56 protein-coding genes and 3 pseudogenes (2 of these 59 running past the window's edge) are annotated in these 55507 nt (G+C 62.6%); 29 read left to right on the top strand and 30 right to left on the bottom strand.

What is annotated here, in order from left to right; all coding sequences use genetic code 11:
• From K6I40_RS21640 to ahaH, 9 genes are all read right to left on the bottom strand, one after another.
• Positions 1-131, bottom strand: the start of a protein-coding gene (locus tag K6I40_RS21640; RefSeq protein WP_222916463.1) for a long-chain-fatty-acid--CoA ligase. It extends 1483 nt beyond the left edge of the window; 131 of the gene's 1614 nt are visible here — the first part of the coding sequence; it begins with the start codon at positions 129-131; its stop codon lies beyond the left edge, outside the window.
• 546 nt (positions 132-677) lie between these two features.
• Positions 678-2087: an ATP synthase subunit B gene (locus K6I40_RS21635; protein WP_222916460.1), complete on the bottom strand. Its 1410-nt coding sequence runs from the start codon at positions 2085-2087 to the stop codon at positions 678-680.
• A 2-nt stretch (positions 2088-2089) separates the two neighbouring features.
• A complete protein-coding gene (locus K6I40_RS21630; RefSeq protein WP_222916457.1) occupies positions 2090-3853 on the bottom strand; it encodes an ATP synthase subunit A in 1764 nt (587 codons plus the stop codon).
• A gap of 3 nt (positions 3854-3856) precedes the next feature.
• The gene (locus K6I40_RS21625) at positions 3857-4189 is read right to left on the bottom strand and encodes a V-type ATP synthase subunit F (protein WP_222916455.1); all 333 of its coding nucleotides are present in this window, start codon (positions 4187-4189) and stop codon (positions 3857-3859) included.
• On the bottom strand, positions 4186-5238 hold the full coding sequence (locus K6I40_RS21620) for a V-type ATP synthase subunit C (RefSeq protein ID WP_222916452.1): 1053 nt from the start codon (positions 5236-5238) through the stop codon (positions 4186-4188). The genes K6I40_RS21625 and K6I40_RS21620 overlap by 4 nt, the downstream gene beginning before the upstream one ends.
• A 118-nt stretch (positions 5239-5356) precedes the next feature.
• Positions 5357-5938: a V-type ATP synthase subunit E gene (locus K6I40_RS21615; RefSeq protein WP_222916444.1), complete on the bottom strand. Its 582-nt coding sequence runs from the start codon at positions 5936-5938 to the stop codon at positions 5357-5359.
• 20 nt (positions 5939-5958) lie between these two features.
• Positions 5959-6219, bottom strand: coding sequence for a hypothetical protein (locus K6I40_RS21610; RefSeq protein WP_006180305.1), 261 nt, complete (start codon positions 6217-6219; stop codon positions 5959-5961).
• Positions 6220-6230: 11 nt separating this feature from the next.
• Positions 6231-8468 (bottom strand): V-type ATP synthase subunit I, encoded by a 2238-nt coding sequence (locus K6I40_RS21605; RefSeq protein ID WP_255681824.1) that lies wholly within the window; start codon positions 8466-8468, stop codon positions 6231-6233.
• A complete protein-coding gene (gene ahaH, locus K6I40_RS21600; protein ID WP_222916440.1) occupies positions 8455-8787 on the bottom strand; it encodes an ATP synthase archaeal subunit H in 333 nt (110 codons plus the stop codon). Before ahaH ends, K6I40_RS21605 begins: the two co-directional genes overlap by 14 nt.
• A gap of 156 nt (positions 8788-8943) precedes the next feature.
• Between ahaH and K6I40_RS21595 the strand changes: the two genes are divergently transcribed.
• Positions 8944-9567, top strand: coding sequence for a methyltransferase domain-containing protein (locus K6I40_RS21595; RefSeq protein ID WP_222916438.1), 624 nt, complete (start codon positions 8944-8946; stop codon positions 9565-9567).
• A gap of 20 nt (positions 9568-9587) precedes the next feature.
• Here the strand turns inward: K6I40_RS21595 and K6I40_RS21590 are convergent, their stop codons facing one another.
• Together K6I40_RS21590 and K6I40_RS21585 are read right to left on the bottom strand one after the other, a co-directional pair.
• Positions 9588-10097, bottom strand: coding sequence for a type IV pilin (locus K6I40_RS21590; protein WP_222916436.1), 510 nt, complete (start codon positions 10095-10097; stop codon positions 9588-9590).
• A 112-nt stretch (positions 10098-10209) separates the two neighbouring features.
• Entirely contained in the window at positions 10210-11463 is a 1254-nt protein-coding gene (locus K6I40_RS21585; protein ID WP_222916434.1) for a hypothetical protein, read from the bottom strand.
• Between the two features lie 169 nt (positions 11464-11632).
• On the opposite strand from K6I40_RS21585, the gene K6I40_RS21580 reads away from it, so the two are divergent.
• Positions 11633-12940 (top strand): hypothetical protein, encoded by a 1308-nt coding sequence (locus tag K6I40_RS21580; protein ID WP_222916432.1) that lies wholly within the window; start codon positions 11633-11635, stop codon positions 12938-12940.
• A gap of 33 nt (positions 12941-12973) precedes the next feature.
• Here the strand turns inward: K6I40_RS21580 and K6I40_RS21575 are convergent.
• Positions 12974-13761 (bottom strand): annotated as a pseudogene (locus K6I40_RS21575) (hypothetical protein).
• 430 nt (positions 13762-14191) lie between these two features.
• The gene (locus K6I40_RS21570) at positions 14192-15187 is read right to left on the bottom strand and encodes a radical SAM protein (RefSeq protein ID WP_222916430.1); all 996 of its coding nucleotides are present in this window, start codon (positions 15185-15187) and stop codon (positions 14192-14194) included.
• A 126-nt stretch (positions 15188-15313) separates the two neighbouring features.
• On the opposite strand from K6I40_RS21570, the gene K6I40_RS21565 reads away from it, so the two are divergent.
• Together K6I40_RS21565 and K6I40_RS21560 are read left to right on the top strand one after the other, a co-directional pair.
• Positions 15314-17359, top strand: coding sequence for a PAS domain S-box protein (locus K6I40_RS21565; RefSeq protein WP_222916428.1), 2046 nt, complete (start codon positions 15314-15316; stop codon positions 17357-17359).
• Positions 17360-17439: 80 nt separating this feature from the next.
• Positions 17440-18555 carry a DUF373 family protein gene (locus tag K6I40_RS21560; RefSeq protein WP_222916426.1) on the top strand — a complete coding sequence of 372 codons (1116 nt, stop codon included), beginning with the start codon at positions 17440-17442 and terminating at the stop codon, positions 18553-18555.
• A gap of 200 nt (positions 18556-18755) precedes the next feature.
• Here the strand turns inward: K6I40_RS21560 and K6I40_RS21555 are convergent, their stop codons facing one another.
• The 4 genes and pseudogenes from K6I40_RS21555 to K6I40_RS21540 all read right to left on the bottom strand — a co-directional run bounded on the left by K6I40_RS21555 (position 18756) and on the right by K6I40_RS21540 (position 23125).
• Positions 18756-19598 (bottom strand): polyprenyl synthetase family protein, encoded by an 843-nt coding sequence (locus tag K6I40_RS21555; RefSeq protein WP_222916424.1) that lies wholly within the window; start codon positions 19596-19598, stop codon positions 18756-18758.
• 57 nt (positions 19599-19655) lie between these two features.
• Positions 19656-21188, bottom strand: a pseudogene (locus K6I40_RS21550) (methyl-accepting chemotaxis protein); the annotation flags it as partial.
• Positions 21189-21383: 195 nt separating this feature from the next.
• Positions 21384-22337 carry an electron transfer flavoprotein subunit alpha/FixB family protein gene (locus tag K6I40_RS21545; protein WP_222916421.1) on the bottom strand — a complete coding sequence of 318 codons (954 nt, stop codon included), beginning with the start codon at positions 22335-22337 and terminating at the stop codon, positions 21384-21386.
• Positions 22334-23125, bottom strand: a complete 792-nt coding sequence (locus K6I40_RS21540) for an electron transfer flavoprotein subunit beta/FixA family protein (protein WP_222916418.1) — start codon at positions 23123-23125, stop codon at positions 22334-22336. Before K6I40_RS21540 ends, K6I40_RS21545 begins: the two co-directional genes overlap by 4 nt.
• Before the next feature lie 203 nt (positions 23126-23328).
• Here K6I40_RS21540 and K6I40_RS21535 point away from each other — a divergent pair, with 203 nt between their 5' ends.
• From K6I40_RS21535 to K6I40_RS21520, 4 genes and pseudogenes are all read left to right on the top strand, one after another.
• The gene (locus K6I40_RS21535) at positions 23329-23814 is read left to right on the top strand and encodes a TRAM domain-containing protein (protein ID WP_222916416.1); all 486 of its coding nucleotides are present in this window, start codon (positions 23329-23331) and stop codon (positions 23812-23814) included.
• Between the two features lie 247 nt (positions 23815-24061).
• Positions 24062-25054: an MBL fold metallo-hydrolase gene (locus tag K6I40_RS21530; RefSeq protein ID WP_222916413.1), complete on the top strand. Its 993-nt coding sequence runs from the start codon at positions 24062-24064 to the stop codon at positions 25052-25054.
• Between the two features lie 158 nt (positions 25055-25212).
• Positions 25213-25565 (top strand): annotated as a pseudogene (locus K6I40_RS21525) (hypothetical protein).
• A gap of 267 nt (positions 25566-25832) precedes the next feature.
• Positions 25833-26291: a Tfx family DNA-binding protein gene (locus K6I40_RS21520; protein WP_222916412.1), complete on the top strand. Its 459-nt coding sequence runs from the start codon at positions 25833-25835 to the stop codon at positions 26289-26291.
• A gap of 29 nt (positions 26292-26320) precedes the next feature.
• On the opposite strand, the gene sugE is transcribed toward K6I40_RS21520, so the two are convergent.
• Entirely contained in the window at positions 26321-26644 is a 324-nt protein-coding gene (sugE, locus tag K6I40_RS21515; RefSeq protein WP_222916411.1) for a quaternary ammonium compound efflux SMR transporter SugE, read from the bottom strand.
• A 117-nt stretch (positions 26645-26761) separates the two neighbouring features.
• Here sugE and K6I40_RS21510 point away from each other — a divergent pair, with 117 nt between their 5' ends.
• From K6I40_RS21510 to K6I40_RS21500, 3 genes are all read left to right on the top strand, one after another.
• Positions 26762-27547: an SDR family oxidoreductase gene (locus tag K6I40_RS21510; protein ID WP_222916408.1), complete on the top strand. Its 786-nt coding sequence runs from the start codon at positions 26762-26764 to the stop codon at positions 27545-27547.
• A 165-nt stretch (positions 27548-27712) separates the two neighbouring features.
• Positions 27713-28705, top strand: coding sequence for a hypothetical protein (locus K6I40_RS21505; RefSeq protein ID WP_222916404.1), 993 nt, complete (start codon positions 27713-27715; stop codon positions 28703-28705).
• A 177-nt stretch (positions 28706-28882) separates the two neighbouring features.
• Positions 28883-29782, top strand: coding sequence for a DUF5518 domain-containing protein (locus K6I40_RS21500; protein WP_222916402.1), 900 nt, complete (start codon positions 28883-28885; stop codon positions 29780-29782).
• Positions 29783-29819: 37 nt separating this feature from the next.
• Here the strand turns inward: K6I40_RS21500 and moeB are convergent, their stop codons facing one another.
• Positions 29820-30656, bottom strand: a complete 837-nt coding sequence (moeB, locus tag K6I40_RS21495; RefSeq protein WP_222916399.1) for a molybdopterin-synthase adenylyltransferase MoeB — start codon at positions 30654-30656, stop codon at positions 29820-29822.
• A gap of 178 nt (positions 30657-30834) precedes the next feature.
• Here moeB and K6I40_RS21490 point away from each other — a divergent pair, with 178 nt between their 5' ends.
• The 4 genes from K6I40_RS21490 to K6I40_RS21475 all read left to right on the top strand — a co-directional run bounded on the left by K6I40_RS21490 (position 30835) and on the right by K6I40_RS21475 (position 34444).
• Complete coding sequence (locus tag K6I40_RS21490; protein ID WP_222916397.1) at positions 30835-31020, top strand: HVO_0416 family zinc finger protein; 186 nt, start codon at positions 30835-30837, stop codon at positions 31018-31020.
• 158 nt (positions 31021-31178) lie between these two features.
• Positions 31179-31337 carry a hypothetical protein gene (locus K6I40_RS21485; RefSeq protein ID WP_222916395.1) on the top strand — a complete coding sequence of 53 codons (159 nt, stop codon included), beginning with the start codon at positions 31179-31181 and terminating at the stop codon, positions 31335-31337.
• 63 nt (positions 31338-31400) lie between these two features.
• A complete protein-coding gene (locus tag K6I40_RS21480; protein ID WP_222916393.1) occupies positions 31401-33278 on the top strand; it encodes an ATP-dependent helicase in 1878 nt (625 codons plus the stop codon).
• The gene (locus K6I40_RS21475; protein ID WP_222916385.1) at positions 33275-34444 is read left to right on the top strand and encodes a M24 family metallopeptidase; all 1170 of its coding nucleotides are present in this window, start codon (positions 33275-33277) and stop codon (positions 34442-34444) included. Before K6I40_RS21480 ends, K6I40_RS21475 begins: the two co-directional genes overlap by 4 nt.
• Positions 34445-34701: 257 nt before the next feature.
• On the opposite strand, the gene K6I40_RS21470 is transcribed toward K6I40_RS21475, so the two are convergent.
• Both K6I40_RS21470 and K6I40_RS21465 read right to left on the bottom strand, forming a co-directional pair.
• Positions 34702-34887 carry a hypothetical protein gene (locus tag K6I40_RS21470; protein ID WP_222916383.1) on the bottom strand — a complete coding sequence of 62 codons (186 nt, stop codon included), beginning with the start codon at positions 34885-34887 and terminating at the stop codon, positions 34702-34704.
• Positions 34888-34999: 112 nt separating this feature from the next.
• Entirely contained in the window at positions 35000-35251 is a 252-nt protein-coding gene (locus K6I40_RS21465; RefSeq protein WP_222916381.1) for a hypothetical protein, read from the bottom strand.
• A gap of 123 nt (positions 35252-35374) precedes the next feature.
• Between K6I40_RS21465 and K6I40_RS21460 the strand changes: the two genes are divergently transcribed.
• Together K6I40_RS21460 and K6I40_RS21455 are read left to right on the top strand one after the other, a co-directional pair.
• The gene (locus tag K6I40_RS21460; RefSeq protein WP_222916379.1) at positions 35375-36031 is read left to right on the top strand and encodes a riboflavin synthase; all 657 of its coding nucleotides are present in this window, start codon (positions 35375-35377) and stop codon (positions 36029-36031) included.
• Positions 36032-36091: 60 nt separating this feature from the next.
• Positions 36092-37024, top strand: a complete 933-nt coding sequence (locus K6I40_RS21455) for an NAD(P)-dependent oxidoreductase (RefSeq protein WP_222916377.1) — start codon at positions 36092-36094, stop codon at positions 37022-37024.
• A 43-nt stretch (positions 37025-37067) separates the two neighbouring features.
• Here K6I40_RS21455 and K6I40_RS21450 read toward each other — a convergent pair whose 3' ends face one another.
• The gene (locus K6I40_RS21450; RefSeq protein ID WP_222916375.1) at positions 37068-38090 is read right to left on the bottom strand and encodes a PrsW family glutamic-type intramembrane protease; all 1023 of its coding nucleotides are present in this window, start codon (positions 38088-38090) and stop codon (positions 37068-37070) included.
• Positions 38091-38262: 172 nt separating this feature from the next.
• Between K6I40_RS21450 and K6I40_RS21445 the strand changes: the two genes are divergently transcribed.
• From K6I40_RS21445 to K6I40_RS21435, 3 genes are all read left to right on the top strand, one after another.
• Positions 38263-39072: a formate/nitrite transporter family protein gene (locus tag K6I40_RS21445; protein WP_222916373.1), complete on the top strand. Its 810-nt coding sequence runs from the start codon at positions 38263-38265 to the stop codon at positions 39070-39072.
• A 517-nt stretch (positions 39073-39589) separates the two neighbouring features.
• Positions 39590-39967, top strand: coding sequence for a hypothetical protein (locus tag K6I40_RS21440; protein ID WP_222916371.1), 378 nt, complete (start codon positions 39590-39592; stop codon positions 39965-39967).
• A gap of 85 nt (positions 39968-40052) precedes the next feature.
• On the top strand, positions 40053-41492 hold the full coding sequence (locus tag K6I40_RS21435; protein ID WP_222916368.1) for a DUF402 domain-containing protein: 1440 nt from the start codon (positions 40053-40055) through the stop codon (positions 41490-41492).
• A gap of 241 nt (positions 41493-41733) precedes the next feature.
• Here K6I40_RS21435 and K6I40_RS21430 read toward each other — a convergent pair whose 3' ends face one another.
• Complete coding sequence (locus K6I40_RS21430) at positions 41734-41991, bottom strand: hypothetical protein (protein WP_222920426.1); 258 nt, start codon at positions 41989-41991, stop codon at positions 41734-41736.
• A gap of 125 nt (positions 41992-42116) precedes the next feature.
• Between K6I40_RS21430 and K6I40_RS21425 the strand changes: the two genes are divergently transcribed.
• Positions 42117-42836 carry a pirin family protein gene (locus K6I40_RS21425; protein WP_222916366.1) on the top strand — a complete coding sequence of 240 codons (720 nt, stop codon included), beginning with the start codon at positions 42117-42119 and terminating at the stop codon, positions 42834-42836.
• Positions 42837-42917: 81 nt separating this feature from the next.
• Here K6I40_RS21425 and K6I40_RS21420 read toward each other — a convergent pair whose 3' ends face one another.
• The gene (locus K6I40_RS21420; protein ID WP_222916364.1) at positions 42918-43382 is read right to left on the bottom strand and encodes an NUDIX domain-containing protein; all 465 of its coding nucleotides are present in this window, start codon (positions 43380-43382) and stop codon (positions 42918-42920) included.
• Positions 43383-43488: 106 nt separating this feature from the next.
• Positions 43489-44478, bottom strand: coding sequence for a bile acid:sodium symporter family protein (locus tag K6I40_RS21415; protein ID WP_222916362.1), 990 nt, complete (start codon positions 44476-44478; stop codon positions 43489-43491).
• Positions 44479-45056: 578 nt separating this feature from the next.
• Here K6I40_RS21415 and K6I40_RS21410 point away from each other — a divergent pair.
• Positions 45057-45830, top strand: a complete 774-nt coding sequence (locus K6I40_RS21410) for an NAD(P)H-binding protein (protein ID WP_222916360.1) — start codon at positions 45057-45059, stop codon at positions 45828-45830.
• Between the two features lie 25 nt (positions 45831-45855).
• Here K6I40_RS21410 and K6I40_RS21405 read toward each other — a convergent pair whose 3' ends face one another.
• Positions 45856-46290, bottom strand: a complete 435-nt coding sequence (locus K6I40_RS21405; RefSeq protein WP_222916358.1) for a hypothetical protein — start codon at positions 46288-46290, stop codon at positions 45856-45858.
• A gap of 105 nt (positions 46291-46395) precedes the next feature.
• Between K6I40_RS21405 and K6I40_RS21400 the strand changes: the two genes are divergently transcribed.
• From K6I40_RS21400 to K6I40_RS21390, 3 genes are all read left to right on the top strand, one after another.
• Entirely contained in the window at positions 46396-46740 is a 345-nt protein-coding gene (locus tag K6I40_RS21400; RefSeq protein ID WP_222916356.1) for a winged helix-turn-helix domain-containing protein, read from the top strand.
• 1 nt (position 46741) lies between these two features.
• The gene (locus K6I40_RS21395; RefSeq protein ID WP_222916354.1) at positions 46742-47062 is read left to right on the top strand and encodes a hypothetical protein; all 321 of its coding nucleotides are present in this window, start codon (positions 46742-46744) and stop codon (positions 47060-47062) included.
• 104 nt (positions 47063-47166) lie between these two features.
• The gene (locus K6I40_RS21390; protein WP_222916352.1) at positions 47167-47436 is read left to right on the top strand and encodes a hypothetical protein; all 270 of its coding nucleotides are present in this window, start codon (positions 47167-47169) and stop codon (positions 47434-47436) included.
• A 37-nt stretch (positions 47437-47473) separates the two neighbouring features.
• On the opposite strand, the gene K6I40_RS21385 is transcribed toward K6I40_RS21390, so the two are convergent.
• Positions 47474-48580 carry an aldo/keto reductase gene (locus tag K6I40_RS21385; protein ID WP_222916350.1) on the bottom strand — a complete coding sequence of 369 codons (1107 nt, stop codon included), beginning with the start codon at positions 48578-48580 and terminating at the stop codon, positions 47474-47476.
• Positions 48581-48704: 124 nt separating this feature from the next.
• Between K6I40_RS21385 and K6I40_RS21380 the strand changes: the two genes are divergently transcribed.
• From K6I40_RS21380 to K6I40_RS21370, 3 genes are all read left to right on the top strand, one after another.
• Positions 48705-48920 (top strand): hypothetical protein, encoded by a 216-nt coding sequence (locus tag K6I40_RS21380; RefSeq protein ID WP_222916348.1) that lies wholly within the window; start codon positions 48705-48707, stop codon positions 48918-48920.
• An 85-nt stretch (positions 48921-49005) separates the two neighbouring features.
• Positions 49006-49836, top strand: a complete 831-nt coding sequence (locus K6I40_RS21375) for an IS5 family transposase (protein WP_222912741.1) — start codon at positions 49006-49008, stop codon at positions 49834-49836.
• A gap of 167 nt (positions 49837-50003) precedes the next feature.
• On the top strand, positions 50004-50891 hold the full coding sequence (locus K6I40_RS21370; protein ID WP_222916346.1) for an acyltransferase: 888 nt from the start codon (positions 50004-50006) through the stop codon (positions 50889-50891).
• 402 nt (positions 50892-51293) lie between these two features.
• On the opposite strand, the gene K6I40_RS21365 is transcribed toward K6I40_RS21370, so the two are convergent.
• The 3 genes from K6I40_RS21365 to K6I40_RS21355 all read right to left on the bottom strand — a co-directional run bounded on the left by K6I40_RS21365 (position 51294) and on the right by K6I40_RS21355 (position 54451).
• Positions 51294-52931, bottom strand: coding sequence for a preprotein translocase subunit SecD (locus tag K6I40_RS21365; RefSeq protein ID WP_222916344.1), 1638 nt, complete (start codon positions 52929-52931; stop codon positions 51294-51296).
• Positions 52928-53800 carry a protein translocase subunit SecF gene (gene secF, locus K6I40_RS21360; RefSeq protein ID WP_222916342.1) on the bottom strand — a complete coding sequence of 291 codons (873 nt, stop codon included), beginning with the start codon at positions 53798-53800 and terminating at the stop codon, positions 52928-52930. Before secF ends, K6I40_RS21365 begins: the two co-directional genes overlap by 4 nt.
• 177 nt (positions 53801-53977) lie before the next feature.
• Positions 53978-54451 carry a DUF5812 family protein gene (locus tag K6I40_RS21355; RefSeq protein WP_222916340.1) on the bottom strand — a complete coding sequence of 158 codons (474 nt, stop codon included), beginning with the start codon at positions 54449-54451 and terminating at the stop codon, positions 53978-53980.
• 694 nt (positions 54452-55145) lie between these two features.
• Here K6I40_RS21355 and K6I40_RS21350 point away from each other — a divergent pair.
• A protein-coding gene (locus K6I40_RS21350) for a glucose-6-phosphate isomerase (protein ID WP_222916338.1) crosses the window boundary here: on the top strand, positions 55146-55507 show its 5' end (the start). The gene runs 934 nt beyond the window's last position; the window shows 362 of its 1296 coding nt (coding positions 1-362); it begins with the start codon at positions 55146-55148; its stop codon lies beyond the right edge, outside the window.

Genomic DNA, 55507 nt, shown 5'->3' with positions numbered 1-55507 from the left:
AAGCGATCGGCGCGCTCGCCGAGTTCGTCGTACGTGAACCGTTCCCCCGTGGTGGCGACCACCGCCTCGTCGTCACCGTAATGCCGTCGTGCCCGGTCTACAAACTCCGGAACGAGCAGTGGTTTGTGCATACATACCAGGATTCATTGGCGGAGCATACGGTTGTTTCGATTTGTTGCATTTACTGATAGTTCCTCGAGTTGTACCCCTTTACTCCATGGCCAGCTAAGCTGTTCACCATCGCCGACCGATAACAACCACAATAAGCACGAGGACGACTCCGGCGAGACCGTATACGAACGATGAGAAATAGCTGTCTGTTAGCCAGACCATCACTCCTGACACACCACCGATACCCAGTATATTTAGAACGGTTATAATACGCTCATCTGTGTGGGTTTCAATATATGATGATAAAATAAATCGTATATATGCAACATGAGTCCACAGAGAACACCGATACAAAGAGCGGCTGCTGGGTCAGAATTACTAATAGATGGTGTATTTCTTACATATTTGTTTTCGTCTTTGGACAGTATTAAATTCAATAACTATTAAATATTTATAACTCATTTACTCGTTCACTGTTCCGAGTTGGCTGGCGCTCGAGGTGTCGACGAGTCAGAAGAGACCACCTGAACGAACAGCAAAAACTGAATGTGGGCGATCCGCGACGGTCAGTCGGCCTGTACGGCTTCGGCCGTTTCGTCTTCGTGGTAGTGCTCTTCGATGAGCTCCTCGTCGATACGGTTGAGCTCCGTCTTCGGCAGATCCGAGAGCAGTTCCCAGCCGAGATCAAGCGTGTCGTCGATCGAACGGTTGGTGTCGTACCCCTGCTGGACGAACTCTTCCTCGAAACGGTCTGCGAAGTCGAGGAACTTGTTGTCCCGCTCGGAGAGCGCTTCGCGACCGACGATGTTCACGAGGTCGCGCAGGTCTTCACCCTCCGCGTACGCGGCGTACATCTGGTCGGAGACGTCGCCGTGATCTTCGCGGGTCAGGCCCTCGCCGATCCCGTCGTCCATCAGCCGCGACAGGCTGGGCAGGACGTTGACCGGCGGCTCGATCCCCTGACTGTTGAGGTCCCGATCCATCATGATCTGACCCTCGGTAATGTACCCGGTCAGGTCCGGAATCGGGTGCGTCTCGTCGTCGCCGGGCATCGTGAGGATCGGAATCTGTGTGACCGATCCTTCCTTGCCCTCGATTCGACCCGCACGCTCGTAGAGCTGTGCCAGGTCAGTGTACATGTATCCGGGATACCCACGGCGACCCGGGACCTCCTCACGTGCGGCACCGATCTCGCGCAGTGCCTCACAGTAGTTGGTCATGTCCGTCAGGATGACCAGCACGTGGTAATCCTTCTCGAAGGCCAGGTACTCGGCCGTGGTCAGCGCGAGTCGCGGCGTGACCTGCCGCTCGACTGCGGGGTCGTCCGCGAGGTTCATGAAGACGACCGAGCGCTCGAGCGCGCCGGTGCGCTCGAAGTCGTCCATGAACTCGTTGGCCTCCTCGGCGGTGATCCCCATTGCGCCGAAGATGACGGCGAACTCGGATCCATCGCCCTCTTCGTCTTCCTCCGGCACCGTCGCTTGACGGGCGATCTGCAGTGCGAGTTCGTTGTGGGGCAGCCCCGAGCCAGAGAAGATCGGCAGCTTCTGGCCTCGGACCAGCGTGTTCATGCCGTCGATGGCAGAGACGCCGGTCTGGATGAACTCCTCGGGGTACTCCCGGGAGTAGGGGTTGATCGCTTTCCCGACGATGTCTTGCCGTTCGTCGGGGACGATTTCCGGGCCACCGTCAATCGGGTTCCCGGAGCCGTCGAGCACCCGCCCGAGCAGATCCTCGGTGACGGGCATCTTCATCGTCTCGCCCAGGAAGCGAACGGAGGCGTTGCGGTCGATTCCGCCCGTCCCTTCGAACACCTGGATCGAGACGATCCCTTCGCTCGATTCCAGCACCTGGCCGCGCAGCGTTCGCCCGTCCTCAGTCTCGATCTCGACGATCTCGTCGTAGCCGACCGGTTCGTCGACCTCGGCGAACACCAGCGGACCGCTGATTTCCGTGATAGTCTGGTACTCTTTCATTGTTAGTACAGTGCGCGCAGTTGGTCTGCGAGGTCGCTCTCAATCCCGTCGATGAACTCCTCCCACTCCTCGGCCGTACCCATCCGGTTGAGCTGCGGCGCAGCGTCGACGTCCGTGATCTCCTCGATGGGAACGCCGGCTTCCAGCGCCTCGAAGGCCTCATCGTTGAACGTCTTGATCGCACCGAGCATTCGGTAGGTCTTCTCGGGTTCGCAGTATGTGTCGACGTCGTGGAGCGCGTTCTGCTGGAGCCAGGCCTCACGGATGTAACGTGCGACTTCCATCGTGAGCTGCTGGTCCTCCGGCAGTGCATCCTTCCCGACAAGCTGAACGATCTCCTGCAGTTCGTCCTCCTCATCGAGTACGTCCACCGCCCACTGGCGGGTGTCCGCCCAGTCGCCGGCGACGTTGCTCTCCCACCACGGGTCGAGCTGGTCCTTGTACAGCGAGTACGACTCGTTCCAGTTGATCGAGGGGAAGTGCCGACGCTCCGCGAGGTCGGCGTCCAGTGCCCAGAACGTCTTGACGATACGCAGCGTGTTCTGAGTGACCGGCTCGGAGAAGTCGCCGCCCGGCGGCGAGACCGCCCCGACGACAGAAATCGATCCTTCGCCGCCGTTCATCAGCTGGAACTTGCCGGCGCGCTCGTAGAACTCCGAGAGCGCAGCCGCCAGATACGCGGGGTAACCCTCTTCGCCGGGCATCTCCTCGAGTCGGCTCGAAATCTCCCGCATGGCCTCTGCCCACCGCGAGGTGGAGTCGGCCATCAGTGCGACGTCGTAGCCCATGTCGCGGTAGTACTCTGCGATCGTGATTCCCGTATAGATACAGGATTCACGCGCCGCGACAGGCATGTTCGACGTGTTGGCGATGAGGCAGGTCCGGGCCATCAGCGGATTCCCGGTCTGTGGGTCCGGCAGTTCCGGGAAGTCCTCGATGACCTCGGTCATCTCATTGCCACGCTCACCACAGCCGATGTAGACGACGATGTCCGCGTCGGACCACTTGGCGAGTTGCTGCTGGGTGACGGTCTTCCCGGAACCGAAGGGGCCCGGAATCGCCGCCGTCCCACCTTTTGCGAGCGGGAACAGCCCGTCCTGGACGCGCTGTCCCGTCACGAGGGGCTCGGTCGGCGTCTCCTTGTCACCGGCGGGCCGGGCTTCGCGGACCGGCCACTCCTGGTGCATCTGGATCTCTTCGCCGTTGTCGAGTTCGACGACGGTCTCCTCGACCGTGAACTCGCCGTCCCCGACGGTGGTGACTTCGCCGCCCTCGTAGTCCGGCGGCACCATGACCTTGTGGTCGATGGTGACGGTCTCCTCGACGATCCCGACGATGTCGCCGGGTTCGACGGTATCGCCCGTTTCGACCTCTGGGGAGAACTCCCACTTCTTCTCGAGGTCGATCCCGGGGGCGTCGACCCCGCGGTCGAGGAACGCGGTCCCCATCTTGTCCTCGAGGACGTCGAGGGGACGCTGGACGCCGTCATAGATGGAGTCCATCATGCCCGGCCCGAGGTCGACGCTCAGGGGCTCGCCCGTGTTCTGGACGGGTTCGCCCGGGCCGACGCCGGAGGTTTCCTCGTAGACCTGAATCGTGGTCAGGTTCCCTTCGATCTCGATGACCTCGCCCATTAGTCCTTCGTCGCCGACGTAGACGACGTCGTTCATTCGGGCGTCGAGGTCCGTGGCGGTCACGACGGGACCACTCACGCTTTCGATTATACCGTCTTCGTCGACGGATTCGATGTCTTCTGCCTGGCTCATAGTTTAGCTGTCTTCGTCCTCGTCCATCAGGTCGATACCGATCGCGCGTTTGATCTGGTCGCGCAGCCCGCCGCCACCGGTTCCGCTCCCGATCGTGACGACGACCGGCTCGACGCTCGTTTCGACCTCCTGGCGAACCGATCGCGACAGGTACTCGAGATCCTCGTCGTGCATGACGACGATCCCGACGCCCTCATCCTCGAGGGCCGCCGTCGCCGCGTCGTCCAGCCGCTCGTCTTTCTCGTCGTCCGGGACGTTCTCGAACCGACGGACGCCCGCGAGGCGGAAGCCGGTCGTAAACTCCGGACTGCCGACGACTGCGATTTCCTGGCTCATAGGATCACCAGCTCCTCTTCGATCTCGTTTTCGTCGAGTCCGACCTCGCGACCTCGCGCGATGGCGCGGATGTTCTCGACCTCGCGTTCCTTCGCGAGGATGTACGACAACACGGCCGAGACCGAGGCCGGGTAGATGCTCGAGAGCGTGTCCGCGTACTCGAGCAACGCAGCATCTAGTGCGTGCTCGAACTGGATAAGGCTGTCAGCATCGCGCAGCCGTCCCAGTGCACTCGAGAGTCGGTCGCCGTACCGCCTGCTATCGGCGATGTGATCGACGAGTGCGTCGTAGTCACCGACCAGTCGGTTGAGGTCCGACTCGTCGAACAGGACGCCGCCGTCGATGTAGTAGGTCGCGGGATCGAGGTCGGCACCGCTGCGTGCGAGTCGCAGTGCGTTCCGGGCGTTCCGGAAGTCGATCTCGGCCTCGAGGAACTCGACGTACTTCGCTTCCGGTCCCTCCTGCGGTCGGCCGAGGTCCGCGAGTAGGTTCTCGTAGAACTCTCGGTCGAGCGCGTTTTCGAGGGAAACGAGCGCACCGCTCTCCTCGAACTCCTCGTAGGCGACCGTCAGCGGCTCGTAGTAGCTCGTGCCGTACAGCACTTCGATTGCGTCCTCGATCTCGTCGGCCTCGAGCAGCCGGTCAATCGTCCGGTCGTCGAGTTCGCCGGCTCGGATGAGGTCAGTCTGGATGTCCTCGGGGTCGGTATCGGTGTAGATCCCGCGGATGATCGTCTTCAGGTTCCAGACATCGAACTTCCGCAGGTAGCGGGCGATCAGGTCGTAGAGCCGTCCCTTCGACCAGTCTAACAGATCGTCGAAGTGCTTCGCGAGGTTGCGGTTCAGCGCGTACTCGATCAAGTCGACGCCAGAGAACCGTGTTCCGAGCTCGTTGATCTCGCGTTCGTACTCCGTCTCTTCCATAAACCGCGCGATCTCGCTCGGCCCCATCCGGATCAGCTTGCGGTAGTCTTCGTCCGAGAACAGCGAAGCTCGGCGCGACCGAACGCGAGCGTTCACGTATTCCGGATTCGAGGCACCTGCGCTCACGCGAACCACCCCGCGTGGTGAGCCGAGCCCTGCGAGGCGATCCTCGTCGGACTCGTCCGACGTCGGTGAGTGTTTGCAGGGAGTAGCTCACGAGCCATGCAAGTGGGAACGACCGTGCTCATTGCTCGAAGAGTCGGTTGCTGATCTCCTGAAGGTTGTCTTCCCATACGTCCTCGAGCACCGAGTCGAACGTGTTATTGACCCGGACACGGGACTGCTCGCTCTCGACGACGACGCCGCCGAGACAGTCGAACTTGCCCGCGTACTCGTAGCCGTCGTAGTCGTCGAGGATCGACTCGAGCAGCTCCTGATCGTCGTCCCGACCGTAGATGGAGACATCGTCGTCCTCGTCGAACTCCTCGCTCGCCGCCTCAAGCAGGGTACGAGTGAGTTCCTCGCGGGTGTCACCCTCGAGGGATGCGAGTCCGTCCTCGACTGCCTCGCGGACCTCTCCGAGCACGTCACGACGGGCCTCCAATCGCTGCTGTTTCGCCTCCAGCTTCGCACTGGAGAGGCGCTGTTCGCGAAGCTGGTCGATCTCGCGCTCGACCTCGGCCTCCGCGTCGGCGAGGATCTCCTCGGCGTCGGCCTCCGCTGCCGATTCGATCTCCTCGGCGCGCGTCTCGCCCTCAGAGCGGATGTCCTCCGCACGCGCGTGGGCTTCTTCTCGAATGTCTTCTACGACTGTGTCCAAACTCATTGGTGAGAGAAGGGGTGTGGTTATCCGACGATGAAGACGACGACCAGCGCCAGGATCACGAGCGTCTCCGGAAGGACGGTCATGATCAGCCCTGGGACGAACATGTCGTCGTCCTCGGCGATTGCGCCGACGGCTGCTGCGCCGATACCACGTTCGGCGTATCCCGCTGCGAGCGCGGCGAGACCGACGGCGATTGCCGCGGCACCGGCGTCGTTGAGCGTGGGCGCTGCTTCGACTGCTGCGTCTCCGTTCTGAAGTGCGACGTCTGCGAGTTCAATCATTGTATTAGTTGTTAGTCCTCAGTGTGGTTTCGATCGGTTCCGAACGGTTCGTAGTTCTCCCCACCGCCTTCATAAAACTTGTTAAAGAATTCGACGTACTCGAGGCGCACAGCCTGTAAGCCGGCGCTTGTCACGCCAAGAACTAGCACGACAATGTGCCCGAGTACGAGAATCACAAGTCCGCCGATCAGGGCCGCGGTCCCCGAATGCATGAGGCCGCCGAAGATAACTTCGGCCCCCTCACCGTAGTGCTCGGCGACGTAGCTCGGCTCGTGATTTCGAAGGAAGTGGAACGCGCCGTCAGGATCCTCGTACCCGCCGAAGAACAGCAGGTTGACCACGAACGCCATGCCGGCCTTCGCGAGCAACACTGCGCCCATCCGGGTGTACGAGAAGACGTTGACGACGACGTCGAGCGATTCGACGAGTTCGACGGGGTCGCTGATTCCAAGCATGACGAGCCCGATCAGGAAGACCAGTAGCGGGGCCGTCAGCAGGAAATCAATCCCCGGAATCGTGACGAGTCCCCACTCCGGGAACCCGGTGAAGCCGATTGGGAACGGCCCGTCGCTGGCGAACGTGTCGAACAGGAAGCCTGGCTTCGAGCCCTTCACATGCTCCGAGAAGATCCAGATCCAGATCCCGTTGATCATCAGGATCCACGAGCCGCTGTGGAAGAGGGCGTCTTTGACCCCGTGGCTGAGGTTCTCGTAGAAGTCCAGGATGTATCCAATGTTGAGGTGGACGATCCCGGCCAGCACGCTGACGACCATCCAGCCCAGGGCGAAGTCGGCTGCTGCCGGCTCGAGCCCCTTGTTGAGCGGCAGTAACTCGACGTGCAGCAGGTCGTGCCAGAGCACTTCTCCGAGCACGTGCAGGCCGAATATCTCGCCGTAGATGGCCCCGAACAGGATCGTGAACAGCCCCGCCCAGATGGCGACGCCGCCGAGACTGGTGATTCCCTTGCTGTCGAACCGCGTTGCCATGTAGGCCCCGATGGCCACGTACATGATCCCGTAGCCGACGTCACCGATCATGAATCCGAAGAACACCGGGAACGTCAGGAACAGGAAGATCGTCGGGTCCAGCTCGCTGTACTTCGGTCGGTTGACCGCCTGCACCAGCAGCTCGAACGGCTTGGCGACAGACGGGTTGTTCTGGACCACTGGCGGCTCGTCGCCCATCGTCACGGTCGAACCGCCGTCCGTGACTGCCTTCTGTTGTTGCTCGTCCGCATCGGCAGCGCCGTCGTCTTCCTCGTCGGCTCCGGCTGGCGTTCCCTTCTGGACCTCTTCCGTATGGGAGTGTGCGCCGTGCCGGTCGTAGTCCGCTCGCTCGAGTTCTTCGACCTCGACACTGTCGCCGACGGCGTCGTTCAGCGTGGCGACGAGCCGGTCGTACTCGTCGGTCGGGATCCAGCCTTCCGCGACGAAGGCGTGTTCCGTCGTCGCGAACTGCAGCGGCGCTTCCGCCTGCTGGACTTCAATCGTTAGCTCTTCTTCGACTCGCAGGAGGAAACTCGCTTCCTCCCGTTTGATCTCCTCGAGTTCCGTGTCAATCTCGTCGAGCTGGGACTCGAGTTTCTGTTTCCGGTTCTCGAGATCGGAAACGTACTCCTCGGGACTCTGCTCGGTGTCAGGAACCTCGTAGCGGGTGAACTCGACGCTGACCAGCGCGTCGTCGATCGGCGCCTCGTCGGCGTCCTCGGTGGGCGCGGCCACGATGGCCACAACGTCGCCGCCGGTGAACGTCTCGAACGCCCGAATGTCATCGGACGCGGCGACGGCCGCCTCGACTTCGTCGAGGGGACCCTCACCGACGAGGACGTCGACCGTCTCGTACCCTGACAGCAGGTCGAGGTCGATACCGAGCGCCGCGAACGGAGCGACGCGGTCGATCTTTTCGTTGATCTCCCGCAGTTCGTTGTTGACCTCACTGCGCCGGTCGTCGAGTTCGTTAACCCGCGTTCGGGTCTCCTCGAGTCGCGCTTCCCAGTCGTCCTCGAGCCGCCCCGGATCGGCCTCGTCGGCCGACAGATCCAGGGTGCTCTCGAGGGCGCGGACGGTAACCAGCTTCTCGGAGGCTTGATCGGCACCCTCCATGGGGTTGCCGTTGTCGAACCCCTCCCAGGAGCCGTCGTAGTCCGAGAGATGCACCAGACTCAGCTTGTGAACCGTCTCGATGACCGTGGGCATGACGCCCCGCGAACCGGTCACCGAGACCTTGCTCATTCGTTCAGGTCTGAGCATGGACGTCCTCCTGGAACAGTTCGACGACGTGGTCGGTCACGTCGTCGACCCGTTTCCGGGCGCGCTCGGCGAGTTCCTCACGCTCCTGTTCGCCTTCTTCGAGGACCTGCTCGCATTCCGCATCGATCTCCTCGCGAGCTTCCTCCAGGCGACGCTCTCTGAGCTCCTGCGCCTCCTGTTCCGCTTCCGTGCGAATCTCCTCGGCACGTTCCCGGGCCTCGGCTATTCGCTCGTCGCGGTCGTTTTCTGCCAATGCGACGATCTCGTCGGCCTCCTCTTCCGCCGACTTAATTCGTTCGAGAACCTCTGGCCTCGGCATACTCTAAGCAATCGGACGTTTGCCAGAGCGCGTATATGGTAGTTGCGAAAGTGGCTCAGCACGAACCGGTTCCAAACGGCCGATAATAATTTCTTACTCCCTCGACAAGGACCCGGAACAGTAGACATATGCCGGTCGGACCGAAACTCGTCACTAATGGGACTTCTCGAGAACAAGGCCCGCGCTCGACTGTTCTACAAGTACCTCTCGCGGGTCTACGACCAGGTGAACCCCTTTATCTGGACTGAGGACATGCGCACCGAGGCCCTCTCCCTGCTCGACATCGAGGACGATATGACGGTCCTCGATGTCGGCTGTGGGACCGGCTTCGCGACCGAGGGACTGCTCGAGCACGTCGATGAGGTGTACGCCTTCGATCAGAGCGAACACCAACTCGAACAGGCCTACGAGAAGTTCGGAAAACGGGCACCACCGGTCCACTTCCACCGCGGCGACGCCGAACGGCTCCCGTTCGCGACGGACACGTTCGACGTCGTCTGGTCGTCGGGCTCGATTGAGTACTGGCCCAATCCAATCCTCGCGCTCCGGGAGTTCCGGCGCGTCCTCAAACCCGGCGGGCAGGTACTCGTTGTCGGCCCGAACTATCCCGACAACGTCGTCAGTCAGCTGCTGGCCAACTCCATCATGCTCTTTTACGACGAGTACGAGGCCGATAAGATGTTCAAAACCGCCGGCTTCGAAGACGTCAAACACGCGTTTATGGGTCCGTCCTACGACCCCGAGGTCGCCATCACGACAATCGGGCGCGCGCCTGAATAATCCGGTCGGGACCCGCCGTCTCACGTCGCCGTCGTCTCGAGTTCTGCGATCCGTTTCCCGTCGACGACGAGGGTTGCGGTGACAGAGTCGTCGGCCCCGAGCGTCGGTGTATTGGTGTCGGCGATCGAAACACCGGCCCGTTCTCCCGCCGTCCAGTCCGAATCAGCTCTCGAGTTGAAAGGACCGTCCGGCGCACCATCGAACCCGCTCGCGCCGACGAACGGAACCGGGGGTTGTGCACTCAGATCCCGCCCGTTTACCGCGATCGTCACCGATAATGACTCGACGTCGATGCTCTCACCGGCGACGTGTTCGATCTCAACCGTCGATCGATCGCCGTCAGCCGAGAGCTCGAAGGTCGCGGTCGGCCCTGACGACTCGAGCGACCACGCGCCGATACCGACGGCAACGACGGCCCCGAGCGCGACAGTAAGCGCTAGCAACAGAACGATACCGACGATCGGGCTGACGGCGCGTCCATCTCTCGATACTGCTGTCTGCGTGCCGCGACGGTCCCCCGTTCCGTTCACGGCCCGCTTTGGGCGCTCTCTCCCGTAAAAATCTCAGGTCGCGATCGACGAATATTCACCGGCCGGTTCTGCGTGCCTGTCAGTCCGCCCGTCCATCAGTGGTATCCCGCGGTCAGGTATCCGTAATCGTCGCGTTGACATCTCCGGACGCCGTTTCCGCTGTGATACTCACTCCGCCAAACGGCTGAGCGATCCAGCGAGATCCGTCTTCACCGGTCTCGCCGACCTCAACGCCGTCGACCATAATAGTCGTCTGGACGGGATCGCCAGTCTCCAAGTCGGTCACCGTCACGTTCATCGGGCCGTTTGCAGCCGTCTCAGTGGTCGTCATTTTGAGTCCATCGCTGATCCAGGTTTCGCTTTCGCCGGTGGGAAGCGACGAGACGGATAACTCCTGGATCTCGCGGTAGACATCGCCCGTTCTGCTGTCGAAGTAGAACTCGAGGCGACCGTGGTCGTGTCCCATTTCGGCCCAGTAATAGTTGTCATCGAAACTGTTGTCCTGAAATGACGGTCCGGATTCGCTTGCCCACGGATAGAGATTCGCGATATGATAGTATGCTTCGCTTCCTTCGAACCGGTCCGATGCCGTTTCGTTGCGGTTATCGAATCGGCTCGTTTCGACGACGTACTGACTGCCATCCATCATTGAGACGCTGTAGCCAGTCTGTGAAGTCGAGACGACAATATTGTGATAGACGTTACCCGTCGGTCGTTCGGACAGCCGGCTGAGGGTCGCTCGGAGCGGCGTCTGGTGGGCGGCGAGCGTCTTTTGGTCGGCACGTGGCTGGCTATTTTGGTCGGCATGTGTCTGGCTGCCCGACAGTGAATATCTCGGAACCTGATCTGCCCGGTTCTCCAGTTCCTCGAGGTCTTCGGACAGCATCTCCGCCTCGTTGTGATTTCGTAGCAGTATCTGGAGGAGATCCATCGACGATCGTTCGCCGATTGCGTGCGCTCTCGTGGCATTTCGTTCGCGTTGCTCGAGTTCGGTTATCCGTTGTGTAAGCCGCTCATAGGCCGCTTGGAGCATTGCTTCTCGTTCCGCGTCCGTTGCATCGTCGAACTCGCTGTCGACAATTGTATACTGGTCGTGATCGACTCGGAGCTGGTCATCCGCGCTCGTAAGCGCCATTCCCAGATCCGGTCCGTACTCGATGTACTCGCTTCTGACTTCGCCGCTGAGCTGGAGCCTGTTGGTCGTGTTATTGATTGACGTTGGCGTCGTTTGGGAGGGAAGCTCTTGCAGGCGAATCGTCTCGGCACCGCTGTTACTCTCGCCCGTTGGCCCTGCCGCGATAACAGTTATCGCAGGCAAGGAAAGGACGAGAAGCAACGCGAGAAGGACGGGGGTCGCGTTGTTCATCGACACACCGTATGGGCTCTTGATACAAAAACAGGTCGTCTCCTAATGAACAAATAAGTACCGCTTTTAACGAACCATTCACGGCCCAGTAAACCTTTTACGACCGCTAGTAACATTTTATTTTCCGATGGAAAGTGTTTTTCCCCCGGGAAACCACCCGTTGGTACGCATGCGGATGTCCACTGCCGCTACTCTCGCCCTCACGGTCCTCCTCGCAACAACCACGCTGGGGGCAGTGGCCGCTACTCCGTCGGCACAATCCCCGACGACGGTCGAGCGGTCCCCGCCAGCGCCCTCGCCTTCCACCGCAGTACTCGAGCCGTCGCAAGCCGTCTCGTCCGCGGCCACTCCGCCGCCGCCCGAGCAACCCGCCACCAAGCAGGTCATTAGAATTCGAATCACCGAAACCGGGGATGCGGAATGGACGATCGAGAGTCGATTTCGTGTGACGAACGAGACGGAAGTCGAAACGTTCAACGAGTACGCCGAAGCGGTCGTTTCGGAGCAGCGAGACGACACCCCGTACGGTCCTCAGTTGTTCCCACGGTACGCAGGTCTCGTGGCAGAGTCGACTGGCCGCGAGATGTCTGTTGAGAACGAAGGGTGGGGCGAGTACCGAATCGAGGACCGTGAAAGCGGAGCGGACCAGACGTCTGACAGAGAGACAGATCGGATCGGCATCATTTCGTACACGTTTACGTGGACGAACTTCGCCACCGTTGACGGTGATCAGATTCACGTCGGCGATTCATTTCAGACCGATGACTGGGAACTGTTCCCGGCGTTGAGTTCCGGTCAGCGCCTCGTCATCGAACCACCGCCGAACTACGGCTTCGTTGATGCTCCGACGGGGACGGACAACGGTGCGCTCGTCTGGGATGGCCCCCACGAATTCAGTGAGAACGGACTCCAGATCACGATTCTCAAGGGTGCCGGTGGGAATTCACCGCTCTTTGCTGGAGAGGGGTGGCTGATCGCTGCCATTCTCGGTCTCGTGATCATCGTCGGTGGCGCTGCGTATCTGCTCACGCGACGTGATTTCGACGTCCCGGTCTCGTCCAACCGACTTTCGTCGCTCGAGATCGCCGCGATACTCGATCGCAATGGGGACGACGATGACGACCGCGAGACCGTCACGACCGGCAGAGACAGAGGTTCCGAAGCAGTCACCTCCACGCCGGTCGATTCGGCCGCCGACGGCGATTCCAGGGCAGGGACCCGCCTCGAGTTCGATGAGCTGGTCGAAGATGAGATTGACCCCGAACTGTTGAGCGACGAGGAGCGCGTCCTCCGCCTGCTCGAGCAAAACGGCGGCCGGATGAAGCAGGCGTCCATCGTTTCGGAGACCGGCTGGTCGAACGCAAAGGTGTCGCAGTTGCTCTCGAAAATGGACGACGATAACGAAATCGAGAAGCTCCGGATCGGCCGGGAGAACCTCATCACGCTACCTGGTGTCGATCCGACCGAGACTAACTGAGCGTCTCGAATCGCTGTGTTGTCGGTTGAAAGCTCAGTTCTCGCTCGTCTCCGAATCGTTAGAATCGGCGTCGTCAACAGCCGAGTCGTCAGAATTGCCATCGTCAGCAGCCGAGTTGTCGGTCTCCGTCTCCGGATTGTACTCGACGGTCTTGCCCACGGAGTCGTAGATGTCGTCCCAGTCCTTGTCCTCATCCATCAGGAAGACCTCGACGGTCAGCGGACCGGCCCCGAACTCTTCGATTCCATCAGGGCGGACATCGATATGGTACGTGCCGTTTTCTTCCATTCGGACTTCTCCCGTGCGCTCGATCAGCTTCTGTTTGTCTTCGTTGATCTTGACGAAGAAGTACGGCTCACCGATGACGTCACCGTGTTCCGGTGGATCAACGTTTTCCATACTCGTGTTGGCGACGACCTCGAGGTTGAAGTTCGAGTATCCCTCGCCGCTCTCTGCGGGCTCTCTGTCGACGAACTCGACGGATTCGATCCGATCTTCGCGCTTGTCTTCCAGCCCCCATCATCTTTCCGGTTCGGTTCCTCCGGTGGAGTCCACTCCGCGTTCGCGGTGTCGTCTCCGTCGTCAGTGTTCGCACCTCCATCGTCAGTGTTCGCATCGTCCTCGGTTCCGTTCGAGCCGGCGGCGTCATCGGGATCGGTTTTCCCATTGTCGGATTCGTTCGCTCCCGTTTCGTTCTCATTCAGCGACTCTGTATCACCTTCGCTCGACGGTTCATCCGCTTGTGATCCCCCGAGGGCGCTACACCCGGAGAGCGCCACAAGCAGTGCGACCGCGACGACAGCGATAGTTCGGAATTGCATCGTACCCCGTGGTACCGGGACGGTTGGTATTATTACAACCCCGATAAGCGGTAGCGGCCCGTTCGACGGCAGACGGAACAGAAGGGGTTCGTAACGGCCGTTTTCGTGCATTGCACGCTGTGGGACCATCCTTAGACTGTGCAAAACAATGTGTGCCAGTTCACTTGTGACCGTTTTCGGCGAAAAATACCGACGGGGTGGAGCGCTTCTGTGCCCTCGCTTCCGAGCCACGCGATTCACGTGACTCGTTCGTACCCTCTCGCGCGGCACGCCGCGTGAACGGTCCGCGGGACCGAAGGTCCCACGCTACTCATTCTCCTCCAAAAATCTCCCCTGCGAGAGCTTCTCTCTTGTCTCGCCGGTCCTTCGCTCGGTATACTCGCGAAGACATCAAAAAGATCCGCTCACTCACTTCGTCCGCTCGCGGTGCTTACGCCAACGGCGTCCGCTCGACGACCTGCCCGTCGTAGGTCGGATACTGCTCGACGATTTCGCCCTCTTTGAGGTCGCCGTCCTCGATCATCTCCTCTAAGAGCCACCAGGCAACCTCGACGTGGTCAGTTTTGACGGTGTAGAATTCCTCGGGGACACCGAGGGCTTCGAACTCCTCAGGGTTGGCGCGGGTCTTGCCGTAGACGAGCGTGCCGTCGTCGGTGACATCGTCGAACTCGCGGCGGATGTTTCGCGCCATGCGTTTGAGACGGCGGCGGTGCTGGGCCGCGTCCTTGAACACGGAGGTACAGAAGTAGACCTTCTCGTGGTCGCCCATCACGTCGAGGATCTCCTCGCGGGAGCCGTCGACGGCGCTCATGTGGTCCTCTTTGAGTTCGTACCCCTGTTCTTGCATCCGGCGGTAGTTGCCGTCGCTCATCTCGAACTCGTTGACGTTACAGAACTCGGCGGCTCCCTCGTCGATCAGCTCGAGGAACTCTTCTTCGGCGCGGATACCAGGTATTTCGAAGGCGGGCGTCAGTCCCTCTTCGCGGGCGATATAGAGGATTTCCTCCCACTCGGTACCGTGGAGGTCACCCCATTGTTCGTAGGGTGGGTGGAAGCGAATCTCATCGAGGCCGGCCTCCGAGAGGCGGCGCATGTTCTCGCGGCCGCCGGTGATGCCGGTATAGAGGTGTGTGTGGTGATCCTCGCCGAACTCGTCTTTGAGTAACTCGAGGTAGTGACAGGTCCGGTCGAGGGCCTCCTGGGGTTCGCCGCCGGTAATCGATGTGCCCAGTGCGTCCATTCGGTGGGCCTCGGTGAGCACGTCCTCGTCGCTCTCGACGAGTCGTTCGTTGGCGTAGACGTCAGTGACGTTCTTGCGGTTCTCGCCGAGCGGGCAGTAAAAGCAGTCGCGCTGGTCGCAGTAGCCGTAGACGAACAGCACCATCTTGCCACCTTTCGCGCACTGCTCACAGCCCTTCGAGATCATTCGAGGGAACATACCCACCCGAGACTCAAAAGCAGTGCGAAACTGATCGGGGACGTGTGTCGATAGCTGTCGGTCGAGACTCACCCACATACTATTATACTGTGGAGTCTGAACATGGCGTATCTGATGTCTTCGGGGATTCACGTCCTCTGTGTCGACGATGACTCCCAACTCCTCGAGTTGACGGCCACCGTTCTCGAACGGTACAACGACAATATCGTCGTGACGACCGCGGGAAGCGGCCGCGACGGGCTGGCGATGTTCGACGGAGAGAGTGATGTCGATACCGATACCGAACCTGACCACGGTATCGACTGTGTCGTCAGCGACTACGACATGCCCGATATGGACGGCCTCGAGTTGTTCGCGGCAGTGCGGGAACGCGATTCGGCGGTTCCGTTTATTCTCTTTACCGGAAAGGGGTCCGAAGAGATCGCGGGCGAGGCGATTTCGGCCGGCGTTACGGACTACCTCCAGAAGGGATCCGGAACCGACCAGTACACCGTGCTGGCGAATCGAATCGAAAACGCCGTCGAGAAACACCGCGCCGACCGCGCCCGCCGGGAGAGCGAACGCGAACTCGAGCGGTACCGGGCCCTCGTCGAGACGGTCACCGATCCGATGTGCGTCCTCGATGACGAAGGGCGTTGTACCATCGCTAACGAAGCGTTTTGTGACCTTCTCGATACCGACCGTGATCGCGTCGTGGGCGAACACATCACGGAATTCATCAGCAGGGAGTCGTTCGAACGCGGCGTTGAGACGGTTCGCGGGCTGTATACGGGTGACCGCGAGTCGGGATACTTCGAATGTACCGTCGAGACCGATACCGGTGAGGAACGAATCTACGAGGCCAACGTGGCTGCCCTCACTGACGAGACCGGTGCATTTGCCGGCTCGACTGCGGTCATCCGTGATAGTACGTCGAGAACGCGACGGAAACACGAACTCACCCAATACGAGCGGATCATCGAACTTGCGCCGACTGCGCTCTTCGTGCTCGATGCAGACGGGACGATCACCTGGTGTAACGACGTGTTCGTCGACGCATTCGCGGAAGACAAGGCACAACTTATCGGGACGGCGTTTTCGGAACTCGTCGAGCGTGGATACTACGACGAACAGATGACGACCACGTACGCCAATGAGGTCCGCGAGCTGCTCTCCTCGACGGTCGACCGCGAACAGGCGAAGTATCAGGTTCAGTTTCACGCAGCGGACGGCGAGGAGCGAATCCACGACGTCCATACCAGACTCCTCCCACTCGAGGACGGGGCGTTTACGGGGACCATACACGCGACCCGCGATATCACCCGCCGGTGTCAGTACCGGCGCGAACTCGAACGCCAGAACGAGCGGTTAGAGGAATTCGCCAGCCTCGTGAGCCACGACCTGCGAAACCCGCTGAACGTCGGGCAAGGTCATCTCGACTCGCTCGACGAGCAATACGACAGCCAGCACGTCGACGAGCTACAGTGGTCGCTGTCACGGATGGCAGAACTCGTCGATGGGCTCCTCCAGTTGGCCCGCCAGGGGAAGTCGATCGGGGAGCAGGCGCGGTTCCCACTCGAGAACGCCGCAGAGAGGGCGTGGTCAACGGTCGACACCGGTCAGGCCCGCCTCGAGATCAACACCGACATCGAGATCTACGGTGACGAAGGTCGTGTCCGAGAACTACTCGAGAACCTGTTCCGAAACGCCGTGGAGCACGGCTCCACGAGCCCTCGATCGGATACTCACGAGGACGCCGTGGAGCACGGCTCCACGAGCCCTAACTCGCAGACTCAGCGGGAGACGGTCGAACAGAGTACCAACAGGGATGAACACGACGGGACCGATCCCCTAGTCGTCACCGTCGGTTCGCTCGAGGGAGGTCGTCAAGCGGCGGGAACAGATGCGAGTTCGAACGGGTTCTACGTCGAGGACACAGGCCGTGGGCTGTCAGCCGATCGCGACTCGTTGTTCGAGTTCGGATACACGACCGAGACGGACGGAACTGGATTCGGGCTGGCGATCGTCGAGGAGATCGTGACGGCCCACGGCTGGTCGATTTCGGCTCGAAACGGCTCGGCCGGTGGTGCCCGGTTCGAGATTTCCGATATCAGAACGACGGACGCCGACATCGAGGCCGGACCCGACGAATCCGATCTCGAGACGAACGGGCCCGGCTGAATCCATCGCGACCGCGCTCGCGCCACTATCGATTTCGTCGTCCAGAAGAGAGAAATACCGCGGCGTACAACCACGACGCGATGCTGTTGGTCCTCTGTGTCGATCTCGACGACGATCTCGGCCGCAAGACCGGCTTTTCGACGCCGGTCATCGGTCGCGACCCCGTCGAGGAGGCGGCCGTCGCCCTCGCGACGGCCGACCCGGAGGACTCGGACGTCAACGTCATCTTTCAGGGGTTGCACGTCTACGACGACCTCACGGAGCGCGACGAAAGCGTCGAGGTTGCCGTCGTCACCGGCAACGACCAGGGCGACGTCAGCGCCAACCGTGAAGTCGGCGACGAGGTCGACACCGTCCTCGCCAGTCTCTCGACCGCAGAAGACGTTACCGCCCTCGTCGTCACAGACGGCGCACAGGACGAATCCGTCATCCCGATCATCCGCTCGCGCGTCCCCATCGACGGTGTCCGGCGGGTCGTCGTCCGACAGGCACAGAATCTCGAGTCGATGTACTACACGATCAAGCAGGTGTTAGACGACCCCGAAACGCGCGGGACGGTGCTCATTCCGCTCGGTATCCTCCTGTTGATCTACCCGCTCGCACTGGTCGGCTCCGTACTGGAAATGCCCGGTTTCGTGCTGGGGACGACGTCGGCGCTGCTTGGCTTCTATCTCATCTCGCGGGGCCTGGGCCTCGGCGACCGGCTGGATGCGGCCGTCGAACGCGCCCGCCACTCGCTGTACGCCGGCCGAACGACGCTGCTGGCGTACGTCGTCGCCGCGGCACTGTTCGTCCTCGGCGGCGTCAGCGGAATGGAGACCCTCGAGTCAGTGCGTGCATCGACCGCCGGCACGCTCGAAGCGCCCGTTATGCTCGCGGCACTGGTCAACGGGGCAATCCTCTGGTTCGCGGCCGCGGGACTGACAACCAGTCTGGGACAGATCACTGACGAGTACATCGCCGGCTCGCTCGAGTGGCGCTATCTGAATGCGCCCTTCTACGTGCTCTCGATCGCGGTCGTTCTCCACGCAGTAAGCGCGTTCTTCCTCGAGGAAGTCGGGATCACGTATCTCGCGGCGGCGCTGACGGCGGGGACACTGCTCGGGATCTCGAGCACGCTCACCTTCGCCGTCGCGGAGTCACGGTTCTCGGACGCGGATCGGGATGAGGGACGGCGCGGGGCCGAACGGGTCTGATCGGCCACTCGGTTCGCGAGCGGTCGACCCGCTTTTCGGCGCTTTCGGGGCCAGTCACTCGCTCGAGTCCGAACTCGCTCTCGAGGACGATCGATCCCGCCGCCGGCCGATCGGCAGCGGCAAAATCACGCCGGCGATTTCGGCCGATCGTGTACTCGCGGCACTCTCTAAGTCGAAGACAGTAGCCATCGGTTCGCTGGCTATTGTTCTCGCTCGACGACGAATTCGGCGAGATCGAGGAGATACTGCCGCGCCTCGGGATCGGCGACCTCGACCCGATCTAAGGCGTCGATTGCCCGGTCGGCTTCCCGCCGGGCGTGGGTGTTTGCCTCGTCGGGCGTGAGATCGGTCACCTGAACGACCGACGGGCGCTCTAAGGCGGCGTCGTGGCCGGTCGGTTTGCCGAGTTCCTCGGGATCGGCGATGGCGTCTAACACGTCGTCCCTGATTTGGAAGGCGACACCGACCCGTTCGGCGTACTCGCCGAGTGCCTCGACGGTAACGGGATCGGAGTCAGCGGCGATCGCTCCGAGTTCGGCCGCAGCTCGGAACAGTGCACCCGTCTTGCGACGCGCCAGCGTCATATACTCCTCTTCGTTTGCGGGCTCGGCCGACAGCTCGGTCGCCTCGCCGATGCCGAGTTCGACCATCGCCTCGGCGACGACGCGCGTGGCGTCCGGATTCGCCGAAAAGAGCGCGAACGCCTCGCCCAACAGCCCGTCGCTGGTAATGATCGCCGGGCCGTGGCCGAACTCAGCCCAGGCGCTGGTCGTCCCGCGTCGCAGCTCCGAGCGATCAATGATGTCGTCGACGACGAGCGAGGCACTGTGGACGAGTTCGATACCGACGCCGAACTCGACCGCGTCCTCGGCCCGTCCGCCGACCGTCTCACAGGCAAGTAGCGTCACCATCGGTCGGACGCGCTTCCCGCCCGAGAGCGCGACATGGCGAACTTCCTCGCTGAGCGTCTCGGGTTCGACACCCTCGACTACCTCGATAAGACGCTCCTCGATCAGCGCCCGTCGGCGCTCCAGCAGTTCCATCACCCGCGCTTAGAACGGCGGTAAAAAGTACGTGACGGTTCGAAAGTCGCGTTTACCTTACTCGTCCCCGGACTGGGTGAACATGAACTCGTCTTCCGACGATCCGTCACCGTCTGTTTCGTCCGCGTTCGACTCCGAGCCGGATACCGTGTCGTCCGTCTCGCCTTCTTCGGCATCGCTTCCGTCTCCCACGCCAGTCACGTCCCTCGCGACTTCTGGCGGTGACCCGTCGTCCAATTTCGGTCCATCTGTAGTCTCGGCCCCTGTGTCGGATCTCCCATCACGGTGCTCGATTGCGTCGTCGCCGTCGATGTCCGTCTCTTCGAACTCGAAGGTCGTGTCGTGGTCGGATTCGTACTCATCGACGGTTACGTCCTCCACTTGCTCGGTTTCGAAGTGATCGAGCGTTTCGCTCAGGTGTGCCGCTTGGTCGGCAAGCGAACTTGCGCTTTCCGACACCTCGGAGAGGGCGGAAGTCTGTTCTTCCGCAGCCACCGCGACGCGCTGGGATTCGGCCGCGGTCGATTCGGAGATGGTCGTTGCCGACGAGACCATGGCGACGACCTCTTGGGTCGAGGCCGCCTGTTCCTCGGTCGCCGCGGAAATCTCTTGGACGCCGTCGTTGGTCCGGTCGGCGTAGTGAGCAATTTCGTCGAGCGCTTCTGCGGCGTTTTCCACGGAGCCGACGTGTTCCGAGATCCGATCCGCAGTCCGCTGGACTTCGGTCGCCGTCGAACTCGTCTGTTCGTCGATCCGCTCCAACCGCTGTTCGATGTCCTCGGCGGTCGATTTCGTGTCTGCGGCCAGCTCTTTGACCTGTGTCGCGACGGCACCGAACCCGGTGCCATCCTCGCCGCTGCCGCCCCGTGCGGCCTCGATGTTCGCGTTCAGGGCAAGCATGTTCGTCTCACGGGCGACGTCAGAGATGAACTCGACCAACTCGTCGACCTGTGCCATCTCCTCCTCGAGGTCCTGAATTGCGTCGACGGCCTCGGTCGACTCCGATTCGATCTCGTGCATTCCGTCGATTGCCTCCTGAGCCGCTTTGCGACCGAGTCGCCCCGTTTCGGCCGTCTGTTCGGCGAGGTCCGCGACGTTGTTCGAGGAGGCCGCGATCTCCTCTGTCGTCGTCGAGAGGCCACCCATCTCCTGATTGACCGACTGCAGGTTCTGATTCTGACGATCCGCACCGTCGGAGATCGACTGAATCGACTCTGAAACCTGCTGTGATACCGAGCGGACCTCCTCGGAACTGGCAGTCACCTGTTCGCTAGCCGCTGCGACCTCGCTGGCGAAGGCCTTGACGTCGGCGGTCGTCTCCTCGAGTTCCTCGACCATCTCGTTGAACGCGAACGCGATGTCGGTCATCGCCTCGCTCTCGCTTTCGGAGTCGAGCCGCTGAGTCAGATCACCATCGGCACACTCGTCCATCACACTGCTGAACTCCGCGGCCTTCGTCTCGAGGTGGCGGTTCATCGACTCGGTCTCGGCGCGGGCCGCTTCGGCCTCCTCGCGTGCAACCTCGGCGGCCTCGATCTGGTTTCGCAACGAGTTGCCCATGCTGTCGAAGCCGTCGTACAGCCGGCCGAGTGTCTCAGCCGCTGATGGCCACTGCTCGAGCGGTACTGACGAGAGTCGTCACCGTGCTCGAGCACTGTCGATGATCGGTGGCTGTCACCGACTGCTGTAGTGGTTTGTCCGCGGAAGCCGTGGCGTCCGCTGGCCATCTCCCAGGTTCGAAAAGAGGGGACCAGTCGTCCTCGGATGGAAGAACCGTCCGACCGATTATTCGAACTCGTCGATGAGTTCCGGCACGACGTCGAAGAGGTCGTCGACGATCGCGTAGTCGGCAATGTCCATGATCGGCGCGTTGGGGTCCGTGTTGATCGCAATGATCGTATCGGAGCCTTTCATCCCAGCGACGTGCTGTACCGCGCCGGAGATACCGATGGCGATGTAGACATCGGGGGTGACGACCTTCCCGGACTGGCCGACCTGTCGGTTCTTGGGCAGCCAGCCGTTGTCGACGATCGGGCGCGAGGACGACAGCGTCGCGCCCAGCGCGTCGGCAAGGTCGCGGATCAGGTCGAGGTTCTCCTCTTCCTCGATGCCGCGGCCGATCGAGACGAGGAGTTCGGCCTCGCTGATGTCGACGTCGCCGCCGCCGACTTCCTCGAATCCGTTGACGGTCGAGCCGATCGCGTCCTCGTCGATGTCCGCGTCGAAGGCCTCGATCGTGGCGTCGCCGGTACCTTCCGCAGCCGGCCACTCGGCACCGCGGATCGTGATGACCGCGTCGCCGGTGAGTTCATTCGTCGTCTCGACCTTGCCACCGTACATCTCGCGGGTCGCGACAAGCGTCTCGCCGTCGTTGTCGAGATCGATCGTGTCGGTGACGACCGGCAGGTCGAGCCGGTCGGCGATTGCAGGCGCGTAATCGAGTCCGTTGACGCTGTTGGGCGTCAGGACGTATTGGGGGGCGAGTTCGTCGTAGAGCTGCGTGATCGCCTGCGTGTAGACATCGTGGTTGAACTCCTCACCGTGGTCGACGGTGTGGATAGCGTCGACGCCCTCGCGGTTGCACTTCTCGGCGAAGTCGTCGACGGTGCCGCTGATGACTGTGAGGTGGAGGTCGCCGCCAGTTTCGTCGGCGAGTTGGCGGCCGGCCGTGATGAGCTCGTAGCTGACGTCGCGCAGTTCGCCGCGGCGGTGGTCTGCGACTGCGAGGACATCCGTCATTGTGCCACCCCCTTGTCGCGGAGCAGTTCACCGAGCTCCGAGGCGGTCTCGTCGGCGCTTCCCTCCCAGACGGTCGCGTCGCTCTCGCTTTCGGGCTCGTACATGTCCGTCAGCTCGAGTTCGGTTTCGATGGTGCTCTCGTCGACGCTGATGTCGGCCAGGTCCTTTACGTCGAGTTCCTTGCGCTGGGCCTGTCGGATGCCACGGAGGCTGGCGTAGCGCGGCTCGTTGATACCCGTCTGGATCGTCAGGACGGCCGGGAGCTCGACGTCAGTCAGCTCCTCGACGCCGCCCTCGAGTTCGCGTCGCACGGAGGCGATTTCGTCGTCGAGATCGTGCTCGAGGTGGTTGACGACGGCTCCCCACTGGAAGCCGAGGTTCTCGGCAACCGAGACGCCAGTCGCAGCGAAGCTGTCGTCGCCGGCCTGCACGCCCGAGAGCACGAGGTCGGGGTCTTCCGCCTCGATAACGGCGCTGAGGATCTCCGTCTTGGCGTTGACGTCGAGCAGGTCGACGTCCTCTAAGGCGTCGTCCCAGACGCGGACGGCACGGTCAGCACCCTTTGCGAGGGCCTGTCGGATGGTCTGTTCGCACTCTTCCGGACCAATGGTGACCGTCACGACTTCGTCGGCGATGCCGTCTTCCTGGAGCTGAACGGCCTCTTCGATCGCGTAATCGTCCCACTCGTTGAGGTCGGCACCGAGGTACTGGGCCGCGATTTCGGTTCCCTCGATTTCGAACTCGTCTTCGACGGTCGCCACCTCTTTGACCGTAACGAGAATTTTCATCATTTATCACTGCTACGTCCATACCGTAAACCTTTTCGAAACCGCCAGTCGTACGGAAGCCGTTCAGTTACCATGTTTTACAGATTCTGTCGGTGCCGTTATGGTTGCTGTCCACTCTCTCGCCGTTCGCTACCAGCGTTTTGTTCCGCGGCCCCGGTCCCCAAGACGGAAACGGTTTAACGCCACCACTGGTAGTGGCGATCATGGCAGACTGTCCACTCGCCGACGACTGCCCGGAATTCTCCGAACGGATTTCGGGAATGGGATGTCAACACTACGGTGACCGGGGTGGCAAGGAGTGGTGCAACCACTACGGCCAGCCGATCGAGGATCTCAAGACACAGCCGGTCAAGTCTGGCGAGGAAGTCGTCATCGACGTCGTCGACATGCACGAAAGCGGTGCCGGCGTCGGCCGAACCGAAGACGGGTTCATCGTGATGGTCGACGGCGTCCTGCCGGAAGCCCGTGCGCGAGTCGAGATCACGCGGGTTCACAGCAATCATGCACGCGCCGAGGAACTCGAGCTCCTGCCGATGGACCCCGACAGTGAGGACGTGGACGTGGACGGAGACGAGGCGGTCGACACGGATGTAGACGGGGATGTCGCAGCCGAAGACGAAACGGACGATGGCGATGACAGCCCCGACCGCGAGCGACTCGGCAGCCGCGATAACTTCTGGGGCTCGTAACGCGCCCTCGAGTGGACAGAGCAGGCGGAGCGTTTGCAGTCGGTTTCTACTGATTTCGATCCGGTACCAGCACCCGTTCCCGTGGTGGCGTCGTCCGTGATGGTCGGACGAGTTCGGGCCAATCGGGTCGTTCTCTGACTAGGACGTTTTCCAGGAAGGGCCAGTGACCATGCGGTAATGTCCCCTTCTCGCTTTGTGATGTGCCGCTTCACACAACGTTTTCTCGGCTCCCGTGAGATGTGGGTGCATGGAACGCATTTCGCTCTCGAACTCGGCGTTCGAAGGTGACAACAACGCCTACCTCTTTGCCGACGGCTCGGAGACGGTCCTGATCGATACCGGCGACTGGATGGCGACGACTCGCGAGCAACTCGAGGCGGCCCTGTCCGAGCGCGGGCTCGAATTCGCCGATATCGACCGAGTCTTTCTGACGCACTGGCACCACGATCACTGCGGGCTGGCTGGCGAGATTCAGGCCGAGAGCGGTGCCGCGGTGTACGTCCACGCCGACGACGCGGCGCTCGTCGAGGGCGACGAGGAGGCCTGGGACGCGATGTACGACCGTCAGAAGCAGTACTTCGCGGAGTGGGGGATGCCCGACGACCAGCAAGCAGTCCTGCTCGAGCGCATGAATCATGGCGAGACGTCGGTCGAGACGCCGACCGTAACGCCGTTCGCGGACGGTGACACCTTCTCGTTCGACGATACCGAACTCGAGGTTGTTCACACGTCCGGGCACGCCGCCGGCCTCAGCATGTTCGAGGCAGACCTCGACAGTGGTCGAGAGGTCTTCTCCGGTGACGCATTGTTGCCCGTCTACACGCCCAACGTCGGCGGTGCTGACGTCCGCGTTGAGCGCCCGCTCGCAAAGTACCTCCGCGCGCTCCAGGGGATCGTCGACGCCGATTACGCTCGGGCGTGGCCGGGGCATCGCGAGCCGATCGACAACCCCGCTGACCGCGCCCATCATATCATCGATCACCACGAGGAACGCTCTTGGCGAGTCCTCGACGCGCTGGACCGGCTCGGTCCCTGTGACACGTGGACCGTCAGCGCCGACCTGTTCGGCGACCTCGACGGGATCCACATCCTTCACGGCCCCGGCGAGTCCTACGCGCACCTAGAACACCTCGAGCGAGCGGGGACCGTCGTCCGCGAGGGCACCAAGTATCGACTTGCCGACGGCGTTTCGGATGCACTAGCCGCGACCGCCGGGGAGCGCTGGACCCTCGAGTACTGAGCCGCGACGCGTCGGTCCGTCGTAGCCGGCCGCTCCGGTCCGCTCCGGTCCGCTCCGGTCGTTCCGGTCCGCTCGAACTTGGCCGCGGCTCGGCCACTGCCGCGAGTCGATCTAATACCGAGAAGTATTTACTCATTCCTGAGTTAGAAATGAGTATGATGTGGCAAGACCTAATATTCCTCGCCGGAAGCGTCCTCTCGATCGTGTTCCTCGCGCCGACGGTCCGCGACGCGACGGCGAACATCCCCTCGGCTCGAGCGTCCCGTCGATGACGATCGGCGCGGTCTATGCGGCCACGTACGCGACGATGGGAATGCGATTCTCGGCGTTCGGCTCGCTCGGCGTCGCGACGATGTGGTCGCTGATCGTTTCCTACCGCTCGCCCGGCCCCCACGACGGCCCCGCGAACGTCGTTCACTTCGTCCGCTCGCTGGTCCGACAGGCACGACAGACCGTGACCGGGACGCCGACCGACGATGAGTACGTCGCGCCCAGCCAATCGGCAGACTGAAACTGACTCGAGCAGTCGAGCGCTCGATACCATCATTCTCTCGGTCCCTCTCCGTTCCATAGCCGATTGTTTTCGTACAGCCAGCCGTCTGGTTCCGACGCTCGCCACGGGTGGCGTCTCCGGGCTCGCAGCCGCTGGTTCCGTGATCGATCACCGGTATCGAAGGCGGAGACTGGGAGTGCCGAGACCGTGGAAGCTTTGATCCCGCCACAAGCTAGTTCTTAGCATGTATACGCGAGCCTGCGGATTCGGGGGAGGCGAGTCGCCGTGATCGACGACGTCGAAGAACTCCTCGAGGATATCGGGTTCGATCCGGAGACGAGCGTGTTGACCTACCGGCAGGCACAGGTGCTCTCCCTGCGCGAGCGCGGCATTTCCCAGGCTGACATCGCCGAAGCGCTCGGCACCTCGCGGGCGAACGTCTCTTCAATCGAGTCCAGCGCTCGCGAGAACGTCTCGAAGGCCCGCGAAACGGTTGCGTTCGCGGAGGCGCTTCGCGCGCCAGTCCGGGTTCGCGTGCCGTCCGGAACCGATCTTTACGACGTCCCGCAACTGGTCTACGACGCCTGTGACGAGGCCGGCGTCAAGGTCGACCACACCGCACCAGATCTGATGAAGGTCGTCAGCGATGCTGCGGGACCGGCGGTCACCGGCCGGCAGGTATCGACGCCGCTGATCGTCGGCGTGACGTCGGAGGGCATGGTTCGGGTTCGACATCAAGACTGACGGTGCACACGGCGGGACGAGCGATGTCGTCAGTGACCGCCTGAGACGAGATTGAGGCCGACGATTCCGACGACGATGAGTGACAGAAACGCGAGCCGAGCGAGGGTCGCGGGTTCGTCGAGCAGGACGATCCCAAGCGTCGCCGTTCCGACCGCGCCGATCCCGGTCCAGACTGCATATGCGGTTCCGATAGGGAGGTCCCGGACTGCCCGTGCGAGAAGGACCATGCTCAGAAGGAGCGCGACGGCCGTTCCGACCGTCGGTACCGGTTTCGAGAGTCCCTCCGAGTAGTGTAACCCGATTGCCCACGCGATTTCGAACAGTCCGGCGACGAACAGGAGCGGCCAGGACATCGTGTCTCTCCGTCCGGTCTCGCCCGTCTATAGTACAGCGATATTCGATCGGTGGTCCGGGTGTAATCGCTCTCCGATTCCCCGAGTGATTTGTAGCCCGCCGCCGTCGCTCCGGGTATGGACTTCGAACTCGACGGCAACAGCGCACTGGTGACCGCCTCTTCGAGCGGCCTCGGCTTCGCGAGTGCACAGGCACTCGCCGAGGAGGGTGCAAACGTCGCGATCTGTGGGCGCGACGCGGAGCGACTCGAGGACGCACGTCAGGACCTCGAGGAGACGGCGACGGGCGACGTGATCGCCGTCCAGACGGATCTCACGGATCCTGACGACGTCTCGCATCTCGTGAGCGAGACAGTCGACGCCTTCGGGGGGATCGATCACCTCGTTACCTCCTCGGGCGGCCCGCCGAGTACCACCTTCCTCGAGACCGACGAACAGGCCTGGTACCAGGCCTACGACCTGCTGGTGATGAGCGTTGTCTGGACAATCGAGGAAACCTACGACCACCTCCTCGAGTCCGACCACGGGACGATTACCTGCATCACCTCTCGCACCGTCCAGGAGGTCGCGGACGGCTTGCTGCTCTCGAACTCGGTACGTCGGAGCGTGATCGGCCTCGTCAAAACGGTCTCCCGCGAGTTCGCGCCGGAGATCCGGGCCAACGCGGTCCTCCCGGGGACGATCGAGACGCCCCGAATCGAGGAACTCATCGAGGCCGGCGTCGAGCGCGGGACGTACGACGACTACGAGGCGGGGCTGACGGCGATGGCGGACGACATTCCGATGGACCGCATCGGCGAGCCCCGAGAGCTCGGGGACGTCGTCGCCTTCCTCTCGAGTCCGCACGCGAGTTTCGTCAACGGAGCCGAGATTCCGATCGACGGCGGGCTGTTACGGAGCTGAGACGACCGCATCGGTGGCCGTGTCGGGGCCCGTCGCGACCGCAATCATCACGGCCGCAACCGCTGTCTCATTCGCTACCGGAGCTGCTGTCACTGCCGCGACCTGACAGCCTGCTCTCGATTTTCGAACCGAAATCCTCTCGGTTTCCCTCGGAAGAGTGGGGATGTGTACGGTCCGGTTCAGCTGGCAGGGTACCTCGCGTTGCTGGTGACGCCAGCCATGTTGCTTTTCGGTGCTGTTCGCGCACCGACAGCCCTTCCGACCGGGATACTGAGCATCCAGTTCGGGGTCGTTCTCGCGGGGACCGTCGTCGCCGCGACGGAGCGCCGGCGTCTCTGGGAGTTCGATGCGGTCGGCTGGGAGTTCGATGCGACGGGATTCAATCGCATGGACGCCGTCGACGTGCTCGCAGTCGCGGCTGCTGCGGTCGGTACGTACTGGCTGAGCGTTTCGGTCGGCCTCGGTCCGGTTCTGGCCTCCGCGGTCGTCGGGCTGGTCGTCGGTCTCGCGCTTCGGCGAGTCGACGGCGCGGCCTACTGCGGTTCGTTCGTCGGGATGGCCTCACCGGCGCTGTTCCCGTCGCTCGAGTGGGTCGCGCTGGCGGGACTGCTCGCCGGCCTCGCGTTCGTCGCGACAGCGGAATCGTTCGGCGGCTTCGGCGGGAAGTACGGGACGATCGCGCTCTTCGGCTGCATTGCAACGGTGTTCCTGACGGACATCGACTACGCCAGCGGAGGGTCGCTCGCGTGGCGGCTCGCCCCGGCGATCGTCATCGTCGCCGTCGTCGCTGCAGTCGCGACCGTCGTGCTCCGCACTCGCGGTGGGCTGAGTTCGGTCGTCGCCTCTGCGGCGGTCGGGGTGGTCGCGGGCGTCGTATTCCCGCCGGTCCTCCCTGAACTGGGGGCGACGCTGGCCACAGTCGCCTTCTGTGCTTCGTTCGTCGGGATGTCGAGCGGCGAGCGATTGGAAAGCACGAGGCACGTCGCGGGTGCCGGGCTCCTCTGTGGCGTCGTTTTTCTCGCCGTCTCGCCTGCGCTCGCCGGCGCGGGTGGCAAACTTGGCACGACCGCGTTCGTCTCCTGTCTCGCCGTCGCCGGCGCGCAGGAACTGAACGCCGTCGTCCGCTCGAGAGTCCGCCGCTTCGCTCCGAGCCGTTGATCACCGGTATCCGGTCGCTATCGGGGTCGTTGGCACCTCGAGCGTGGGATATTCCTCGTTGCTCGTTGCACGATCGCGAGTGAACGACGTATCGGATCGCCCCGCTCGCTCGGTCGACGAGAGTCGGATCGGGAATACTTTCAATATCGAACGGATAGAGACAGTAAACAAACAACAATGCCGCCGCTTCGCAACACCCTCGCGGACCTGACCGACGAGCGGTTTCGAACGGCGCTCCTCCTCGGGCTCGCGTCGATCCCGTTTACCGTCGCCCTCTCGTGGGAGTCCGCGCCGACGTCGTTTTCGGTGACGGCCGTCGTCGCAGCCGGGCTGCTCGCCGGTCTTCACTACGCCGACCGATCGGCGGAGAACGGCGATGTCGGCCTGCTCGAGGGGTATCGCTACGGCAAGCGACCGGCTGCGAGCCACCGGGCCGGGATCGTCACCGGCGTCGTCGGGTCCGTGCCGGCGGTCGGCTGGGCCATCGTCTACATGTTCGAGCTCGCGTGGACCCTGCCGGGATGGCAGGGTGCGGTCGCCGCCGTCCTGCTTCCAGCCGCCGTCCCGTTCGTCGCTGCACTCTTCGCACTGTCGGGTGGGGTCGGCGCGGCCGTCGGGGACTGGCTGGCCGCGCGAATCGATCGGGATCGAGACAAGGCGTCGCGGGCAAATTCGGACTCGGACGGCGATGTCTCCGGCTGGTGGTGGTGGGTCGCAGCATACATCGTCTTCGCTCCGGCGGTGTTGCTCTACATCTTCGGCGTCGGGCCCGAGAGCGGTGCCGGACTCGCCCTCTCGGTGCTGGCGCTGGTCGTGCTGGTTCCGTTCTCCGTCTTCGTCGCCATCGCGCTCTTGAAGGACGCGATCACTCTTGGCGAAGTGGGACGAGACTGGGTGCCCAACTACTGGGTGTACGTCGGCGCGCCGCTTGGAGCCTACGCGGTCGCGTATCTGGCGGCGACGCTCGGCCAGTCGACGAACCCGTCCGGGGTCGGCGTCTACGTGTTCTTGATCGCGCTCTGGCTCTCGTCGATCGTCTATCTCGACCATCGGCGGCGGTACGCCGACACGCCGTAATCCGGTACCGTCGCGCCGTCGGTCGCCGCGGTGGCGCTCAGTCGGCCGAAATCCCGCAGGTCCCCTCGTAGGCCACATCCGAAACCGACTCGATTTCGGGGTCGTCGCCACAGACCGGACACGCCGGGTTCGGCCGGACGGGAACCTCCTCGAAGCTCATGTCCATCGCGTCGTACATGAGGAGTCGTCCCTCGAGTAGTTCGCCCTTCCCGAGGAGGTACTTGACCACCTCAGTGGCCTGGATGCAGCCGACGGTTCCGGGGAGGACGCCGAGCACGCCCGTCGTAGCGCAGTCGGGGACGGTGCCGGGCTCCGGGGCTTCGGGGAAGATACACCGGTAACACGGCGGCGAGTCGTCGCCGCCACGCTCGTTCGTAAAGGAGGTGATCTGTCCCTCGAATCGGTAGATCGCACCGTGGAACAGCGGCGTCTCAGTGAGGACACAATGGTCGTTAAGCAGGTAGCGAGTGGCGAAGTTGTCGCTGGCATCAAGGACGACGTCGTATTCGGTGACGAGGTCGTCGACGGTGTCGGCCGTGACGCGGACCTCATGGGTCTCGACGTCGATGTCGGGATTCAATGCCGCGACGTAATCGGCGGCGCTCTCGACTTTCGGCCGGCCGACGTCGGCGTCGCCGTGGACGATCTGTCGTTGCAGGTTCGACCGTTCGACGACATCGTCGTCGACGATCCCCAGCCGGCCGACACCGGCCGCGGCGAGGTACTGGATTGCCGGCGAACCCAGGCCGCCCGCGCCGACGACCAGGACGGAACCCTCGAGCAACCGTTGCTGGCCCTCGGGGCCGATTTCGTCCATGATGACGTGTCTCGAGTAGCGATCGAGTTGGGTCGCGTTCAGGCGCAGATCGCTCATACGGACTGATTAGTGCGAGAGCGAGAAAAATCCGCGGGTCGAATCACCTGCAGACGGGCCCTGAGCTGACACGGTGCAGGTTGATTCCGTGGCTACTGACGCGACGTGTGGCCGCGAAGAGGTGGCAGGATCTTCACTGACCCAACGATTTAATAGTGTGGTGTACGTTCACACACCCATGGCAACCTCACCCAATGATGCCGGTGACGACGTCATCGATCAATTCCTGTCCGATCGCGGTCACTCGGTCGAACGAGTAGGGTGGGAGCAGGAGTATAACAAGAAGCAGTGTCCTGAATGTGGTGGCCTCCACGATACGTCTGCGAGTTCCTGTACCGTCTGCGGGTGGCAACCGGCTCCCTGACGGTCTCGCCGCGGGAACGGGTCCAAACGACTTGCCCGTGAGCTACGGACATTTTTCAGTTCGTGTCCCAGAAAACTGATTGCCATCGAGTTGTTTTTATCACCACATATTCGATACAATTATAATGTATTACTGACCATATCCGATCAAGAAGAACGATGCCGGAATGTCAGAACTGCGGTGCGTTCGTCACGGACGCGTATGCCCGGGTCTTTACTCCCCGCGATGTCGACGAACCGCGCGTCTGTCCGGACTGTCAGGACAAGATTCGCGACGGTGCCGACGTCAGAGACGCCCGCTCTCCCCGTGATCCCTGACTGCCAGTTTCTGTCGACGAAAACCCACGTCACTTATGGGTGTCGCGCACTTGTTCAGCTACAATGACTACGACGGACACGACGGTTACCCGCCTGTTCGGTGGTCCGGGAAGCGGTAAGACGACCGCCCTTCTCGACCGCGTCGAAGCTATTCTCGAGCAGGACGGCGTCACCTTTCGCGACATTCTTGTCGTCTCGTATACACGAGCGGCGGCCCAGGAGATTCGGGAACGCCTCGCCGAGCGACTCGACGAAAGCCCACGTGCACTCCAAGGCAACGTCTGTACGATGCACGCAAAGGCCTACGAGCTGCTCGATCTCTCTCGAAGCGACGTCATCGGCGAATCCGACAAAGAGGAGTTCTGCGATGAGTACGGCATCGAGTACGAGGACGAGTATTCGGGTGCCGGCCGCCGTACTGCGCGGTCGACGACGATCGGCAACAAGATCATCGCGACGAGCCAGTGGCTCCAGCGGACCAGCCGTGAGGTAACCGACTGGTACGATGTCCCCTTCCAGTGGGACGAAGAAGAGATCCGTCTTCCGCCCGAAATCGATCCCAATGCCCAAGAAGGCAACAAGTACACGCCAACCTGGCCCAGCGACGACGACCGGATCGATGTTCCTGAAGCGATCCGCGCATGGCGCTCCTACAAGGGCGAACACGGCAAGATCGGCTTCGCCGACATGCTCGAGCGAGTCGAACAGCGCTCGCTGCTGCCAAGCGTCGACTATCTGGTCATCGACGAGTTCCAGGACATCACTACACTGCAGTACGACGTCTACGAGGAGTGGAAACCCCACATGGAGCAGGTCCTGATCGCCGGCGACGACGACCAGGTCGTCTACTCCTGGCAGGGTGCCGATCCCGCACTCCTCCTCGATGAAGAGGTCGACGAGGACGTCATTCTTCCGAACTCCTACCGACTGCCGTCGAACGTCCTCAACGCGGTCAACAAGGAAATCCGACACATCGACCAGCGCCAAGATAAGGACCTCAAGCCGCGCACCGAAGGCGGTTCCGTCGAGGCCCGCACGAACGGCTCGATGCTTGACGTGGTCCGGATGGTCCGACGAACGCTCGTCGAGGGCGACGATACCGTAATGGTGTTGTTCCGGGCGCGCTACCAGATGTTCCAGTTCATCGACGAGTTCATCACCGAGGGCGTTCCGTTCACATCGCTGACCGACCAGCGGATGTGGACCGACCGACTCACGCAGTACGTCCGGGCGGTTGAGGCAATCGACGCCGGCGAGGATGTCACCGGCCTTCAGGCTCGCCGACTCGCCGACATGCTCCAGGAGTCGGCCTTCGGTACCAAGGAACGCGACGATCTCTTCGACGACATCGACGATCGGCAGGAGGAAGCCGGTATCGAGGACTTAGAGGAGCTCATGATCCCCGCCGAGGTTATCGAGGACCACGCCCCGTTCATGCCCGGTCCCGGATCGGCTGCCGACATGCTCCGGAAAGTCACCAACTTCCAGAAGAAGAGCATCCGATCGTACTTCGCGATCGGCGAGTATCAGGGGATGGACACCGACCGCGTCCGCGTCGGCACAATCCACTCCGCAAAGGGTCGCGAGGCCGACCACGTCCTCGTCGGAACGGACCTCACGGAAAAGGTCGTCGAGCAGATGGTCGCTACCGTCGACGACCCCAAGGATATTCCCGCCTGCGAGGAATTCACTAAGACCACCTCGCCGGTACCGGTGCTGACCGATAACGAACGCCGGGTCTTCTACGTCGGCATGTCTCGGGCCCGCGAACGACTCGTCTTGCTCGAGAACCTCGTCGACGGCGCGCCGACGCTGCCGGTCGACGTCCTGCTCAAGAATCAGCTGACCGATTCGACACTCGAGGAACTGATCGAGCAGGCCCAGGAACCCGTCCCCGATGCGGATGCAGACGAGATCGAGCCCGAAGCTGAAGCGCCGTGACCGGTGGGACCGGCGGCGTTACGGACGGGGATGGGGATCGAGTCGACGACAACGCTGCGTTACGCCTCGAGCGACGCGACTACGCGGCCGGCGTCGTGTCGGCCGTCCTCGCGGAACGCGACGCGACCGCGTTCGGTCACGTCGGGACCGAACGCGATCCGGGGATCCGGTATGGCTGTCCGACACCGACGACTGGCCTCACCGCGATCGCGTACGACAGTACCGAAAGCGAGTGGCTCGTCCGGTCAGCAGGCGACGACACGAGCGGCCACCCCGCCCAGCGACTCGCGTCGGTGCTTGCCGACCGCAACCTCAAGGGCACGATTCTGACCCCGCCGCGAGTCCCACACGACGCCGCGCTCTACCTCGAGGGGGCGGGCTTTGACCTCGCATCGACGGATGCCCTCGAGCGGGCCCGAGCGACGAAGACGGACGGCGAGCGAGCGGCGATCGAAGACGCCCAGCGAGCGGCGAGTGCCGGGGTTCGGCGAGCGGCGTCGATCCTCGCCGACGCGACGGTCGTCGACGGGCAGCTCGCGGTCAACAGTGAAGACGAGACTGAGAGCGGGCCGCTGACGCCCGCCCGACTCCGGATCGCAATCGACGAGGCGATCGTCGGCGCGGGCGCGTTTCCAGCCGGCAACACTGCTATCAATCCTGACTCGAGCCGGGGCTCCGACACGGACGCTCCGCTCCGACCGGGCGAGCCGATCGTTATCGCGGTTGCGCCCCGCGGTCCGGCTGGCTATTACGGCGGCCTCGTTCGGACGCTCGTCGTCGACAGTGACGGCGGCCGGGAGCGGCGGGTCCACGTCGCTGTCACCCAGTCGTTCCGGTCCGCGCGGTCGATGCTGACCGCCGGGACGGAATCGGTGACCGCCGTCGAAGCCGACCTCGAGGCGGAGGTCCGCTCGTTCGGCTTCGCCGAGGGCGACGCGATCGAAACCGAGGTATCCGGTGTCGGGCTCGAGCCACACGAACGGCCCATCGATGGTGGCGATGACATCGCTCCCGGAACAGTGGTGCGACTCGACGTGGCCGGCCAGGTCGAGACTGGAACTCGGATTCGGATCGCCGACGTGCTGGCGGTGAACGGCGAGGGCGAGCGCCCCGACTGGCTCGCCGCGCCGTCACAATCGCTCGAGCCGACCGCACTACTCGAGTAATGGACGTGGTGTTTCTAGACGCTACTCGAGGTGTAATGCAGATGCTTGTTCGAATAGCTGTTGGCGGAGACGGGTTTCTGCTATCGTGGCGGTAGGGAATCGCCATGCCCTCCCAGCCGGATCGTGTATGCGAGACTGATCAATGACCGGCTTCTCGGCGGCGGTGAGCTACACCACTGGGTAGTGCTCGCCGCACTCGAGGTGGATGCGTTCGGACGCGCCTCGCTTGACGATCAGTCGCCGTGATACTGATCGATTCAGGACTGTGGGTTCCACTCACAGGCGGCACCGGCTGTCAGGTTCTCGTCGTTAATGTATCTGTGCAGACAGGCGTAGTTACAGAACTGTCCCGCTCGAGTGATGCCGTCGTTCTCGCCTTCGCTCACGTACACGGGATCGTGTCGTTCGATATCACTGCCGCAGTACGTGCATGCGGTTCCCATAGCAGCCCTTTCGTCCCGCGTCGGGAAGGGGCTGTGCCCGTGGTATCGCGCGTGCCGTCGATCGGCGTTCGTCGCGAGTCGATCGCGGGATCGAGAACGAGTCGGTACAGCGCTATCGATCGTCGTCCGACTCGGACTCTGGCTCTTTCGCGACCGTTCCGATGACCCGTTTTGCTAGTATTTCGGGGATATCAGTTGGCATCGTCAGCCAGTGCTGGACGACTACGAGCGCGATCGCGAGCCCGATGAGCACCGCACCGAACGCGGTCTGTCCCTCCGTGAGAAGCCCGATCCCGGCGATTGCGGCGGGAAGTGCGAAGACGAGTGTACCCGCGAGTTTGATCGTATCGATGATGCCGGCCATTGAGGTGGGATAGTAGGGGTACTGCCAAAAGCACGACGACAATTCACGCTCGGATCAACGCGTCCCGGTTCCATCACGGTCGGACCCGGAACGGCTTTGCCTCGTCGCCCGTCAGTTCCGGACATGTTCACGGGGATCGTCGAGGAGACCGGCGAAATCGTCACTCGAGAGCGAACCGATGACGGCCTCCGGCTGCGGATCGGAGCCAACGAGGTCGCGAGGGGGCTCGAGCACGGCCAGAGCATTAGCGTCAGCGGCGCGTGTCTCACGGTCGAGCAGTTCGTTGCGAGCGAGTGGTTTGAGGTCTTCCTCGCGACGGAAACCGTCGAGCGGACGTATCTGGGCGACCTCGCCGAGGGCGACGCGGTCAATCTCGAGCGGGCGATGCCCGCGGACGGCCGGTTCGACGGCCACGTCGTGCAGGGCCACGTCGACGCGGTCGCAACCGTTTCGAACGTCGAGTCGGTCGAGGAGGGCGAGGCGCTCCGCGCCTCGGAACGACCGACCGGTGACGAGCCGGGAGGTGACTGGTTCTTCGAGTTCGAACTCCCCGAGGGGTACGATCGCTACGTCGTCGAGAAGGGATCGATCACGCTCGACGGGATCAGCCTGACCGTCGCGGAGTTAGATGCGGAAAACGGGCGGGTCACCGTCGCGATCATCCCGACGACCTACGAACTGACGACGCTCGCCGATAAAGAGCCCGGCGATCCAGTCCACCTCGAGGTCGACGTACTCGCGAAGTACGTCGAACGGCTGCTCGAGGCGCAGTTCGACTGACGGCCTGCGGTTCTCTCTCCTGGCAACGTTCGCAGCCACGGTTTAGTGGGTCGCCGTTGGATGGCCGATATGACCGAATCACGGACGCCGGAGTTCGACTACGACGTAGACACCGCCATCGTCACGGGTGCGACCGGCGACGTCGGCTCGTGGGTCGTCGACCGACTGGCGGATCGGGGCGTCCACGTCGTGGGCCTCGATCTCGAGCGGCCCGACGGCGTACGTGCCAACGCCGACTTCCGAGCCGTCGACCTGACCGAACAGGGGCCGACCTGGGAGACGGTCGCCGAGGTCGACCCCGACGCGGTCGTCCACCTGGCGGCGATGTCGGATCCCAACTCTAATCCGGGGACGCAGCTCTTCGAGAACAACATCACGAGCGCGTACAACGTGCTGGTCGCGGCCGGCCGAGCGGAGACCGATGTTGTCTGGACCTCCTCGCAGGCGACCTACGGCGCGCTGTTTTCGGAGACCGAGTGGACGCCCGACTTCCTGCCGATCGACGAGACCCACGACCGCCGGCCCGAGGATCCCTACGGGTTATCGAAGCTTTGCGGGGAAGAGAGTGCTCGAGCAATCGCGCGCCGCTACGGGATCGCCGTCACGACGATCCGGCCAGCGACGGTCTTCTCCCCCGATAGGACTCGGGCGCGGCCGTCGGAGGACGGGTCGGACCTCTCGGACGAGGCGACGGGCGGGAACTTCGGCTCCTACGTCGACGTCCGCGACCTCGCACGCATGGTCGAGGCGGCGCTCGCGAGCGACCACGACGGCCACGAGACGGTGCTGGCGGTCGCCGACGAGAATTATCTCGGCCGTCCCACGAGAGAACTGGTCGAAGCGGTCTGTGGTGGCCTACCGGCCGACTGCGACCTCGAGGGGAGGGAGTCCGCCCTCTCGAACGCGAAGGCCGCTGCCCTCCTCGACTGGACGCCGATTCACTCGTGGCACGACGGCAACGGGGAAGACGTATCCGACCCGACGTGGCTGTAACGGAACTCGCCTCGAGCGGGCGGTGGTCGCGGCAGTGGAGCGGTCAGCGCTGTGGTGGCTCGAACTCGGTCAGTTCCGGTTGCGAGTCATCGTCGACGTCGCTCGTCACGGTCTGATAGGTTCGACGGTAGCGATCGATCTTGCGGTAGAGGTAGTACCCGATTGCGAGGTCGTAGAGCACCACGTAACTCACGAACGCCAGTCCGAAGCCGATCGGGAAAAACTCGGTGAGAATCCCGGGAACGATTCCGACCGTGACGTTGTACGTCCCGTGGACGAAGGCGGCGACGAGCAGCCCCTTCAGGACGATCGGACCGGCATAGTCGCGGTTGAACTTCGCCAGTCCGAGATAGTAGCCCGCGATCGCAGAGTAGATGACGTGGCCGGGACCGGCCAGCGCGCGGACCGTCGCGATTCCGCCCGCGGTGAAGAACACGCTGGCCTCGGGTTCGGCCTCACCGACGACGCGACCGATGTAGATCGCGTTCTCGATAGCCGCAAAGCCCAGTCCCGCGACGGCTCCGTAGACCGCCCCGTCGATGACTGCGTTGAAACTGGTACTTCGGTAGGCGAACACCTGAACGGCGAGCAACTTCACCGTCTCCTCGATCGGACCGACGATCAGGTAGAAAAAGAGGAGGCTGCCGACGAACCCGGCACCGAATATCGGTCGCGTCACGGAGTTGACGACCGCGGCGAACGTCGCGAACAGGATCGCCAGCAGGAAGGTCACGACGAGCAGGCGAAGCGGTTCGCTCGTCGTGATATCCGCATACCAGATATAGGCCGCGAGCAACCCGGCGGGGACGACCGAGAGCGCGAAGAAGATCGCGATGAACGGATCCTCGAGGACGAGTGCGGCCGGGGAGACGAGCAGGGAGAGCGTGATCGCAATCGCGACCAACAGGACGATCGCCCGAAACCCGTATCTGACCGCCTTGTAGAGCGTGTACGCGAACAGATCCGGAATCGATCGCGGTTCCCACGTCGAGACGTCATAGAGGTCCGTCGACCCGTCACCACTTCGCTCCTCGGCTCGTTCGACCGGGTCGCGCCTTCGCTGCATGGCTGTGTGTATAGCAGCCGGCCCAGTATAGGTTCGGCAACCGGCGACTCGCATGTCACGGTCCGTGTCGTTTGACGACGCCACGTCTTTCTTCCACGCTCGCGTCGTACTATTCGCATGGCCGGAATCGCGAAACGAGTATCCGACATCGCGGAGAACGGACGGGTGTAACATGGCGGAATCGGAATCCGAACCGGCGGCCGCCGGCGAGCAGACGCCGGCCCCGGATATCCTCGAGTCGCTCATCGAATCCGGGCAACACGAGATAGAGCGGGAATCGACCGGGATCTTACTGTCGGGATTTTCGGCCGGTCTCGATATCGGATTCGGACCGCTACTGATGGCAGTCCTGCTCACACTCACTGCGGGCGGCTACGGTGATCTCGGCACGGAGCTGCTGTTGGCGAGTGCCTACTCCGTTGGGTTCATCTTCGTCATTATTGCTCGCTCGGAGCTGTTCACTGAACACACGACCCTCGCAGTGATGCCGGTACTCGACGGCCGGGCATCGTTCGACGAGTTAGCCCGCGTCTGGGGATTGGTCTGGGTGAGTAATATCGTGGGTGGCGCGGTGTTCACCGCGTTCATCGTCACTCTGATGCCCAATCTCGGGGTCGCCTCACCCGAGGCGTTCGGAACGATCGCCCACAAGTTAGTCGATCATGATCTCAGGTGGCTGCTCGTCGCAGCCGTCCTCGCAGGCTGGCTTATGGGGTTGTTGGCGTGGCTGATCACCGCAGCACAGGAGACGACGAGTCGCCTGCTCATCATCTGGCTCGTGACCGCGTCGATCGGCATTCTCCACCTGCCACACTCGATCGCGGGGAACGTCGAGGTGCTGTTCGGCGTATTCGTCTCGCCAAATGTTTCGGTGCTCGATTACGTAATGTTCCTCGTGTTGGCGACTGTCGGAAACGCGGTCGGCGGTGTCGTCTTCGTGGGAATTCTGAAATACGGTCACGTGGTCCGCGGCGGTGGCTGATGACGGTTGTCGGTACGCTGCCCGATCAGACAGGTGGTCAATTCTGTGAGAAATGGAACGACTGAATACTAGTTAGAGAGGGAGCAGACAGTACGTTCTGCTATCGTGGTGGCAGGGAATCGCCACGCCCTCCCTAGCCAATTCGTTCGTTCCCGTCGTCTGATCACGGGCGTTTTGTGCCCATTCGAACAGTTCGCGTGACCGTTATCTCGCGCCAGTCACTCACTCATCCACTGTTAGAGCAAGCTCTGACACGCCTTCAGTCACGCAATTGCAAAAATCTCGTACGATTTCGGACTCGGGCTGCGATTCGCCGCTGGCTCACGGTTCCCGTCGGTTACTGTTCACACTCGAGGCGCTCGTTGCACTCGTACCTCGCACGGCTCACTGCAATATAGCGTGCGCTACCGCTGTCGGTTGGCCAGTCCGATATCCGCCGAAGACCACCCGAACCGAGCGACTTAGTGGCTGATGGCAACTCGGAATTATCAAAGGCCTCCCGGCCCAATCGGCGGATATGCACTTCGACCAGCGAACCCAGCAGGCGCTTCGCGACGTCGGCCTCGAGACCGACGACCTCCAGACCGCCTCGGAGGCCGTCGTCGACGCCGTCGCCGCAGACGCAGCGGCGCTCGAGGCCTTCTTCGACGAGCACGACACCGTCTACTCCGACATGGACATGGCCCACTCGAGTTCGGAGTATCCGGAACACGACGTCGACTACGCCGATATCACGACCCACGCCGACGAGATGCGGGGCTGGCTCCGATTCGAGACGTGGGGTGTGTACGTCGAGGGCGGCCGCATTCTGGACGAGGAGTACGTCGAACTCTCACTCGGGCCGACGATCGACGACCGGGTGTGGTTCGCAGCCGACCGCGAAACGCTACGGTGATCCTCGTGTTCGAGGGTAGGTTCGGATCGTGCTCGAGCGATCCACGACGGAACGTCGACGACCGACGGTCGACGGAGGCACAGCGATGACGACGGCTCGAGTCCGTGGTATCTACACGACGGCAGTCACCCAACTGCTGAGCGAGGCCGACTGCGAGGTCGTCCAGGCTTCCGAGCCGATTCGGGAGCGCTTCGAGCAGTCGTTCGACGCCGCACCGGCTGACGTCTCGATCGAGACGACCCGCGATCGATTGGGCGTCGAAGTCTCGGGCGATCCCGACGCGGTCGAGACGGTCGCGGGCAAACTCGAGGGGCTCGCTGTCGATACCTTCCGCTGGGACGACGACGCCTCCCGCGGCGCGGTCTTCGACGCGGAAGTGCTCGAGGCCGGCGGCGGCAGCGGGGCGGTCGTCGACCTCGGTGACGGTCGGCGCGGCTATCTCAAATACGACGATACCGACGGCTACGTCGACGCCGGCGACCGGTACCGCGTGCAGGTTCACGAGCCTGTACCGCCGTGGGACGACGACCGCCCGCTCGTGCGGCCGACCCTCGAGGTGGGAGGCGGGCTCTGTACGCTCTCCCGTGACCGGACTGGCGTTTCGGCGGCACTGCGCGGCGAGCGCGCGGAGGAACTCGTCGGCATGACCGATCTGCTCTCTGTCGACATCCCGGAGGAATGGGGTGTGCGCTGGCAACACGCCGCCGCCGACGCCGACCTCGAGGCGATGAGCACCGCCCTCGAGGACGCTGCGACCCGAGTGCGAGCGCTCGAGGACGCTCTCGCCAACGCATCGGACGAGCCGGGCGAGCCGGGACTGCTCGCTGCGCCCCGGACGACGGAGTGGTGCTGGTTCGGCCGCGGCTCTCGGTTTGCGCTGGACGGCGTTCGACGGCGGGTCGAGATGACGATGCCGGGCCACCACCGGACGAAGGCGGCCGATCGGGCCGCGAGCGCGGCGGTCGACTTCGCGGAGGCCGTCTGCGGTTCGATGGGGGACGACGCCGGCGTCGAAAGCGACGAGTTCCCCTTCGCCGCGGTCGCTCGCCAGTTCGGCCCGACCAAGGGCGACCGCCTCGAGATCGGCCACGGCAAGCCCGACGGCCGGCTCATCTCGTTGGGTCGCGGCGAGGTTACCGACTGGGATTCCGAGGGGAAGGTGACCCTCGAGCGCTCCATGAGCGGCGGCGGCAGCTACGACGCGCTTGGCATCCCAAAGGAATCCGGCGATGTCGCCGTGACAAAGTTCCGCGAGGGGCGCTGGTGGTATCCGACGACGTACAAGGCCGCCGACGGCACGTCGAAGGGGACCTACGTCAACGTCTGTACGCCGGTCGAGCTGTTTCCTGACACGGCTCGGTACGTCGACCTCTACGTCGACGTGATCCGGCAGGGCGACGGGACAGTCGAGATCGTCGACGCCGACGAACTCACGGATGCCGTCGACGACGGGGTAGTTTCGGAGGAACTGTCCGAAAAGGCGATGAACGTGGCGGAAGCCGTCCAGCGAGCGCTCTCGAAATAGGGTCGATCGCTGCTACGAGCGCTTGTCTTCGAGGGCGTCGACCCGTTACTCGAGTGCCGTAGTCCGCTCGTCGTAGTTGTACTTTCCGTCGAGGAAATTGAAGATCATGCTCACGGAGATCGTGTCTAATTACACATCAATTGTGGTTGGTAGAGACGGCCCACAGGCACTCACCGGATCCGCCCACTGTAACTGCATACCCTCCCGATAAACGAATCAACGAAGGCCGGCGACCGCTGTCTTATTCCGACCGCTCGTCGTCCGGCGTGTGAACCTCGTCATCGAGGACGACCTCGAGGCGGCCGTCCGCGAACAGCCGGTCGATCTGTCCGTCGGTGAACGTCCCGTCGCAGTCCTCGCCGACGAACGTGACGAGGCAGTCGGTTCGCTCGACGACGGTGGCCAGCGAGCTCCCGGTTCGATAGGAGTATCGAACGGTCGTTCCGGGATGAAGCGCCTCTGCGGTAACACTGCGGTACTTTCGGCGGTGGAGGGTCATACCCGGGAACGCGGCGAAATCTGTATAGCTCTTCTGGTCGGCGAGCGGATTTACGGCGTTCTCGGTCGGCTCCTGCTCGGACCCCATCTCTTCTTCCCGCTCGAGTCCCTACTCGGCGCATATCAATGGTCTCCACCGACGACGCGGCCGACGTGACCCACGCCGGCGGGATGCGGGCGACTCGTGCGTTCCCCACGCGGACGCACTCGCATCTGGACCCGTTCGTTCTCTTCGAGCGGTTCCACATCGCGGCCGATCAGGGGTTTCCCACTCACCGACACTCCGGGTTCGAGATCCTCACGTACATGCTTGAGGGCGGGATGGCTCACGACGACTCGCTTGACAATACGGAGACGGCTCAAGCGGGCGAGGCCATGCGAATCTCGGCCGGGAAGGGCATTGAACACTCGGAATTTCCGGCTGAGGGCCCCTGCAGCGGCCTCCAGTTGTGGGTCAACCTCCCGCGGGATCGCAGAGAGATCGATCCCTCGTACGCGGACGCGACGGCCGAGCAACTCCCGACCGCGGCGTCCGATGGCGCGACCGTCACGACCGTCGTCGGCGAGGGCTCGCCACTCGCCCTCGAGACGCCGATGACCTACCGCGACGTGCGACTCGCGCCGAGCGCATCGTGGTCGTGGGACCGACCCGACGACTGGACCCGCTTCTGTTTCGTCGTCTCAGGGTCGGGTGCGGTCGATGGAACGCCGCTCGAGACCGGCCAGTTCTGTACCGTCGGCGCGGGTGACGACACCGTCACGCTGTCCTCGGACGACGGGTGTCGCGGCGTCGCCGGCGCACCGCACGACGAGCCGATTCAGCAACGCGGACCGATCGTGGCGTAATCGGGGATCGATCGAACTCGAGCGCCTCGAGAGCCTCGAGCGACCGTGGAGCGCTCCGTTCAAGCGGTCCGTTCGAGCGGCTCAGTCCGAGGCGCTCGCGACCGCGTCGGTTTCGGGTTCGGTCGGGAGCAGGCCGACGTACTCATCGAGGTCGAGCGCGAACTTGCCGTCCCCGATGGTCGTCGGCTGGATCCAGCGGAACTCGAACTCGGCACCGTGTTCCTCGCCGCCGTCAGTGACAGTGTGGATCCACTGGTCGCGAGGTTCGTGCACCGTCGCGTGGAAGAAATGTCGCACGTAGCGCTTCGGAGGATCTTCGCGGCGCGTCCAGATATCGGTCGTCAGGTGTTGGGTCCCGTTCAATGTCACGAGGCCGCTCTCCTCGCGGACCTCCCTGAACAGCGCTTCTCGCGGTGATTCACCCGCCTCGAGCGTTCCCTTTGGGATCTGCAGTCCGTCGTGTCCGGGGCCCTCGAAGACCAAGAGCTCGCCAGTTCCGCGAGTGATGTACGCACACGCCTTCTGAACGTGCGTTACGTTTTTCATGATGCCAAGTAACACACTGTTCCGCCGTAAAAACCTATCATAGGTGTAATTAAATGACTATACGGAAATTGTGCGATCGGTTCGGCCCCCGATATCTCCGAGCGGGTCAGTCGGAGGCGACGGTCGGTTCCTCGTCCTCGACAGGCGCGCCACCGTCGAGTTGCGTGAACAGGGTCGCGAGCGCCGGTCCGGAGACGTTGTGCCAGACGCTAAAGAGCGCCGGAATCAGCGCGGCGCTCGGACTGAAATGTGCCGTCGCGAGCGCGACGGCGAGCCCGCTGTTCTGCAGGCCGACTTCGAACGCACACGCTCGCGCCCGGTCCTCGGCCATGTTCGCCGCGTGCCCGATGGCGTAGCCGGCACCCAATCCGAGGCCGTTGTGCAGAATGACCGCGAGGAAGATGAGGGCGCTCGCGCCAAGGATCGTCTCGACGCTAAGTCCGACGACGGCCGCGACGATGGCGACGATCGCGACCACGCTGATCGCGGGGAAGATCGACAGTCCCACCTGCGCGACCGCCGGTGCGTACTCGTCGAGCAGATAGCGCAACACGAGACCGCCGATGACCGGGAGTAAGACGACCTGAACGATTGATGTCGCCATCTCGGCGAACGTAACCGTAATCGACTCGCCCGCGAGCAGGACGATCCATGCCGGCATCACCAGCGGTGCGGCGATCGTTGTTACCGACGTGATCGACACCGACAGTGCGACGTCGCCGCGACCGAGATAGGTCATCACGTTCGACGCAGTGCCGCCCGGCGCTGCGCCGACAAGGATCAGTCCGATACCGATCTCTTCCGGCAACCCGAGCGTGACGACGAGGACGTAGGCGATCGTCGGCATCAGAATCCACTGGCCCAACGCGCCGATGAAGACGTCCCGCGGCCGCTCGAGGATGCGACGGAAGTCGTCGGGGGTCAGCGTCAGTCCCATCCCGAGCATGATGATGCCCAAAAGCGGCGTAATGTAGGGCGCAATCCAGGTGAATGCCTCGGGCGAGTACAGTGCCAGCGGAGAGACGACCAGCACCCAGACGACGAAGTATTTGCTCGTCAACGCGCCGATCCGTTCTAAAGAGCGCTGTAACGTCATTCGATCGTCACCGCACTGTGAAGCATGCTCACCCGTCTGTAAGTATGATATTTCAATACTACGGCTTCCGTGTGCGCTCGCGTCCGCTTCGCTCTACGCGGACGCCGCGATTGGCAACGGGGAGGAGAGTTACACGGCGCTCGAGCGACGAGTACGGGACCGCATGCGAGCGTTCGTCGATTGCGACGGGGTCAGGTCGCGAAGTTGTCTTCGACCACTGGCCACCCACAAACCGGGCAGCCGTTCGCCAGCGTCGCCTCGCGCATCGGGTCGGTCACCGAAATCTCTCGGCGACAGTCGGAACAGGTGAATTCGCACGGTTTCGTGGGTCTGGGTGGAGTGTTTGCCGACTAGCGGTTCGGTCCCGTTCCAGATAGGGAGATGACCCAGATATAGAGGGACGTATATAGGCAGGACGCGGGCGGGTCGTGTTACTCACTCACCGAGTACCGATTACAGGTGCTTGGGGTCGACCATACGCGGTTACTGACACCAAGTCGCATCAGATGTGGTTCGTCTCCCGCCCCCCGTTCTCACGAGTAACTACATTGGTCCTCCGGGACGAATCCGTAGCCAGGATGCCCACTCAAATCCTTCTCACGGGTGCGACCGGAACACTCGGGACGGCACTGCGCCCTCAACTGCAAAATGCGAACCGCGACGTTCGGGCGGCAAGTCGCTCGCCGCCGGCCGACGACGATGACGAAGCGTGGGTCGCGATGGACCTGGCCGGCGGAACGGGGATCCGGAGAGCCGTCGAAGATATCGACGTGGTCGTCCACGCAGCGACTGCGCCCCAGGGCGACACCGAAGCCGTCGACGTTCGCGGCACCGAACGGTTACTCCAGGCGGCGGCTGACGCGGGAGTCTCAAATTTCGTCTACGTCTCCATCGTCGGCGTCGACGAGATTTCCTTCTCGTACTACGAACACAAATTGGCGGCTGAGCGGGCCGTCGAAGCCAGCGCGGTCCCGTCGACCATCGTTCGGGCAACGCAGTTCCACTCCTTCATCGCCGACATCCTCGAGACGGTCTCGTGGCTGCCGGTCTGGCCGCTTCCGACGGGGATTCGGCTCCAGCCGATCGACGTGAGGGAAGCGGCGGACGCGATTGCCGACCACGCGACGCCCGACCCGGCCGGACGGGGTCCCGATATCGGCGGGCCCGAGGGACGAACCGTCAGGGACCTCGCGGCGACCTACTGCGACGTGCGTGGACTGCGACGCCCCATCGTCCGCCTTCCGTTCCCGGGCGAGACTGCGGCCGCGTTCAGAGCCGGCGACGGGCTCTGCCCGGATCGAACGGTCGGGACGGTAACGTGGGAAGAGTGGGTCACGGCCCGGTACGACTGATCGTCGCGAGCGCGCTCTGTCCCGCTCACCAGAGATTCGCCGCGATGACCGCGATCTGGACGATCACGAGCACCGCGAGGACCGCCAGCACGCACAGTTCGTAGTAGCCGCGGTGACGGTCGAACTCGGAGGTGCCCTCGAGGACGGTTGCGAGCGCTCGGAGCCCGAGGTAGGTCGCTGCCGCGATCGCCGGGAAGAGCGCCAGCACGATGGCCGTCGGCGCGTACTCTGGCCCGTAGTAGGTGCCGATGCTCCAGCGAATCCGGACGCTGTCCCCGAGCACCCGGACGGACGCGAGACTCACTGCGACGCTCGCGAGCACGAGTAGTACGCCGCCGGCCGCCGTCGGCCGAAGCCAGCCGCCAGCGGGACTGGCACACAGCGCGGCCAGCCCCGTCGCGACGCGGTGAAATCGTTCGGCGATCCGTCCAACCGTTCCTGAGCGACGAGTCGATGGCATCGTATACGTACGAATAGGACGCGGGACGAAAACCCGACCCGCACGACTGCAGCCGCTGCAGTTGTGAAAATCCCTTTATGTTCGTTCTCGGTACATGTCGGTACCGTGAGTGAGGAACCGGATGTCGAGACGATCGGGACCCTGCTAGAGAACCCGACAGTGCGAACGATCCTCACCAAGACGAGCAAGGAACCTATGTCAGCGAACACTCTGAGCGACCACTGCGACACGTCCCAACCCACGGTGTACCGGCGACTGGAAGACCTCCGCGAGTGTGATCTCCTCGTCGAACGGACGAAACCCGATCCGGACGGGGGCCACCACCGGACCGTCTACTCGACTAATCTCGAGCGAATCACGATCGAGCTAGGGGATGACGAATTGAGACTCCGTATCGACCGCCGCGAGGACATGGCGGACCGGTTCACGAACTTAATCGAGGGGATGTGACGTGCGCTCGATACCGATCCAGATCTGGGAGGCGTCGCCGGCCGAGTGGGTCACGACGTTCGTGCAGGCGACCGACGTTCTGAGTGCGCTCATCGGCCTATTCATCGCCTATCAGGCCTACCGCGGCTACCGGCGAAACGACAGTCGGCCGATGCTGGTTATCGCCGTCGGCTTCCTCTTTGCACTCGCAGTCCCCTTCCTTCTGGTAGTGCTCTACGTGCTGGTCCCGTTCCTTTCGGAGACGGTCGTCGCCGTCCTCAGTCAGCTCAGCCAGATCTCGGGACTGTTCGCGATTCTGTACGCGCTCAGAATGCCAGCGTGACCCGGTCTCTTCAACCGGATACCTCTGGCCGAGTACCTGAGCGGTTTAGGCGATACGAACAGACAGGGTGAACCGTTAAGTCTCGGTGGGTGTTAGCATGATTAATGAGCACGTTACACGACGAGATGTCCGACGTTCGGTCGGAGGTCGACGACGTGCGAACACACCTCAGGGATGAAATCCCGGACTTGTTCGACTTCGACGTCACGGTCGGCAACATCACGTACAATGCAAACAGCAACAGCGTCTCGGTCACCGTCGAACCGAGCTCTCAAGCAAGGGAGCAACTCTCGGATACATTCGGTGGCGTGAACGTGAAGACGGACGGGAGACTCGAACTCGAGTTCCGGTTTACCGAAGCCGCGTCGGAGTGAGCCGGACGGAAGATTCCGCCCCGCTTGAGTCGCTCGATTAGTCGGCTGCGAGCTTGTCTAGGCCGGCCGACTTGATGTCCGCGCCGTCGACCGACGAGCGCAGCGAGTCCATTCCGTCGTCGCGGTCGATGTCAAAATCGTTCTCGTACAGCTCCGCGACGCGGCCCATCTCCTCGTCGGTGAGCTTCGGCACGTCGCTGGCGGCCGCCCACTCGTCGATGTCGTCTTTGGTACGGAAGGTCGGCGTCACGGTCGCGACCGGCTCGTGACTGAGGAGCCACGCGATCGACGCCTGGCTCATCGTTCGTTCGCCGTCGTGCTCTCGCGAGCCCTGCTCGCTCGAGTTAGCCGCGGAGCCACGCTCCGCGCGCTCGAGGAATCGCAGTTTCTCGAGTTTCTCCCAGCCGGTCTCGTACCATTCCTCGGGGCGGAAGCCGCGGTGGTCGCCCTCACCGAGTTCGGTCTCGGGAGTGACCTGCTCGTTGAGGATCCCCGAGGAGTGAGGGACACGCGGGATCAGACTCGTCGATGAGCCCGTTCGCTCGATCGTCTCGAGGAAGTGGTCGCCGACCTCCTGCTCGAGCATGTTCCAGACGAGTTGGACGGAATCGAACTCCTCTTCGATCGCTAGATCGCCCTCCGCGAGCCAGCCGATCGAGGGACCGAGCGCGAGGCCGGTGGCCTCGATCAGGCCCTCCTCCTCGAGTTCGTCGAGCAGTTCGAGCACGTCGGGCGTGATCTCGTCGACGTCCGCGTTGTGGAGTTGGAGCACGTCGACGGAGTCGATGCCGAGGCGGTCGAGACTCTTGTGGACGGCGTCTCGAAGGTACTCCGGATCCATCTCCTTGGGGAGTTCGCCGTGGCCGGCCTGGGGATTGTCATAGAAGTCGTAGCCGACCTTCGTCGCGATGGTGACCTCGTCGCGGACCTCGGCGAGCGCCCGCCCGACCAGTTCCTCGCTGTTGCCGTGACCGTAGACGTCGCCCGTGTCGACGTAGGTGATCCCCTGCTCGACGGCGTACTGCAGCATCTCGATCGCGTCGTCGTCCGAGCGGTCGCCCCACCAGTCGGTGCCGACGGTCCACGCGCCGAAACCGACTTCGCTGACCTCGACTCCGGAGTCGCCGAGTTCGCTGTGTTGCATGTTCAACTCTTCGTAGCGGGGGAACTTATGGTGAACGGAACGCTCGAGCGGCTGATCCGAACGGATTCGGGACACCGGTCTCTCGAGTCGAACCCTTCTTGCCCCGCGGTTGACAAATGCGGATATGGACGACTCCCGCACTCGGACCCGGCGTTCCCGCTGGCTCCTACTGGCGATCCTCCTCGCTCTCGTCCCGCTCGGACTCTTCATCGCACGGTTTCTCGAGATTCCCGGGGACCGCGTCACGGTCGGCGCGGTCGTGGGCGGTGGGTTGCTGGTGGTCGGCGCGCTCGCATTGCCAGCGCTAATTCTCTCGAGTTGGGAGTCCGACCAGAAGTGACCCAGGAGGGCTGTGTTGAATCACTAGACAGCGGCGGAATGGTTCGCTAAATCGAAGGTCTTGAAGCGGGAGACTTCAGTTGTTCATGACCCAAATCTCCCGCTTCATTGGGGCAGTTGTGCCGATTGCTCAAAACGTTACTGGCGATGGAGACGAATCCGCCGCCCCGAAAGGTGGCGGCGGATTCACCGACTATGCCCTCGTTTCCCTGCATTGTCTGCGGATTTACCTCGATACGTCCTATCGAATGACGATCGATCTGCTGAAGGAAATGCCGCAAATAACAGGGGAGATCGGCCTTGATACGGCCGATCTCCCCGCACCATCTACGCTGTGTAAGGCGTTTGATCGGATCGAGATGAGCGTTTGTCGAGTGTTGCTGTGCCAGTCGGCGCAGCTACACGACCTCTCTGAGCACGCTGCGATCGACGCTACGTTCTATGAACGAGATCGTGCAAGCCGTCACTACTGTCAACGAACGAATTATCGCGTTCAGACGCTCAAAGTAACCAAACTCGTCGATACAGCAACGCAAGCTGTGCTTGATCTTCACTGCTCGACGACGTTAGAAGGCAGCGACGCAGATCTCTGTGAGCAGATCGCCCGCCGGAACGCGGGCGATCTGCGGTCTCTAGCCGCTGATAAGGGCTATGACAAGCAACAACTCCGCGAACGACTCCGTGAACTCGACATTCGCCCGCTGATCAAACACCGGATCTTCGCTCCGTACGATCACGCACACAACGCCCGCATTGATGAAGATCGGTACGCTCAGCGGTCAATGGCCGAAACCGTCAACTCAGCCGTCAAGCGCTCGCTCGGCTACGCCGTGCGAGCGCGTAGCTGGTATCGAGAGTTCCGTGAAATTTCTCTGATGTGTGTCGTCTACAACATCAAACGTGCCGTCAAACAGTGAAATCTACCGCCTTACAGCGATTCAACAGAGCCCCCAGGAGCAAGGGACAGCGCTGTATGCCCGGAATCGGTCGGCCGGACCGACCAGGTAACCCTCATGCCAGTGGGTCCGGCAACCGGGAACGCACAACCGAACCCCTATCAACTCGGCGGGCAATACCTCGGGGTATGACAAAGCGGTACGTGTCGCTCCCCGAGGAGGCGGAAGCGGGGATGCGCAAGTTCATCGACGAGGTCGATCGACGACTCTCGAGCGACGAGGACACCTGCTCGGTCGTCGAGGACGTCCTGATCGATCTCTCGGGTGACCGCGACGCCTATGAGCGCTGGCAGAACGGCGAGTCGGTCTCACCGGCCGAGCGCGTCCGCCTACAGAGCTACGATCCCTGTAACACGACCCTCGAGAGCGAGTACTACGCTGAGAAAGACGAGGAGCAGTTCCGTCGTTCGAAACACCTCCAGTGGCTCTGGCGACAGTTCGACAGCCTGCCGCTCGCGGACAACATCGAGTTCGCCCTGCGGTTCCGACGGATGCTCGCCGACCACCTCTTCGAGGAGTGTGGCGATAACTGTCGCTTCTTCAAGGGCATCTCGTTTACCTACGGCCACAACATCACGATCGGGGACAACACGGTCGTCCACGACGACGTCCACCTTGACGATCGCGGGAAACTCACGATCGGCGACCGCGTCTCGATCTCCGACGGCGTCCACGTCTACAGTCACGACCACGATGTCGTCGACCAGACCGAGGTCCGCAACTACCACACCATCGTTGAGGACGACGTCCGGCTCACCTACGACGCGATGGTCCGCGCCGGCTGCAAGGTCGGCGAAAACGCCATCGTCGGCGCGCGCGGCATCGTCCAAAACGACATCCCCGCCCACCACATCGCGATCGGGATGCCAGCGAAAAGCGTCAAGATCAAACCCGGCTGGGAAGACGTCGCCACACCGATCGACGACGCCGGTACCAACCGGCAGGAACAGCGTCACCTCGCATACGACCTCCCCGACGACCTCGAGGTCTTCGACGAGTTCCAGCGCGATCTGTAACAGCCCTGTCTCGCGTCGGTCATCGTCCCCTGTCGGACAGTTGTCGCGGCAGAGACCGCTATGTCCTTTGGTTCTGTCTTGACCCACGGGTCGACAGTGACGGTTCTGCGATCGTTCTCGAGCACGCGATAGCACCGCGTGTATTTGAAGCGAGTCGGTCCTCGAGCACCGGTTGCAATTGCAGGCTGGCGGTTATTGGCCGTCCTCCCAGTGCGTTACGATGGTGATTATATGCCGGTCTGTACGACCTGTGAAAACCCCGTTTCGTACGATTTCGCACGCGCTTACGGTGAAGACGGAACCGTCGACTGGTGTCCACGGTGTCGCAATACGCACTAACACGGCTCAGTCGGGTAGAAAGGTTCGGGCTGAAAGAGCGGATAAAGCGGGAATCGAGACGCGTTAGCGGTCGGTCAGCAGCCGTCGCAGGATGTCACCGTACGCGGGTCGGGTGATGAGCACTCCGATAAGCACGCCGAGGATGGTGATGATGGCGAAGCCCTTCAGATCCCCGAGGCTCAGGACCGCGAGCGGCGAGAGGGCGACGATTGTCGTCGCCGCGGCGGCACCGATGACCCAGAACGCCTTCCGGAACCGTGACTGGAAGACCCGTTCCGAACTGACATCGCCTTCGTCCAACACCTCGTCGGCGATTATCACGAGGTCGTCGACCCCGGTCCCGACGACGGCGATGAACCCGGCGACGTGGGAGAGATCCAACGGCATGCGTATCAGCGCCGCAAACCCGAGCAGGATCACGACCTCCGACAGCGCCGTGACGATCATCGGGAGGGCGATGCGCGTGTCCGTGTATCGGGCGTAGACGACGCCGCTGACGGTGACCACCGAGAGCAGTCCGATCAGCAGCGAGTACTGCTTGAACTGGTCGGCGTGGCTCGGCGTGATCGAGTAGACCTGGGCGCTCTCGGGGCTCAGGTCGAGCGGCGCACGCAGACTCCCGGCCCGGAGGTTGACCGAAAGCGACTGTGCCTCCTGTTGGCTCGGTGCACCCATCTGGAAGGTCGGATCGTTAACCCAGGTGCCGGCGATCATCCCGTCGGCGAGGCTCCCCATCGAGTGGGCGTCGACGACCTCACCGTCCGAGACCGTCAACAGGCAGTACTGTTGTCCCTCGTGGTCGAATCTGATGTTTCCGTTCTCTTCGGGGAGGTTACACGCGCCCTGTGACGTATACCCCTCATCGAGGAAGCCGTACTCTTCCATCTGTCGCTGGAACTCGGGTGCGGCCTCCTCGCTCACCTGTATGGGGACCATGTACCCCTGGGATCTCCCTTGTGGCCCCTGTGGCTGCCGGGGCGAGTCGACGTTGGCAAGTTGGTCTTGGGTCAACACCGTCTCGTTCGTCTGCGTCCCGTTTTCGTCCGGGTAGTAAGCGACGACTTCGACGACCCCGCGCTCGGAGAGCAGTGAACGAAGCTCCTCGGAGTCCATGTTGGGAACTTCGACGACGATGTAGTTGTTGCTTCGCGTCGTCTGCTCGTAGACCGAACCGCCGGAGAGACCGGCCTCGTTGATCTTCGTCTGGAGCGTCCCGATCATCTCGTTGCGAGTCTGCTCGGTGACGCCGTCGCGAATGTCGTCCTCGGACGCATCGACGTTCGCCGACTGCAACGCCGTGGCGAACTCCGCTTGCGTCACGTTGTCGGTGAAGACTTCGGCAGTGACGCTCCCGTCGTCGTGGACGGTGACTCTGGCGTCCGCCGTATCGAGATCGAGTTCCTCGTACAACGTCGACTCGATTTCTCCGATGCGGTCCCCGTCGACCTGTCCGCTGTCGCTGACCGCGCCGGTTTCGATGTCTTCGGCGGTCATCCCGACGACGGGGGCTCTGATCCGGGTACCGCCATCGAGGCTGAGACCGAACTCGAGGTTGGTCGGGCCGCTGTCGACGCTCTCGTTCGCGACACTGTCGTCGGCGACGATGCCACCGGGGACGAACAGCGCGATGACCGCGAAGAGGAGAAACGATACGAGCAGGAGGACCCGCCAGTTTTGCTTGACGCCGTCTATCGGGTTCATGATCGTACCCCCTTGAACTTGTACCAGCGAAGTAAGCTCAGATTCAACATGTAGGTATTCATCAGGTCGGCTGCGAGGCCCACGAACAGAATGATACCGATCGATGCCAGAAGGTCGATGCCGAGCACGAACGCTGCGACGCCCATAACGAACATCGCGGCCATCGACGTGACAGTCATCGTGACACCGGTCCGCATCGCTCGATGGGTACTCTCATAGAAGCCACCGCTTCGGCGCAGAATGTGATTGTTCAACAGGATGTCGGAGTCGACCGAATACCCGATGAGCATGAGCAGACCGGCGACCGTCCCCAACGAGAGCGGAATCCCGGTCAGTCGCATGAACGCGAGCGGGATCACGAGGTCGGAGAACGCGGAGATGACGATCGCGATTGACGGCACGAACGTCCGAAAGAGGATGAAAGCGATCGCGCTCATCCCGACGAACGCGACAACGAGGCCGAGCATGGCCGTCCACTGATTTTCTTGACTGAACGTCGCACCCGTCGCCGAGGCTGATTGGACGATATCTGCGTTGCCGTCCGGTTCTAGGTTCGATTCGGCCTGCGACCGGAGCGTGTCCAGATCGGACTCAGTGAACTGGACGATGTACTGGTTGTCGCCTCCTGTGCTTCTGACTTCCGCATTTTGGTCGAACGCCGCGTCGATATCGTCCTGGGGCGTCGACGTCTGTACAGTCAGTTCCGCCCCACCGGCGAAGTCCATTCCCATCGGGACCGGCGAGCCCAAGACGAGAAACGAACCGACGAGGACGAGCAGTGCCACTGCGAGGACTGCAAGCGGGACCGCCGCGAGCTGGCGGTTACTGTACCGGGTATACTCGATCTCCGGTACGTCGAAATACGCCATATATCCGACCACTGGTATCCCCCCGAAGTAAGCCTTCTCAATTCCGACAGTGGTTCGGCCCCCGTTGTGTCGTATAAATCGATCCTTATCACCGGTCGTCTGCCGCGGGCTCGAGGGGGACCGGTTCGTCACGGGCGAGGCAACGAAATCCTGCCCGTCGCGGGCCAATACCGCTAATTAGTCGGGGAGATATCGCACGCTCAACACGCCGTCGTCGGCCGATCGCCGCACTTCGACGCGGACTGCCTCGAGCCGAGCCGCCCGCGAAATCGTCTCCTCGTCCGCGAGGACATCCTGCGCTGCAGGTTCGACCTCGCCCTCGGGCACGCTGAAAACGTGTATCTCCCCCGTGCCGGCCCGTTCCTCCTGTATCAGGTCGCCGAGGTCAGCCTCGGCCGCGATCTTCTTTTCGTGTGTGGTCGGCTCGAGGTCGCTGTCGACCAGGTCGATCGTGCGTCTGTCGTCAACGTCGATCACCTCCCAGGTGACTTCCATCGGTGGCTCGGGCGCGACGGTCGCCTCGAGGACGTCGTGGATCTCGAGGCCGGGATTGGACGCGAGGGTGTGGACCTGTGCAGTCTCGACGTCGCGGACGACCGCAGATTCCGCTTCGGCGTGCGTAACGACGAACGTGCTCGTCTTCTCGGTCATGGGCGGTCGTAGGCGAAGGATCGGTTTCCGGGTTTCGGCTTTCGATAGATATCGAGGGTCGACTTCCGATGAGAATAGCTGCTCAGTAGTTGTGCGAATTGATTACTGGACGTCCAGTCTCACAAAATCTTCTGTTCCCATACACCATAGTTTCCTAACATGAGTGCGAAAAGTCGGCACATTATCAACGAGGAACTCTGGCGAAGCGTCGTCTGGGCAGGTCTCGGACTGGTTGGATGGGCAATCCTCATTTCCGAATTCGCGTGGTTAGACGGGACTTTGCTCACCGTATTTGGATTACCAATCCTACGTGGGCTATCCTAACTGGCGGTCTGATCGGAGTTCGCCTCGTAACGGAGGGCGAATTTCAGGTACAGTCTCAAACCGGTATTGTTCTGTCTGTGATCGTTGGGATAATCCTCGGCGGGGTGGCTGCCATCTTCTTGGTAACACGGGGCCATTCGGCTCTGACGGTGGGAGCGATCTATGTTGGTTCAGCGGTTACGACAGCTCTGTGGTCGTGGTATGCCGTATTACCGGAGTTTGAAGCGAGTACGACCGTCTGAGTTACGCCACTCGTATTCTACCTGTATCGAGCACGAGCAACATTCGAGCGCAGAAGAGCCCTCCAAACAACTTCGCGTTGCGATCCCGTCACGGAACGCCTTTATCGCAGGCGGTTGCGCCCTTGCGTATGAACGTCGATATCGGTAACGCGCTCGCGTCAGTCGCGTCGCCGGGCGTCTCGAGGGAGTCCCTCGAGCGGCTGGACGAGCAGGTAGCGACCGCTCACGAGCGCATCGAACGCGGCATGGAAAACGGAGAACACGGGTACGAAGCGCTGAATCTCCCTCAGCGAACCGATCCCGACGAGATCAGAGCAGCAGTCGAGCCGGTCGCCGACGCCGACGCCCTGATCACTGTCGGAATCGGCGGGAGTTCGCTGGGGGCAGCGACCATCGTGAACGCCCTCGAGTCGGACACTGAGACCGTCTTCCTCGACAACGTCGATCCCGAGTGGATCTCGAGCGAACTCGATCGATTGCCACTCGAGAG

Origin of the sequence: Natrinema sp. SYSU A 869 (assembly GCF_019879105.1) — an archaeon.
Lineage (GTDB): Archaea > Halobacteriota > Halobacteria > Halobacteriales > Natrialbaceae > Natrinema.
The sequence above is the reverse complement of the archived record's forward strand: the minus strand, read 5'-3'. Positions and strand labels throughout refer to the sequence as shown.

What these genes read in the sequence shown, in the direction of transcription:
- K6I40_RS21635 (WP_222916460.1), bottom strand. Translation starts at nt 2,087, where the DNA reads ATGAAAGAGTACCAGACTATCACGGAAATCAGCGGTCCGCTGGTGTTC.
- K6I40_RS21630 (WP_222916457.1), bottom strand. Translation starts at nt 3,853, where the DNA reads ATGAGCCAGGCAGAAGACATCGAATCCGTCGACGAAGACGGTATAATC.
- K6I40_RS21625 (WP_222916455.1), bottom strand. Translation starts at nt 4,189, where the DNA reads ATGAGCCAGGAAATCGCAGTCGTCGGCAGTCCGGAGTTTACGACCGGC.
- K6I40_RS21615 (WP_222916444.1), bottom strand. Translation starts at nt 5,938, where the DNA reads ATGAGTTTGGACACAGTCGTAGAAGACATTCGAGAAGAAGCCCACGCG.
- K6I40_RS21610 (WP_006180305.1), bottom strand. Translation starts at nt 6,219, where the DNA reads ATGATTGAACTCGCAGACGTCGCACTTCAGAACGGAGACGCAGCAGTC.
- K6I40_RS21605 (WP_255681824.1), bottom strand. Translation starts at nt 8,468, where the DNA reads ATGCTCAGACCTGAACGAATGAGCAAGGTCTCGGTGACCGGTTCGCGG.
- ahaH (WP_222916440.1), bottom strand. Translation starts at nt 8,787, where the DNA reads ATGCCGAGGCCAGAGGTTCTCGAACGAATTAAGTCGGCGGAAGAGGAG.
- K6I40_RS21595 (WP_222916438.1), top strand. Translation starts at nt 8,944, where the DNA reads ATGGGACTTCTCGAGAACAAGGCCCGCGCTCGACTGTTCTACAAGTAC.
- K6I40_RS21585 (WP_222916434.1), bottom strand. Translation starts at nt 11,463, where the DNA reads ATGAACAACGCGACCCCCGTCCTTCTCGCGTTGCTTCTCGTCCTTTCC.
- K6I40_RS21580 (WP_222916432.1), top strand. Translation starts at nt 11,633, where the DNA reads ATGCGGATGTCCACTGCCGCTACTCTCGCCCTCACGGTCCTCCTCGCA.
- K6I40_RS21570 (WP_222916430.1), bottom strand. Translation starts at nt 15,187, where the DNA reads ATGATCTCGAAGGGCTGTGAGCAGTGCGCGAAAGGTGGCAAGATGGTG.
- K6I40_RS21565 (WP_222916428.1), top strand. Translation starts at nt 15,314, where the DNA reads ATGTCTTCGGGGATTCACGTCCTCTGTGTCGACGATGACTCCCAACTC.
- K6I40_RS21560 (WP_222916426.1), top strand. Translation starts at nt 17,440, where the DNA reads ATGCTGTTGGTCCTCTGTGTCGATCTCGACGACGATCTCGGCCGCAAG.
- K6I40_RS21555 (WP_222916424.1), bottom strand. Translation starts at nt 19,598, where the DNA reads ATGGAACTGCTGGAGCGCCGACGGGCGCTGATCGAGGAGCGTCTTATC.
- K6I40_RS21545 (WP_222916421.1), bottom strand. Translation starts at nt 22,337, where the DNA reads ATGACGGATGTCCTCGCAGTCGCAGACCACCGCCGCGGCGAACTGCGC.
- K6I40_RS21540 (WP_222916418.1), bottom strand. Translation starts at nt 23,125, where the DNA reads ATGAAAATTCTCGTTACGGTCAAAGAGGTGGCGACCGTCGAAGACGAG.
- K6I40_RS21535 (WP_222916416.1), top strand. Translation starts at nt 23,329, where the DNA reads ATGGCAGACTGTCCACTCGCCGACGACTGCCCGGAATTCTCCGAACGG.
- K6I40_RS21530 (WP_222916413.1), top strand. Translation starts at nt 24,062, where the DNA reads ATGGAACGCATTTCGCTCTCGAACTCGGCGTTCGAAGGTGACAACAAC.
- sugE (WP_222916411.1), bottom strand. Translation starts at nt 26,644, where the DNA reads ATGTCCTGGCCGCTCCTGTTCGTCGCCGGACTGTTCGAAATCGCGTGG.
- K6I40_RS21510 (WP_222916408.1), top strand. Translation starts at nt 26,762, where the DNA reads ATGGACTTCGAACTCGACGGCAACAGCGCACTGGTGACCGCCTCTTCG.
- K6I40_RS21500 (WP_222916402.1), top strand. Translation starts at nt 28,883, where the DNA reads ATGCCGCCGCTTCGCAACACCCTCGCGGACCTGACCGACGAGCGGTTT.
- moeB (WP_222916399.1), bottom strand. Translation starts at nt 30,656, where the DNA reads ATGAGCGATCTGCGCCTGAACGCGACCCAACTCGATCGCTACTCGAGA.
- K6I40_RS21490 (WP_222916397.1), top strand. Translation starts at nt 30,835, where the DNA reads ATGGCAACCTCACCCAATGATGCCGGTGACGACGTCATCGATCAATTC.
- K6I40_RS21485 (WP_222916395.1), top strand. Translation starts at nt 31,179, where the DNA reads ATGCCGGAATGTCAGAACTGCGGTGCGTTCGTCACGGACGCGTATGCC.
- K6I40_RS21480 (WP_222916393.1), top strand. Translation starts at nt 31,401, where the DNA reads ATGACTACGACGGACACGACGGTTACCCGCCTGTTCGGTGGTCCGGGA.
- K6I40_RS21470 (WP_222916383.1), bottom strand. Translation starts at nt 34,887, where the DNA reads ATGGGAACCGCATGCACGTACTGCGGCAGTGATATCGAACGACACGAT.
- K6I40_RS21465 (WP_222916381.1), bottom strand. Translation starts at nt 35,251, where the DNA reads ATGGCCGGCATCATCGATACGATCAAACTCGCGGGTACACTCGTCTTC.
- K6I40_RS21460 (WP_222916379.1), top strand. Translation starts at nt 35,375, where the DNA reads ATGTTCACGGGGATCGTCGAGGAGACCGGCGAAATCGTCACTCGAGAG.
- K6I40_RS21455 (WP_222916377.1), top strand. Translation starts at nt 36,092, where the DNA reads ATGGCCGATATGACCGAATCACGGACGCCGGAGTTCGACTACGACGTA.
- K6I40_RS21450 (WP_222916375.1), bottom strand. Translation starts at nt 38,090, where the DNA reads ATGCAGCGAAGGCGCGACCCGGTCGAACGAGCCGAGGAGCGAAGTGGT.
- K6I40_RS21445 (WP_222916373.1), top strand. Translation starts at nt 38,263, where the DNA reads ATGGCGGAATCGGAATCCGAACCGGCGGCCGCCGGCGAGCAGACGCCG.
- K6I40_RS21440 (WP_222916371.1), top strand. Translation starts at nt 39,590, where the DNA reads ATGCACTTCGACCAGCGAACCCAGCAGGCGCTTCGCGACGTCGGCCTC.
- K6I40_RS21435 (WP_222916368.1), top strand. Translation starts at nt 40,053, where the DNA reads ATGACGACGGCTCGAGTCCGTGGTATCTACACGACGGCAGTCACCCAA.
- K6I40_RS21430 (WP_222920426.1), bottom strand. Translation starts at nt 41,991, where the DNA reads ATGACCCTCCACCGCCGAAAGTACCGCAGTGTTACCGCAGAGGCGCTT.
- K6I40_RS21425 (WP_222916366.1), top strand. Translation starts at nt 42,117, where the DNA reads ATGGTCTCCACCGACGACGCGGCCGACGTGACCCACGCCGGCGGGATG.
- K6I40_RS21420 (WP_222916364.1), bottom strand. Translation starts at nt 43,382, where the DNA reads ATGAAAAACGTAACGCACGTTCAGAAGGCGTGTGCGTACATCACTCGC.
- K6I40_RS21415 (WP_222916362.1), bottom strand. Translation starts at nt 44,478, where the DNA reads ATGACGTTACAGCGCTCTTTAGAACGGATCGGCGCGTTGACGAGCAAA.
- K6I40_RS21410 (WP_222916360.1), top strand. Translation starts at nt 45,057, where the DNA reads ATGCCCACTCAAATCCTTCTCACGGGTGCGACCGGAACACTCGGGACG.
- K6I40_RS21405 (WP_222916358.1), bottom strand. Translation starts at nt 46,290, where the DNA reads ATGCCATCGACTCGTCGCTCAGGAACGGTTGGACGGATCGCCGAACGA.
- K6I40_RS21390 (WP_222916352.1), top strand. Translation starts at nt 47,167, where the DNA reads ATGAGCACGTTACACGACGAGATGTCCGACGTTCGGTCGGAGGTCGAC.
- K6I40_RS21385 (WP_222916350.1), bottom strand. Translation starts at nt 48,580, where the DNA reads ATGCAACACAGCGAACTCGGCGACTCCGGAGTCGAGGTCAGCGAAGTC.
- K6I40_RS21380 (WP_222916348.1), top strand. Translation starts at nt 48,705, where the DNA reads ATGGACGACTCCCGCACTCGGACCCGGCGTTCCCGCTGGCTCCTACTG.
- K6I40_RS21375 (WP_222912741.1), top strand. Translation starts at nt 49,006, where the DNA reads ATGACCCAAATCTCCCGCTTCATTGGGGCAGTTGTGCCGATTGCTCAA.
- K6I40_RS21370 (WP_222916346.1), top strand. Translation starts at nt 50,004, where the DNA reads ATGACAAAGCGGTACGTGTCGCTCCCCGAGGAGGCGGAAGCGGGGATG.
- K6I40_RS21365 (WP_222916344.1), bottom strand. Translation starts at nt 52,931, where the DNA reads ATGAACCCGATAGACGGCGTCAAGCAAAACTGGCGGGTCCTCCTGCTC.
- secF (WP_222916342.1), bottom strand. Translation starts at nt 53,800, where the DNA reads ATGGCGTATTTCGACGTACCGGAGATCGAGTATACCCGGTACAGTAAC.
- K6I40_RS21355 (WP_222916340.1), bottom strand. Translation starts at nt 54,451, where the DNA reads ATGACCGAGAAGACGAGCACGTTCGTCGTTACGCACGCCGAAGCGGAA.